Source organism: Nostoc sp., from assembly GCF_036918015.1.
In the GTDB taxonomy this organism is placed as follows: domain Bacteria; phylum Cyanobacteriota; class Cyanobacteriia; order Cyanobacteriales; family Nostocaceae; genus Nostoc.
Genome location: NZ_JBALEO010000034.1, coordinates 1 through 57,671 on the forward strand (window position 1 = coordinate 1; position 57,671 = coordinate 57,671).

49 protein-coding genes, 1 tRNA gene and 1 CRISPR repeat array (1 of these 51 running past the window's edge) are annotated in these 57,671 nt (G+C 41.8%); of the genes, 27 read left to right on the forward strand and 23 right to left on the reverse strand.

Annotated elements, in window-relative coordinates; genetic code table 11:
• The 7 genes from V7K61_RS07895 to V7K61_RS07925 all read right to left on the reverse strand — a co-directional run.
• Positions 1 to 752, reverse strand: a 752-nt coding sequence (locus V7K61_RS07895) for an NF038130 family PEP-CTERM protein (protein WP_335052487.1), incomplete at its 3' end; no start/stop codon positions are given.
• A gap of 412 nt (positions 753 to 1,164) precedes the next feature.
• Positions 1,165 to 2,376 carry an LL-diaminopimelate aminotransferase gene (locus V7K61_RS07900; protein WP_335052489.1) on the reverse strand — a complete coding sequence of 404 codons (1,212 nt, stop codon included), beginning with the start codon at positions 2,374 to 2,376 and terminating at the stop codon, positions 1,165 to 1,167.
• Positions 2,377 to 2,428: 52 nt separating this feature from the next.
• A complete protein-coding gene (locus V7K61_RS07905) occupies positions 2,429 to 2,764 on the reverse strand; it encodes a thioredoxin family protein (protein ID WP_094349563.1) in 336 nt (111 codons plus the stop codon).
• A 174-nt stretch (positions 2,765 to 2,938) separates the two neighbouring features.
• Complete coding sequence (locus V7K61_RS07910; protein WP_335052491.1) at positions 2,939 to 3,715, reverse strand: PspA/IM30 family protein; 777 nt, start codon at positions 3,713 to 3,715, stop codon at positions 2,939 to 2,941.
• 163 nt (positions 3,716 to 3,878) lie between these two features.
• Complete coding sequence (locus tag V7K61_RS07915; RefSeq protein WP_335052493.1) at positions 3,879 to 4,628, reverse strand: PspA/IM30 family protein; 750 nt, start codon at positions 4,626 to 4,628, stop codon at positions 3,879 to 3,881.
• A gap of 261 nt (positions 4,629 to 4,889) precedes the next feature.
• Entirely contained in the window at positions 4,890 to 6,254 is a 1,365-nt protein-coding gene (locus tag V7K61_RS07920) for a hypothetical protein (protein ID WP_335052495.1), read from the reverse strand.
• A complete protein-coding gene (locus V7K61_RS07925) occupies positions 6,208 to 6,549 on the reverse strand; it encodes a hypothetical protein (protein WP_335052497.1) in 342 nt (113 codons plus the stop codon). Before V7K61_RS07925 ends, V7K61_RS07920 begins: the two co-directional genes overlap by 47 nt.
• Positions 6,550 to 6,623: 74 nt before the next feature.
• Here V7K61_RS07925 and V7K61_RS07930 point away from each other — a divergent pair, with 74 nt between their 5' ends.
• Both V7K61_RS07930 and V7K61_RS07935 read left to right on the forward strand, forming a co-directional pair.
• Positions 6,624 to 7,178, forward strand: coding sequence for a DUF721 domain-containing protein (locus V7K61_RS07930; protein WP_094349567.1), 555 nt, complete (start codon positions 6,624 to 6,626; stop codon positions 7,176 to 7,178).
• A 427-nt stretch (positions 7,179 to 7,605) separates the two neighbouring features.
• Entirely contained in the window at positions 7,606 to 7,920 is a 315-nt protein-coding gene (locus V7K61_RS07935; protein WP_335052499.1) for a hypothetical protein, read from the forward strand.
• Between the two features lie 126 nt (positions 7,921 to 8,046).
• Here V7K61_RS07935 and menB read toward each other — a convergent pair whose 3' ends face one another.
• Positions 8,047 to 8,880, reverse strand: a complete 834-nt coding sequence (gene menB / locus V7K61_RS07940; RefSeq protein WP_335052501.1) for a 1,4-dihydroxy-2-naphthoyl-CoA synthase — start codon at positions 8,878 to 8,880, stop codon at positions 8,047 to 8,049.
• Positions 8,881 to 9,066: 186 nt separating this feature from the next.
• Here menB and V7K61_RS07945 point away from each other — a divergent pair, with 186 nt between their 5' ends.
• Both V7K61_RS07945 and V7K61_RS07950 read left to right on the forward strand, forming a co-directional pair.
• Entirely contained in the window at positions 9,067 to 9,891 is an 825-nt protein-coding gene (locus tag V7K61_RS07945) for a DUF2887 domain-containing protein (protein ID WP_335052503.1), read from the forward strand.
• A 210-nt stretch (positions 9,892 to 10,101) separates the two neighbouring features.
• The gene (locus V7K61_RS07950; RefSeq protein ID WP_335052505.1) at positions 10,102 to 11,049 is read left to right on the forward strand and encodes a hypothetical protein; all 948 of its coding nucleotides are present in this window, start codon (positions 10,102 to 10,104) and stop codon (positions 11,047 to 11,049) included.
• Here V7K61_RS07950 and V7K61_RS07955 read toward each other — a convergent pair.
• From V7K61_RS07955 to menD, 3 genes are all read right to left on the reverse strand, one after another.
• Entirely contained in the window at positions 11,024 to 12,337 is a 1,314-nt protein-coding gene (locus tag V7K61_RS07955; RefSeq protein WP_335052507.1) for a site-specific DNA-methyltransferase, read from the reverse strand. The genes V7K61_RS07950 and V7K61_RS07955 overlap by 26 nt on opposite strands.
• Entirely contained in the window at positions 12,318 to 12,563 is a 246-nt protein-coding gene (locus V7K61_RS07960) for a helix-turn-helix domain-containing protein (RefSeq protein ID WP_335052509.1), read from the reverse strand. The genes V7K61_RS07955 and V7K61_RS07960 overlap by 20 nt, the downstream gene beginning before the upstream one ends.
• 176 nt (positions 12,564 to 12,739) lie before the next feature.
• Complete coding sequence (menD, locus tag V7K61_RS07965; RefSeq protein ID WP_335052511.1) at positions 12,740 to 14,494, reverse strand: 2-succinyl-5-enolpyruvyl-6-hydroxy-3-cyclohexene-1-carboxylic-acid synthase; 1,755 nt, start codon at positions 14,492 to 14,494, stop codon at positions 12,740 to 12,742.
• Between the two features lie 167 nt (positions 14,495 to 14,661).
• Between menD and folB the strand changes: the two genes are divergently transcribed.
• Complete coding sequence (folB, locus tag V7K61_RS07970) at positions 14,662 to 15,030, forward strand: dihydroneopterin aldolase (RefSeq protein WP_069073964.1); 369 nt, start codon at positions 14,662 to 14,664, stop codon at positions 15,028 to 15,030.
• A gap of 983 nt (positions 15,031 to 16,013) precedes the next feature.
• Entirely contained in the window at positions 16,014 to 17,294 is a 1,281-nt protein-coding gene (locus V7K61_RS07975) for a GGDEF domain-containing response regulator (RefSeq protein ID WP_335052513.1), read from the forward strand.
• A 442-nt stretch (positions 17,295 to 17,736) separates the two neighbouring features.
• On the opposite strand, the gene V7K61_RS07980 is transcribed toward V7K61_RS07975, so the two are convergent.
• Both V7K61_RS07980 and V7K61_RS07985 read right to left on the reverse strand, forming a co-directional pair.
• Positions 17,737 to 18,117, reverse strand: coding sequence for a calcium-binding protein (locus V7K61_RS07980; RefSeq protein WP_335052515.1), 381 nt, complete (start codon positions 18,115 to 18,117; stop codon positions 17,737 to 17,739).
• A 323-nt stretch (positions 18,118 to 18,440) separates the two neighbouring features.
• Positions 18,441 to 19,424: a DUF1517 domain-containing protein gene (locus V7K61_RS07985; RefSeq protein WP_335052517.1), complete on the reverse strand. Its 984-nt coding sequence runs from the start codon at positions 19,422 to 19,424 to the stop codon at positions 18,441 to 18,443.
• A 965-nt stretch (positions 19,425 to 20,389) separates the two neighbouring features.
• Between V7K61_RS07985 and V7K61_RS07990 the strand changes: the two genes are divergently transcribed.
• Together V7K61_RS07990 and blaOXA are read left to right on the forward strand one after the other, a co-directional pair.
• Positions 20,390 to 21,622 carry a glycosyltransferase family 4 protein gene (locus V7K61_RS07990; protein ID WP_335052519.1) on the forward strand — a complete coding sequence of 411 codons (1,233 nt, stop codon included), beginning with the start codon at positions 20,390 to 20,392 and terminating at the stop codon, positions 21,620 to 21,622.
• A gap of 585 nt (positions 21,623 to 22,207) precedes the next feature.
• A complete protein-coding gene (blaOXA, locus tag V7K61_RS07995) occupies positions 22,208 to 23,056 on the forward strand; it encodes a class D beta-lactamase (protein WP_335052736.1) in 849 nt (282 codons plus the stop codon).
• Here the strand turns inward: blaOXA and thiS are convergent.
• On the reverse strand, positions 23,053 to 23,265 hold the full coding sequence (gene thiS, locus V7K61_RS08000; protein ID WP_194045534.1) for a sulfur carrier protein ThiS: 213 nt from the start codon (positions 23,263 to 23,265) through the stop codon (positions 23,053 to 23,055). The two genes, blaOXA and thiS, sit on opposite strands and share 4 nt — an antisense overlap.
• Before the next feature lie 91 nt (positions 23,266 to 23,356).
• Complete coding sequence (locus V7K61_RS08005; RefSeq protein ID WP_335052521.1) at positions 23,357 to 24,412, reverse strand: thiamine phosphate synthase; 1,056 nt, start codon at positions 24,410 to 24,412, stop codon at positions 23,357 to 23,359.
• Between the two features lie 712 nt (positions 24,413 to 25,124).
• Between V7K61_RS08005 and V7K61_RS08010 the strand changes: the two genes are divergently transcribed.
• Positions 25,125 to 27,008: a DUF1565 domain-containing protein gene (locus V7K61_RS08010; RefSeq protein WP_335052523.1), complete on the forward strand. Its 1,884-nt coding sequence runs from the start codon at positions 25,125 to 25,127 to the stop codon at positions 27,006 to 27,008.
• Positions 27,009 to 27,157: 149 nt separating this feature from the next.
• Positions 27,158 to 27,502, forward strand: a complete 345-nt coding sequence (locus V7K61_RS08015) for a DUF433 domain-containing protein (protein WP_335052525.1) — start codon at positions 27,158 to 27,160, stop codon at positions 27,500 to 27,502.
• A 253-nt stretch (positions 27,503 to 27,755) separates the two neighbouring features.
• On the opposite strand, the gene arr is transcribed toward V7K61_RS08015, so the two are convergent.
• Both arr and V7K61_RS08030 read right to left on the reverse strand, forming a co-directional pair.
• Positions 27,756 to 28,475, reverse strand: a complete 720-nt coding sequence (gene arr, locus V7K61_RS34065) for an NAD(+)--rifampin ADP-ribosyltransferase (RefSeq protein ID WP_442936300.1) — start codon at positions 28,473 to 28,475, stop codon at positions 27,756 to 27,758.
• Between the two features lie 149 nt (positions 28,476 to 28,624).
• Positions 28,625 to 29,854: a TetR family transcriptional regulator gene (locus V7K61_RS08030; protein ID WP_335052527.1), complete on the reverse strand. Its 1,230-nt coding sequence runs from the start codon at positions 29,852 to 29,854 to the stop codon at positions 28,625 to 28,627.
• Between the two features lie 173 nt (positions 29,855 to 30,027).
• Here V7K61_RS08030 and V7K61_RS08035 point away from each other — a divergent pair, with 173 nt between their 5' ends.
• The 6 genes from V7K61_RS08035 to V7K61_RS08060 all read left to right on the forward strand — a co-directional run bounded on the left by V7K61_RS08035 (position 30,028) and on the right by V7K61_RS08060 (position 35,005).
• Positions 30,028 to 30,885 (forward strand): acyl-CoA desaturase, encoded by an 858-nt coding sequence (locus tag V7K61_RS08035; protein WP_094349586.1) that lies wholly within the window; start codon positions 30,028 to 30,030, stop codon positions 30,883 to 30,885.
• A gap of 363 nt (positions 30,886 to 31,248) precedes the next feature.
• On the forward strand, positions 31,249 to 31,401 hold the full coding sequence (locus tag V7K61_RS08040; protein WP_335052529.1) for an RRXRR domain-containing protein: 153 nt from the start codon (positions 31,249 to 31,251) through the stop codon (positions 31,399 to 31,401).
• On the forward strand, positions 31,382 to 32,164 hold the full coding sequence (iscB, locus tag V7K61_RS08045; RefSeq protein WP_442936301.1) for an RNA-guided endonuclease IscB: 783 nt from the start codon (positions 31,382 to 31,384) through the stop codon (positions 32,162 to 32,164). Before V7K61_RS08040 ends, iscB begins: the two co-directional genes overlap by 20 nt.
• A gap of 78 nt (positions 32,165 to 32,242) precedes the next feature.
• Positions 32,243 to 33,064 carry an Rpn family recombination-promoting nuclease/putative transposase gene (locus V7K61_RS08050; RefSeq protein ID WP_335052531.1) on the forward strand — a complete coding sequence of 274 codons (822 nt, stop codon included), beginning with the start codon at positions 32,243 to 32,245 and terminating at the stop codon, positions 33,062 to 33,064.
• 180 nt (positions 33,065 to 33,244) lie between these two features.
• Complete coding sequence (gene dusB, locus V7K61_RS08055; protein ID WP_335052534.1) at positions 33,245 to 34,300, forward strand: tRNA dihydrouridine synthase DusB; 1,056 nt, start codon at positions 33,245 to 33,247, stop codon at positions 34,298 to 34,300.
• Positions 34,301 to 34,450: 150 nt separating this feature from the next.
• Positions 34,451 to 35,005 carry a Uma2 family endonuclease gene (locus tag V7K61_RS08060; protein ID WP_335052536.1) on the forward strand — a complete coding sequence of 185 codons (555 nt, stop codon included), beginning with the start codon at positions 34,451 to 34,453 and terminating at the stop codon, positions 35,003 to 35,005.
• A gap of 91 nt (positions 35,006 to 35,096) precedes the next feature.
• Positions 35,097 to 37,141: direct repeats of the CRISPR family, unit length 37 nt; unit sequence GTTTCAATCCCTAATAGGGATTTTAGTTAATTGCAAT.
• A gap of 301 nt (positions 37,142 to 37,442) precedes the next feature.
• Here V7K61_RS08060 and ald read toward each other — a convergent pair.
• Positions 37,443 to 38,534, reverse strand: coding sequence for an alanine dehydrogenase (gene ald, locus V7K61_RS08065; protein ID WP_335052538.1), 1,092 nt, complete (start codon positions 38,532 to 38,534; stop codon positions 37,443 to 37,445).
• Between the two features lie 481 nt (positions 38,535 to 39,015).
• On the opposite strand from ald, the gene V7K61_RS08070 reads away from it, so the two are divergent.
• From V7K61_RS08070 to V7K61_RS08095, 6 genes are all read left to right on the forward strand, one after another.
• Positions 39,016 to 39,186 carry a hypothetical protein gene (locus V7K61_RS08070; protein WP_335052540.1) on the forward strand — a complete coding sequence of 57 codons (171 nt, stop codon included), beginning with the start codon at positions 39,016 to 39,018 and terminating at the stop codon, positions 39,184 to 39,186.
• Positions 39,187 to 39,710: 524 nt separating this feature from the next.
• Entirely contained in the window at positions 39,711 to 40,004 is a 294-nt protein-coding gene (locus tag V7K61_RS08075) for a hypothetical protein (protein WP_094349593.1), read from the forward strand.
• Positions 40,005 to 40,142: 138 nt separating this feature from the next.
• Complete coding sequence (locus V7K61_RS08080) at positions 40,143 to 41,153, forward strand: WD40 repeat domain-containing protein (RefSeq protein WP_442936305.1); 1,011 nt, start codon at positions 40,143 to 40,145, stop codon at positions 41,151 to 41,153.
• A gap of 661 nt (positions 41,154 to 41,814) precedes the next feature.
• Positions 41,815 to 42,867, forward strand: a complete 1,053-nt coding sequence (locus V7K61_RS08085) for a permease (protein ID WP_335052544.1) — start codon at positions 41,815 to 41,817, stop codon at positions 42,865 to 42,867.
• Between the two features lie 85 nt (positions 42,868 to 42,952).
• Entirely contained in the window at positions 42,953 to 43,726 is a 774-nt protein-coding gene (locus V7K61_RS08090) for a TIGR03943 family putative permease subunit (RefSeq protein WP_335052546.1), read from the forward strand.
• Between the two features lie 73 nt (positions 43,727 to 43,799).
• The gene (locus V7K61_RS08095) at positions 43,800 to 45,296 is read left to right on the forward strand and encodes an Ig-like domain-containing protein (RefSeq protein WP_335052547.1); all 1,497 of its coding nucleotides are present in this window, start codon (positions 43,800 to 43,802) and stop codon (positions 45,294 to 45,296) included.
• A gap of 66 nt (positions 45,297 to 45,362) precedes the next feature.
• On the opposite strand, the gene V7K61_RS08100 is transcribed toward V7K61_RS08095, so the two are convergent.
• From V7K61_RS08100 to V7K61_RS08115, 4 genes are all read right to left on the reverse strand, one after another.
• Positions 45,363 to 46,355 (reverse strand): RNA ligase (ATP), encoded by a 993-nt coding sequence (locus V7K61_RS08100; protein ID WP_335052549.1) that lies wholly within the window; start codon positions 46,353 to 46,355, stop codon positions 45,363 to 45,365.
• Positions 46,356 to 46,778: 423 nt separating this feature from the next.
• On the reverse strand, positions 46,779 to 47,570 hold the full coding sequence (locus V7K61_RS08105) for a sulfite exporter TauE/SafE family protein (RefSeq protein WP_335052551.1): 792 nt from the start codon (positions 47,568 to 47,570) through the stop codon (positions 46,779 to 46,781).
• 35 nt (positions 47,571 to 47,605) lie between these two features.
• The gene (locus tag V7K61_RS08110) at positions 47,606 to 48,892 is read right to left on the reverse strand and encodes a sulfite oxidase (RefSeq protein ID WP_335052553.1); all 1,287 of its coding nucleotides are present in this window, start codon (positions 48,890 to 48,892) and stop codon (positions 47,606 to 47,608) included.
• A gap of 152 nt (positions 48,893 to 49,044) precedes the next feature.
• A complete protein-coding gene (locus V7K61_RS08115; protein WP_335052555.1) occupies positions 49,045 to 50,499 on the reverse strand; it encodes an aminotransferase class V-fold PLP-dependent enzyme in 1,455 nt (484 codons plus the stop codon).
• Positions 50,500 to 51,511: 1,012 nt separating this feature from the next.
• Between V7K61_RS08115 and V7K61_RS08120 the strand changes: the two genes are divergently transcribed.
• A complete protein-coding gene (locus V7K61_RS08120; RefSeq protein WP_335052557.1) occupies positions 51,512 to 53,038 on the forward strand; it encodes a hypothetical protein in 1,527 nt (508 codons plus the stop codon).
• Positions 53,039 to 53,126: 88 nt separating this feature from the next.
• On the opposite strand, the gene V7K61_RS08125 is transcribed toward V7K61_RS08120, so the two are convergent.
• Positions 53,127 to 55,325 carry an NAD(P)/FAD-dependent oxidoreductase gene (locus tag V7K61_RS08125; RefSeq protein ID WP_335052559.1) on the reverse strand — a complete coding sequence of 733 codons (2,199 nt, stop codon included), beginning with the start codon at positions 55,323 to 55,325 and terminating at the stop codon, positions 53,127 to 53,129.
• A 160-nt stretch (positions 55,326 to 55,485) separates the two neighbouring features.
• Here V7K61_RS08125 and V7K61_RS08130 point away from each other — a divergent pair, with 160 nt between their 5' ends.
• From V7K61_RS08130 to V7K61_RS08145, 4 genes are all read left to right on the forward strand, one after another.
• On the forward strand, positions 55,486 to 55,719 hold the full coding sequence (locus tag V7K61_RS08130; RefSeq protein ID WP_335052561.1) for a hypothetical protein: 234 nt from the start codon (positions 55,486 to 55,488) through the stop codon (positions 55,717 to 55,719).
• Between the two features lie 462 nt (positions 55,720 to 56,181).
• The gene (locus V7K61_RS08135; protein ID WP_335052563.1) at positions 56,182 to 57,321 is read left to right on the forward strand and encodes an alpha-hydroxy acid oxidase; all 1,140 of its coding nucleotides are present in this window, start codon (positions 56,182 to 56,184) and stop codon (positions 57,319 to 57,321) included.
• Positions 57,322 to 57,412: 91 nt separating this feature from the next.
• Positions 57,413 to 57,496: transfer RNA gene (locus V7K61_RS08140), tRNA-Leu, on the forward strand.
• A 32-nt stretch (positions 57,497 to 57,528) separates the two neighbouring features.
• Positions 57,529 to 57,671, forward strand: partial view of a hypothetical protein gene (locus V7K61_RS08145; protein ID WP_335052565.1) — the 5' portion only. 109 nt of this gene lie beyond the right edge of the window; the window shows 143 of its 252 coding nt (coding positions 1-143); it begins with the start codon at positions 57,529 to 57,531; its stop codon lies off the right edge, out of view.

Here is a 57,671-nt window from a genome sequence, read left to right on the forward strand (position 1 = left end):
AGTTGTGTTTGCAGTGTTGTAATCTGTGCTGGAATTGCGTTCAGTTGTGTTTGCAGCGTTGTAATTTGTCCTGGAATTGCGTTTAGTTGTGTTTGTAGTTGTGGAATTGAACTTTCAAGTTGTGAAAGGGTTGGTTGAGTTGTTTGTTGAGGAAACTGTGATTTAATCGCATTCCACTTTTCATCAACCTTAGTAGAAATAGTTGTTGCAAGTTTAGTCTTTACATCCAAGTGACCAACTAACTTCAGTTCCACACCGCCATTTTGACCGAATTGGAAACCACCAATGTTCGGATCTCCCATTCCCAAGGAAGGAAAATAACTAGTTACTAGTGATTTGCTGTCGGCTGAAAACCCGTTCCAAACTGATTGAAATGGTGTGTAGCTACTCAATAAATCGCCTAGCCATTGCGAACCAAAACTATTCCAGTCATTAGCAGTGACACTGCTAACGGTGGCTGTATAAGTTCCTTTTGTGGCGGTGAAGCCAACATTAGAACCTGGGGTTTCGCTACTATACCAAAGCTCGACGTTAGAACTGGAGTCGTTATCTGTCAAAGCTTTGATGGCAGATTTAGTACCACCTTGTGCATTCCCTTTAATGAAGGTACCAGTTGAGCCACCAGTGTAGGTGTTAATTTCTCCTGTATTATTGAAGTCAAAGGATGTAGCGTGTGCTGGGGCAGTGGCAAGAGCGCTCACACCAATAGCCATTGAGGCACCAATTACAAGTGTCTGAAAAGTCGTTTTCATTGTTTTCAAGTCTCTGTCAGTTTGGAAGTTAAGTTTTAAACTAGTGCCGTTTTTAGGCTTGGGCTGTCTTGACCACGGGCTTTTTAGCAATACGGCTGCTTAAAAGCACGACCTGTATTTTTTAGCCGTCTTTGGTATCTGAGCGTACAAACCCAGTTTAAGAAACGGAGAGACCTGATTGGGTAAAGTTACTCCTGATTATCAATAAAAAGATGAAGAATGTTTTGATAGTTATATACGTTTAATTACGTATTTTAGTCAAATCCTATAGTCGCAAAAAATTACAACCCAATATTTTTAAGTTCAGTACAATACGGTAATTAGTAGGGATGCACAAATGTGTGCCCCTACCGTATGCTCCATTGGTAGACTTTGCCACTAAAAATCCTTGGCGTTCAGCTTGAGAAGAAATTTAATGAAGAAACTCAGCCATTCTTTCTACAGCAATTTCTAACAAAGGTGGCTCATGCACCAAGGCAAAACGGACATACCCTTCTCCAGATTTGCCAAAGCCAGCACCTGGAGAAGCCGCGACACCAGTTTGTTTGACTAGCTGAGTACAAAATTCTACGGAGTTTTCACTCCAAGGTGAGGGCAATTTTGCCCAGATGTACATTGTGGCTTGGGGAGTAGGAACATTCCAGCCAATGCGGTGTAAAGCACTGATAAAAGCATCACGCCGCCCCTGGAAGGTGGTGACAGCAGATTTTACGCCAGATTGAGGGCCTGTTAGGGCAGCGATCGCACCATTCAAAATTCCCCGATACTGATTAAAATCAACGGCGGCTTTTACCTGGCGTAAGGCGTTAATTAACTGGGCATTACCGATGGCATAGCCAATACGGAAGCCGCCCATATTGTAGGACTTGGAAAGGGTGAAAAATTCAATCGAGACGCTTTTCTCTGGATCGGCTTGCAGAATTGAAGGGACTAAGGATTTTGAATTAAGAGAAGAATCTGCCGACTCTCTACTTTCCCCAAATACTAAATCTACGTAGGGAAAATCGTGAACCAGCACGAGGTTGTGTTGTTGGCAGAAGGCGACAGCTTCTTGGAAGAAAGATAAAGGTGCGATCGCAGCGGTGGGATTATGAGGATAACTTAATACCATCATCCGCGACTGGGCCAATACTGGGGCGGGAATATCAGCAAACACTGGTAAAAAACCGTTTTCTGCCAGTAGTGGCATCGGGTAGATTTGACCGCTGGCTAGGTAAACTCCCCCCGCATGGGAGGGATAACCTGGATCGAGCAACAGGGCAAAATCTCCTGGATTAAGTATTGCTAGGGGTAAATGGGCTGTGCCTTCTTGAGAACCAATTAAAGGTAGTACCTCAGTTTGAGGATTGACTTTGATATCAAATTTTTGTTCGTACCAGTTGGCTGCGGCTTCGCGAAATCCTTGGGTACCGTTAAATAACAGATAGCCGTGGGTACTGCGATCGTGGAGAGATTGGGCGATCGCCTCAATAACGTGTCCCTCCGCTGGTAAATCAGAAGACCCCAACGACAAATCAATTACCTCTCGTCCAGCGGCCAAAGCGACTGCCTTGGCTCTGTCCATATCAGCAAATACATTCGATTTTAGGGGTTGTAAACGCTTTGCAAACTGTATGTTAGTCATTAGTCATTAGTCATTGGTCATTGGTCATTGGTCATTTGCTATGAACTATTGACTAATTACTATTTAAGTGGGTATCTAGAAGAGCAAATAATTTCTCTTTGCCGATGACTCCCTCGGTGGATATCAAAACTTCCTGTCCTTGAAATAGTCTGAGGGCGGGTACACCTTCGACTTGATACTGCTTAACAGTCAGTGGGTTGGGGTCAATTTCCATCTTAACGACTTTGAGGCGATCGCTATATTCGCTGGCAGCTGAGTTAATCGCGGGCGACATCAATTGACAAGGCCCACACCAGGAAGCCCAAAAATAAACTAATACAGGCTGCTCGGCTTTTAACACTTCGGTTTCAAACTCAGCATCGGTTATGGTGATTACAGCCTTACTCATTGCAGTCTCCATCAGGTGGCGATCAAAGTTGGCACACACAATACTTTATCCCAAAGTCGTCAATAGTCCATAGTTAATAATTTATAGTGATTAGGATTGTTAACTATTGACTAATGACGTAAAATCCCACAGCCAACAGGTGTGGGACTAGCTTAAATAAGTTTTCTGTCAATTTTACAGTTGATCCAATTGCTTGCGTAGGGAATCTAACTCAGCATCAACCACCTCATTAGATTTAGGAGCAGTGGTTTGTTGTTGCGGTGGCAGTTGGGCTTGATTTTGTGGAGCTGCGGGTGGTAGCATTTGCGCTTTCAAAGCTGCCAATTCATCATCAACATCGCTACTACCTTCCAACTGAGCAAATTGGCTTTCTAAATTTTCACCTGCTAACTCTCCTAGTGCCTGGGCCCGGGATTCTTGGATTAAGACTTTTTCTTCCATCCGCTCGAAGGCAGCCATTGCACTGCTGGTATTCATCCCACGCACCATACCTTGGAGTTGCTCTTGGGCTTTGGCGGTAGTGATTCTAGCTCTGAGCATTTCTTTCTTGGTCTTAGCCTCAGAAATTTTGCTTTCCAGCTGGATTAAGTTGCGCTTGAGGGTTTCAACTTGAGTGCTTTGCGTATCTAAACTAGCTTTGAGGGCAGCACTGGTGTCTGTATAAGTTTTTTTCCGCTCTAGAGCTTGTCGCGCCAAGTTCTCATCACCTTTTTGCAGCGCTAGTTGGGCATTGCGTTGCCACTTATTGATTTCATTTTGGGCATCATTATACTGTTTCTCACTGCGTTTTTGGGAGGCAATCGTCTGGGCTACTCCCTGACGCAGCTGTACCAAGTCTTCCTGCATTTCCAGGATGGCTTGCTCTAGCATTTTTTCGGGGTCTTCGGCTTTGTTAACCAGGTCGTTGAGGTTAGAACTAACTACTCGCTTAATGCGATCGAATAATCCCATAACTTTGTTTTTCCTTGTGTGATTTACGCTTTTTGTTGGACAGTTAGCTTTTTTACTTTTTTATAGCTACCTATTTCAATGTAATCTTTACCAGTTTGAATCAGTACCTCCTAACAACTCTTAATTGTTAAGATATCGCCAAACTGGGGTAATTAGTAGAACTTCAAGAATCCTGAGTTTTGGGTAACTGCTGTTGGGGAGGCTGCTCTGTCTTTTGGCTCTCCTCGGTTAGGATTTTGGGCTGTGTGTTTTCTGACTGCTTGAAAACCTGTACCTTCATCGCTGCCAATTCGCTATCTACATCATTAGATTCCAAAGAAGTAAATTGTGTTTCCAAGTCGTCGCTACTAAGTTGAGCGATCGCTTCTGATTGAGCTTCTATCTGCAAAACTTTTTCTTCCATGCGCTCAAAGGCACTCAGACTACTAGTAGCAGAAACTCCGCCGAGCATTTCTTGGAGGCGATAAGACGCTTCAGCAGAACGGGCGCGGGCAATATACATATCTTTTTTAGTTTTCGCCTCGGAAATTTTTAACTCTAGCGATCGCATATCCTTTTTTAGCCTAGCAACTATCTCGTTTTGCTGCTCTATCTGCGAAAAGAGGGCTGTAGTAGTTTCTTTATAGGCTTGACGCTTAGTCAAAGCTTCACGTGCTAGAGGTTCATTACCTTGTTGCAGTGCCAATTGGGCGCGGCGATACCATTCTTCTGTTTGAGACTCAGCAGCGGCTGCTTGTCGTTCAGTGCGTTTCTGGGTAGCGATCGCTTGTGCTACACCCTGCCGCAACTGCACCAGATTTTCCTGCATTTCTAGGACAGCTTGCTCCAAAATCTTTTCTGGATCTTCTGCACCACCGATCAAACTATTGAGATTAGCGCGAATCACCCGCAGGATACGCTTGATTAATTCCATATCGGCTCTCCAACGAAATCCAGTTCTGAGTGCTGAGTTCTGAGTGCTGAGTTAGGAGTTAAGAGTGCTGAGTATAATATTTTTTGTCATAGCGTAGTTATGGAGTACTGAGTGCCTAATTAAAGTTTTGAGTATAATATTTTTTGTTGTGGGTTCGTAAACAAACAATATTTTGTCTCTACCACTCAGCACTCAGCACTCCCTACTCAGCACTCAATTGACTCAGGACTGTTATCTCATAATATCGTAGATTTTGGCAATTCATGGCTGCTGAACTCGTGCCTTGATTCCCTTTGCTTCTAACAGTTTCATCTGTTGTTTTACTTGCTCTTTAGTTTTAAAAGCACCCAGATAAATCAATTCTTTGTTAGGCGATAAATAAGCATCAGGAATTACTTGCCGTGCTGAGGCAAAAGCTGCGCCTTTATTATCTATCACTACATGATAAAACCCATCTGTTCCTGGCTTGATTTCTGCATCTGGCTTTGGTGACGTTGCGATTGGCTTGGGCGAGGTTTTTGTCGGTGAAGTGGGAGGTAAATTTAGGGGAGGCAAGGATCTTAGCGCCGGTACTGGTGCTAAGGCGATCGGGTTAGTCGATTGGGCTGTATTGGGGTTAGAAAATGCCCCTTGAGGATTTGCAGGGTTTTGGGGAACAACTGGATTAGGCACTACAGCGGGGGTTGGTTGGACTTTGGGTTTTAAGCCAACTACATCATTGGGATCTCTTACTTCAGGAAACTCTTCAGTAGCTAGATTGGGATATTTGGGTATAGATGTGCTTGGTGGCTGAATTTGAGGTTGGACATTACTCCCAACTTCCTCAGTATTTTCTGGTGTGGGAGAGGAATTGCCGTTAAATAAATTACCTAAATTCCATTGTGGCAAGCTTTTGGGATTGAAGACTGCATAACCCAAGATCAGACTAGCCACCAATAGCAGCAACATGGAGCCAATACCCAAAGGTGATAGCAGACTGTCGCTAGTAGAATTGCTTGGTTTCTTGGTTTCTGGTTGTTCTTCTGTCAGACTTCGCAGCAGTGCTTCACTAGATTCTAAATAGTCATCTGGGTGCTTGGGGCTATCATCTGTCTGCAAGTGATTTTCGCTTTTAGTATTTTTAACGATCGCTGGCACAATGCTGCTACTAAAGTTGGGTGGGGGTGGTGGGAGTTGAGTTTGTGTTTTAGCTGCATTGGAGGTGAAGGGCACATTAAGATTATTCAGTTCCTCAATTTTTGCTGTAGTTGGTGCTGGGTTCATCTCAGGATTCACAGCTACAGATGCGGGTGAGACATCAATTTTTGCCGTAGCTGGCGCTGGATTCATCTCAGGATTCACGGGTACAGATGCAGGCGATACGTTGATTTTAATTTCCGTTGCTGATGACTGAGTTGCGCCCAATATTGTCGAAATGGTAGTTAACGATTGGGGTTGTCCGCTGAGGTAACTTGCAACACGGGACTGCTTAGATGACACCAAACCAGTTCGCGTGCGTCGGTATCGAGCTAATTCTTGATCTAGCGGCACCTCTAAACTTGCTAGTGCTGCTGCTAGTACTGGTTTCAACCCAGGTTTTTTAGACGATTGATGAGTACTGGAGTCGTTCAGGGGGTTTTGAGTCATTGCCTTTGTGCCTCAAACGTAGATTACTAGAATCAACTTTTAGATATATTTTGTGACAATAGTAGCGGAAATTATTTAAATAGATTGGGGATTGGGGAAGAGGTGACAGGTGAGAGGGAATAATCTGCACCCTGTAACCCGGATTTCTCACGCATAGTGTAGGCTTCAGGGGAAGAGGAGTGTGGGGAGTGTGGGGGGTAAGACTTCTTCCCCATCCTCCCACACCTCCCACACCTCCCACACCTCCCACACCTCCCACACCTCCCACACCTCCCACACCCCTTGGATTTCTCACTTGTGAGAAATCCAGGTGTAACCTGTACCCTATTCCCTTCTTCACTCCTCACTCAGCACTCCCCACTTTGAATAATGTCGTTGAAATCAATTAATGATGTTTTAAGGATTCTGGAAAAGCAGGCTAAATGGCAGGAGCAACCATTTCAACGTCTGCTCAAGTGTTGGGCAGAAGTTGTTGGCCCAGTAGTTGCCGCAAATACTCGACCATTATCGATTCAGCGTGATGTTTTGTCGGTAGCAACTTCTAGTGCTGCTTGGGCGCAAAACCTGACTTTTGGTCGCACATCTCTACTTTTAAAGTTGAATAAAAAGCTGCCAACGCCTTTGGTTGATATTCGCTTCTCTACTGCTAGCTGGCAGAATCCGTCGGTGGAGAGAAAACAGCAACAAACGGTTTCGCCTCATGAGCATCCCAGTTACCTTGGGGATGAGATTAGCCGCCCTGATGCCACACCCACTAAAGATGTAAATGCGGCTTTTGGACATTGGACGAAAATTGTGCGATCGCGATCGCATGGCTTACCCCTTTGTCCCCAGTGCCAATCTCCCACCCCACCCGGTGAACTCCAGCGCTGGGAAGTCTGTTCTGTTTGTGCTGCTAAACAGTTTTCAAAGCAAAATAGTTGAGCAATTATCCGTTGAGCAGAGTTTATCCTGAAATAATTTGCTGCCATTACATCAAATCTTTCTAATTCTTGAGAAAAGATATAGTTTATCGCTAAAATCTGCCGAATGTGGTACATGAAGCAGACTATTTATCTAAAATTCTATGCCTTAAGGCATCCTTAAGGAGGAAGTTAAAAGGCTGGACAAATCAAAAGCTTTACTTTTATTCTTGATCCCTAATAAGTTTTAGACGATAACTATATGTAACTGCTCTAATGATTATTTAAATATATAACAAGATTATAAAAATATCCTGAAGTTTATTTTTTACTTGGGATCGCTGAAACCTATAGAAAATAATGACTTTTTGGCTTTTCTCCGTCTTTATATATAGAAGCAGAATATAAAGATGAAATTCAGCCAGAAACAACACTAAAGATGAATCCGAATGAAACCCATTAAAGTTTTAGCATCAGCCTGTAGATATTGCCGTCATTACCAGCCAGAAGGTCGCCGTGGTGGAACCTGCCAGCAGTTGGGCGCACCAGTTCAAGCGACTTGGAAGGCTTGCTCTTTGGCACTGCCACCTTTTGCGCCTTCTTGGGAAACCTTGGAAGATGCTTGGGGTTTACCAGATGCAGCCCCAGTTTTAACATCTTGTCAATCTCTAGCTTCAAATTTAGACAATGCTACTCTTGCCCCGATAGAGGAAATCACGGTTTCTATATCTGAACAGGTAAAAACTAAAGCAGTGGTCATTTAGTCATCCATTATTACTGGACTGAGTTTGTAGTCTACTTAAAATAAGATTTGTTTTTAAGATTTTTAGTGCTGTAAAAGTTGATATATAAAAAATCGCACCCTTTAGCGAGGTGCGATTTTTGCAATTCTATGGCAACCAAGGGAAAGAGCGAAAATCTGGTGGACGCTTTTCGAGAAAGGCTTGTTTGCCTTCAGATCCTTCTTCTGTCATGTAATAAAGTAGGGTGGCGTTGCCAGCGAGTTCTTGTAAACCAGCTTGTCCGTCACAATCAGCGTTGAAGGCGGCTTTGAGACAGCGAATTGCGATCGGGCTTTTTTCTAAAATCTCCTGCGCCCATTGAATACCTTCAGCTTCTAGTTGTTCCACTGGGACGACACAATTAATTAAGCCCATTTCTAGCGCTTGTTGTGCATCATATTGGCGGCAGAGAAACCAAATTTCTCTAGCTTTTTTTTGTCCCACAACGCGGGCGAGATAGCTAGCTCCAAAACCACCGTCGAAACTGCCGACTTTCGGGCCAGTCTGTCCAAAAATGGCATTATCTGCGGCTATGGTAAGGTCGCAAATCAAGTGTAAAACGTGTCCACCACCGATCGCATATCCAGCCACTAAAGCAATAACCACTTTCGGCATCGAACGAATCAGGCGTTGTAAGTCCAGCACATTCAAGCGGGGGATGCCAGTATCATCCACATAACCCGCATGTCCTCGCACGCTTTGATCGCCACCAGAACAGAAGGCATATTTGCCATCAGTGTGTGGGCCATAGCCAGTAAATAGGACAACACCAATAGTAGTATCTTCACGAGCATCACAGAAAGCGTCGTACAGTTCAAAGACAGTTTTGGGACGAAAGGCATTGCGTTTGTGGGGGCGGTTAATGGTGATTTTCGCAATGCCATCAGTTTTTTGATACAGAATATCTTCGTAGGTTTTGGCAGTTTGCCAGTTAATTTGCATTGGTATGGAGTGCGCTGTTGTGCTTGAGAATTTTATCGCGGACGTAGGGACAAGCGATACCTGCGGTGGTCACTGAGCTAAGTCGTTCGCGGAGCGTCTCGTAGAGAAGTGTGGGCTACGCCTACGCTAAAATTGGTATCTCAAGCCTTTACAATCTGGTAATTGTCTGGGTGTTGAGGAATAAAAATGCGACGTGACACCATCTTCTACAAATTATTTAAGCAATTTCCCGGTTTGCTGTTTGAATTAGTAGATGAGCCACCTCCAGAAGCGAAAAACTACCAGTTTGAATCAGTTGAAGTGAAAGAAACGGCGTTTCGGATTGATGGAGTGTTTTTACCTCCCGCGAATGCAGTTTCCAAAACCGTCTTTTTTGCGGAAGTCCAGTTTCAGAAGGATGAAGACCTGTATCACCGCTTCTTTAGTGAGTTGTTTTTGTTTCTCTACCGCAACTCGATTCGTTACGATGACTGGTTTGGAGTCATAATTTTTGCTTCTCGCAGTCTTGAACCTTCTTCCTCTTCGATTCACCGCGCTTTGTTGGAAAGTGGCCAAGTCAGGCGGGTTTATCTGGATGAGTTGGGGGATTTGCGAGAACAACCTTTGGGATTGGGTTTGATGTTGCTGACAAATGTTACTTCTGAAACAGAAGCAGTGGAAGGGGCGCGGTTTTTATTGGAGCAAGCACGGCAACAGTCGGAGCAAGCGATAATTGATTTAGTGACGACGATTATCGTCTACAAGTTTTCTAACCTTAGTCGAGAGGAGATTGCAGCAATGTTGGGACTAAATCTGGAAGAACCACGGGCTATTCGAGAAGCGAAGGAAGAAGGAGAAAGAAAGGTAGTTTTACGACAGTTAAAGCGACTTGTGGGTGCAATTCCTGATGCGCTTCTGTTTCAGATTCAAGGGCTATCGGTGGAACAATTGGAAGCTTTAGGTGATGCTTTGTTGGATTTCTCTACTCTTGCTGACTTAGAAGGGTGGTTACAAGGTGAAGTAAGCGGGTAAGTTTCCACCCAGAGATCCAGAGAAGAAGGGCGATACCTGCGGTGGGCTACGCCTACGCACTCCGTAAAATAATGATGGCTACAAATAAAGTTTCCCGAAGTGAAGAAGCATTTGTAGACGCGCAAGTATATCAGAAGCGGTGGAAGAAAAAGTGCGATCGCTCTTGCTGCGACTGTTAAAATGACTATTTGGTGAAACTGCGAGGAACAGTTGGAAGCATTAGCTTTGGCGTTTTTTATAGAGTTATGTGTTTTATACTTAAAAGATTGTATCGATTATGGTGCTGGAGATTGTCCTTTGATTTCATTCAGTAGCTACAAAGTAACTGCATCTAAGTGGATTACCATATTTGACTCACCATTCTACCCTGATTCTTTAGATGAAGCTAAAATACTCTACGAGAAAGTTTTGGAGCGTTTCATAGAATTGGTATACGAAGCAACAAGCTCTGCAAATTTACTCGAAATTATTACAAAAGACCCAGATCCTTTACGTATTCAACTTCTTAGAGTATTTCGGAGGTATGTATCACCAGATACGACAGTAGAAATGACCAAGAAAAAACGTGATATTCCCACTATAATTAACGATTTTGGTGATAGATTTCGTAGCTTAGAAGAAGTTAGAAAAAATTTGCAAAGTCGTCCTGTTCCCGATGAAACTCTGATGGCTCTTCTTTTAGAACAGAGTAAACGGGGGCAAAAAGGCTATGACTTGACAGAAGCGTTTTTCTTATGGTTTGACAGAGTATTTGGTAAAAACTATATAATTCGGGGGCCAGTTCGTGCTGGAAAAGATGTAATGCTTGATAAGGTTTTAGATAATTGGGAAGCTCAAACTCCAGCAGATATTTTTATATCTAGATTAGATGGAACCCCCTTAGTAGTTGGATTTGCTCGTTATGACTCTGATAGAGGAGGTTCTCAAGAAGATGATCGGACTGGTGGAAATCGAGATAAAGCAACTGATATTCTCAGATATGCTGATACATATAAAGTGGCTTTAAAAGTATTTTTTTTGAATGATGGCCCAGGATTGCTACTAGGATCTATGTGGAATGATTACGCTCGTCTAGAAAGTTATGGTAGTGGCAACATAATGGTATGCACTCTGAAAATGCTTGATGAGAGATTTACACAAGATTGGCTTGAAAGTTGAGTTTGCTATCCCAATCATGTATTACAGTATCAGAGATAAACTCTAATTCTGGTGTTTCTTCAATATATAAATCTAGACCACTTCGTAAAATTCTATTTATACCTATTAAGCACTTATTTTCATGTTTAGCGGAACTATTTCCGTTAATGAAGTCACCCATTGCTTCTGTCCCTTTAACTAAACGCTGAACTATTGTAGCTATAGCAAGTTGGGAATTATCAATAGCTATCCATTTTCTACCTAACTCTTCAGCTACAGCAGCAGTAGTACCACTTCCAGCAAATGCATCTAATACAATATCTCCTTCATTAGATGAGGCTAGAATTATTCGTTTGATCATATCTGGATTTTTTTCTGTTGGATAGCCAGTAATTTTAATATTTTGATTGTGAGCATCCTTGAAGTCAAGCCAAATATCTTGGACTGAAATACCCTGGCTATTATCTAAATAAACTTTTCTTCTTGGGTTCCCTGTTGTTGACCAGTAAATCTCTCCGCGTGCATCCATTTCGTCTAAAGTTTCTGGAGTATATTGCCAGTGTTTACCTGGAGGAGGTAATATTCCTCTCCAGGGTTGACCTGTTGCACCTTTTCTTACACCTGGTGCATGAACAGGAACTTTCTTATAAACTCTTCCAGTCTCCTTTTCAACATATTGATATTCTTTCTTTGCAGTAGTTTCAGTCCAAGGGTTAAAAGGCTGATTCCATATATAATTATCTGTTTTTGTATAAAATAGAATGTAATCAGCGGTGTTTCCATACTGTTTACGTGTATAGTTTTTTGGGTTACATTTTTTTCTTGTAATCAAATTGCGAAAGTTTTTAGAACCAAAAATTTCATCCATTAGAATTTTGACAGTACAAGCCATCTTGTCATCTAAATGTATATAAATAGAACCTTCATCTGATAAAACTTCTCTGAGTAAAACCAGTCGTTGACGTAAAAACTCTAAATATTCTGCACCTTCTATTAGGTCGTGATAAGCATGGTCTCTTTGACGAGACTCAAAACTACTCCCTGTTGCATAGGGGGGGTCAATATAAATTAAACTAACTTTACCAGCGATAGTATCATCGTTCAAGAATGAACTAAGAACTCTTAAATTCTCTCCATAGATGAGTCTGTTTCTTGGATGTTCATCTATACTGATTATGCGATGTAACTTGGCGACAGGAATTTTTAATATATCTTCTATAGGAATTTTACCTTCATATTCCAGACGAAAAGGAATTACATTTTGTTTTTGACTTTTACGACTATTTCGACTAGGTATTCCTGTTGCCATTTGAGTTAATATCTTCTTCTGCTTGTTTTCTACTGTTATTTATTTGTAAGAACTCATCTAAGTCTTTTTGTCTGATACGCCAAATTCTTGGCCCCACTTTTGTAGCTTTAAGATTATTTGATGATATCCATCTTTGTACGGTTCTTTGGTGAACACGAAGAAGTTGAGCTACTTCAATAGTTGTTAAAAACGAAATATCATTGTTATGTTCTACATCTTGTCGCATTTGTCGCTAAATTCGCTAGAGTCGTTATTGTACTACTAATTATAATATCTTGCAAGTTTCAGCAGCAGTACCAGTGCTTGAAATGCTTACATAAATCAGTTTTAATTTTGACAACATAAACATTTCGCAAAATTAATACCTTGCATCTCGCTATTTAGTAATATCTAATGGCAGAGTTAAATTACAAAATCTGCGGCAAATATTCTCAAATTATCCTGTCGCCACTTCGCATCTGCTTTGCGGTTTGTCTGCACCTCCAAAACCCGAATTCCCTGAGTTGGAAGTGGGTTTAATCTTTGCTGCAACTGCTGCCAAGAAGTAATCAATTCATGCTGCACATTATAAGTCGCGCACAACTGAGCGAAATCAATATCCTGGGGAGTGCCAAAAAACTCTTCAAATGGTGGATCAAATTTGGCAATGGGTAACATTTCAAAAATCCCACCGCCATTGTTGTTGATTAACACAATCGTCAAATGTCCGACAAACTTATTGCGGATTAAAAAACCATTGGTGTCATGTAACAGTGCTAAATCTCCTGTTAACATCACACTACTTTGCTGGCGATGGGCAATTCCTAAAGCTGTGGATAAAGTGCCATCAATGCCATTTGCACCCCGGTTAAAGTACGATCGCACTCCTAAATTATTCGGTTTCCAGAAATATTCCACATCCCGCACAGGCATACTATTGGCAATGAACAGAGGCGTTTCTGGCGGTAAAATCTGAGAAATTAACCAAGCTGCTTTACTCTCAATGATTTCATCTATTTTCCCCATCGTCTCGTCAACAACTAACCTGACTTTAGCTTCCGCATCACACCATTGCTGCAAATAGTCTGAGGAGAAAGATAAATTTCTCTCTTCTGCTTTTATGTCTTCTACAGATATCCTTAAATGCGTCGTTCTCCCGTGCAAAGGATCGAGGTTTTGGTCGCTCTTGTCAATTACCCAGCGTCGCGGTTGGGTTGCATCTATCCAGCTACGCAGTTCTTTACTTGTAGGCATTTTACCTACCTGAATCACCATTTCGGGCGCTAGTTGCTTTGCTAGTTGCTGATTTCGCAAAATCAGGTCATAGGTAGAAATTAAATAGGGGTTGAGTTCGGCATAATTTCTGACTGGGGAAAGTCCCTCTGCTAGCACAGGCCATTTGAGAGTTTGGGAAAGTTGTGCGATCGCTCTACAATATTCCTCTGGTTGCTGGGGTTGGGCAACACCTGCGATAATAATGCCGCGATCGCACTCTTTCCATTCTTTGGGTATGGGGTATGGGGCATGGGGCATGGGGCATGGGTTTGCTATTCCTGCGAAAAAGTCTTCTGGGTGAAACTGCGATCGCAAATAACTCAAGTCGGTTCCATCAGGTACAGGCGCTAAGGGATCGCGAAAGGGAATATTCAAATGTACTGGCCCCTTTGTAGGAGTTTGCGCCCTTTCCCAGCTATGAATTACCGTTTGTCGCAGGTAAGCTAGCATTCCCAGATCGGCGGAGGGTAAGGCTAACTCTGTTTGCCAATTTGGGTAGTTTCCATATAATCTCAATTGATCTACAGTTTGCCCAGAGTGACAATCTCGCAATTCTGGAGGTCTATCGGTAGTTAATATCAACAGTGGTACGTGACTATATGAGGCTTCTATTACTGCTGAATAAAAATTTGCTCCTGCTGTACCAGAGGTACAAACTAGTACCACAGGGCGTCCGGTTGCTTTAGCTTGTCCCAAAGCAAAAAAGGCGGCGGAACGTTCATCGAGAATGGAAATCGCTTCAATTTCAGGTGCTTGTTGAGCAAAAGCGATCGCTAACGGTGTAGAGCGCGATCCGGGGCAAATGATGGCACAAGTCAATCCCAACCGCTTTAGGGTCTCTGTTAAAATATAAGCCCAAAGTTGATTAACATTCCTATAAGCAATCGGTATTAAATCAAACATAGCTATAAAACAATCTTAAATTTTAGATTTTGTCTAGGGAAATTCAATTTAAAATCCATCAATGCGGTGTTGGCTTCAATCACCGCCACGCGAGTTTCTGGGAAAGAAAATCTCCAAGCAAACTTGCTCAACTTTCGACAAAATGCACAATTTGCTCTCAAACTTTTATGGACTGCATTCATTTAACGGGAATTCGCGGCTATGGCTACACTGGGTATCTACCAGAAGAACAGGTGCTAGGACAATGGTTTGAGGTGGATGTGAGGTTATGGTTGGATATCTCCACAGCGGCCAAGACTGACGCGATCGAAGACACTTTAGATTATCGCAGCGTCATTAGCTTGATACAACATCTGATCAAAACGTCTAAATTTGTTTTGGTGGAGAAATTGGTAACAACGATCGCAGATTCTATTCTCCAAGAGTGCGATCGTGTAACAAAAGTCCAAGTCACTCTCAGCAAACCTGCTGCACCTATTCCAGACTTTGGTGGCAAAATTAGCATTGAACTGACTAAAAGTAAGTCCAATCTTTAAATCCACACAATGTGTTTTTTTGCAATATCTATCAGCTAGCGAAGAACAGGGGGTTTACGCCGAGCTTGGAAATGTCTCATAATGAGAATCTTTTCTGCCATTGCTACCAGCATCTGTTGATTACCAAAAAACTAAAAAACGCTGCGAGCTGCTGATGAACATTTAACTTGCATATTTTCAGAGGACAGGAATTGTGATTAAGTATTAACCAGAAGCTGTAGAGCTAGTATTTTATTTTTAAAATACCCGTAGTGGCGTGGCAAGGCTAAAATAGTGCAGTTAAAAATATCTCAAATATCGATATTTGAGATACATAATTAATTTTCTATTGCACATATTTATGCCTGCCATGCTATTACAATGAAATTGAGGATTTTACAAAAAATTACGGTTTTTGTATAAATATTTATAATTAATACGAGTTTACTTATCATTAAAGATTTCAGACAGCTTTAGACCGTAATCTAGACCTCATCTGATATAAAAGCTATTTGTAGGTAAAGTAGGATTAAACTCTTTAATTACAGGTAACGATTAATCATTAATAATAATTTGATGTATGTAATATACATACGAGACGAGCTAGATTTTTTTAACTTATATTAAAGTAATATACTGTGATTTTATGAAATTTTATTCTTGATTAATTTGTATATAGATATTATACTTAGTGTTTATACTTTCCCAAGAAAAAATTATTGTATACATTTTAAAATCAGTTTTTGAGTGCTTGATAATTACATTCTAATTTGAATTGGATGTTTATTAGCATCATATTAGCTACATAAATTAATCAAAATTAGCTTTGACAAGCATAGAAATTTTCGGAGATTAATAACATGATGCTATTTACTCATTAGTCAGTATTAATATCAAGCAATAATACAGGGTAGTTAGAGATTGTTTATGATAAGATAAGCGCTTTTGACTTGAGTTGACACTGACAACAAGAATCTGAACCTTAGCAAACAGGTTATCGTAACATGTTCGCCCGCAAAATCCTAGTTGTTGAGGATGAAAAAAATCTAGCCTCAAATATTAGAAAAAGTTTACAAAAGTTAGGTTATTTAGTATCAGAAATAACTGAATCTGGTGAAGAGGTAATAAAAAAGGTAGCAGAAACTCATCCACATTTAGTATTAATTGATATCTGTCTAGCTGAAATAGACGGTTTCGACGTAGCTGATATTATTCAGAATAACTTTCATGTGCCTGTAGTATATCTAACGGAGTATTCGGAATATAAAACATTAGATAAAAATCAGCTAAGTGAGCCTTTTAGTTACATAGCCAAACCATTTCTTGAAAGTGATTTACATTTTGTGATTGAAATGACCCTGTACAAACATCAGATCAAAAAAACATTATACGAAGAAAAACAGAGGTTGATGACAATTATTAATAGTATGGGTTGTGCAGTGATTGTTACCTATGCAAATGGTTGTATTGAAATGATGAATCCCATAGCAGAACTAATCACTGGTTGGAAGCAAAGTGAAGCCTTGGGGAAAGATTTAATAGAAGTCGTTAACTTAGTTAATAAAGATGTAGGAGAAAAAATTGAAAATTTAGCCACTTATGCAATCGAAGCAGGTGAAATTTTCAATTTACCAGAAAACTGTACATTGATTACCAAAGATGGCAAAGAAATAGCGATTGGGGATAATGTTGCACCTATCCGCGATCGAGATGGCAATATTACTGGCGCGGTTTTAGTTTTTCAAGACATTACTAAACGTAAGCAGACAGAGGCACAACTGATCCGCAATGCATTTTATGATGGGCTAACAGAATTACCGAATCGTGTTTTATTTTTAGATCGGCTCAGACAAACTATTGAACGTAGCAAACGCAGAAGCGATTATTATTTTGCAGTTTTATTTTTGGATTTAGATGGCTTCAAAGAGATTAACGATCGCTTTGGGCATGGAATAGGGGATGATTTTTTAGTAGCGATCGCTAGACGTTTAGAGTCATGCTTACGTAGTGGCGATACTGTAGCGCGATTTGGTGGTGATGAGTTTACTGTTCTTTTGGAGGATATTAAAGACATTACTGACGCTACCAATGTTGCCAAACGTATTCAAGACTCTTTACGATTGCCAGTAAATCTCAATGGATATCAATTATCTACTACAGCTAGCATTGGTATTACTTGGAACTTTAGTAATTATGAGGAGCCGACAACTCTGCTACGGGATGCTGATATTGCTATGTACCAAGCTAAACGCCAGGGAAAAGCTACTTATGCCATATTTAGTTAAGAATGGAATATCCTACTCTAGGCGCTACTAAGGTTATGGTATACAACCGAGAACCCCCATAATTCTGTCATGGAAAAAACCGAAAAACAGAATTCAGGAGTCAGGTGGTCGCCGAGCGCAGTCGAGGTGAGTCAGAATGGGCTAAACCTTAGCTATCCGCTAACAGTATTGAATTCTTTATGACTGGCGGACTTAGAGGTTGTTTGAAAAGTATTTAGCTGTGATTTTAGGCACTTAGCTGATCCCCCCTAACCCCCCTTAAAAAGGGGGGGGAACTGGAATCAAAGTCTCCCTTAAAAAGGGGGATTTAGGGGGATCTAAAACGTTTTGCTACTAGGAAAAGGACTTTTCAAACATCCTCTTAGACAAGCGCTCAGGCGAAGGCTGAAAATAGGTTTAAGTTTGCCACTTTCATTCTGAATTCTGCATTCTGCATTCTTCTTCAAAACTTATAACCTCTAGCAATCCAATAGAGCCAGTCTGAGATCGCTTCTTGAGTTTCACTGTCAGCATCAATGGCTGCTATTTCAGATAATTTTGCAGAATATACATCTTCATCCTTACCATTAATATAAGCCACTTCGATAAACATATCTTTTAAACACTCATCGTCTGGGGCCATTCCCAGTACTTCGACTTGTTTCTCCTCGACAGCACCTGATTTGCGTCCCTTCTTAGTCCATTTAGCCAAAAAGGGAAAATTCAGAGTCTCTTCGAGGTAGTAGTACCAACCCATAGCCCGGTCTTCTTTGTCTTCAGCATCTACAATGATCTCCGTTTTAATGCGATGCTCTCGGTTTTCGTCGGCTTCAACACTAGGCATAAGATAACACTTTGCGTATAATTCATTTTGATAATACTACCAAAATGTTTCTAAAATCATAGTTAAGTATATCTATTATGTCCACTTAATTACTTATTAAACTCCAAGAACCCCACGCCTTAATCCCCTCTTTGCAAACTCTTAGGGGGAGATGAAGCGTAGCTTTAACGGTTTGGTGTCCAACGACTGTGGTAATCATAACTAATTTATCTGGAGATGATATAAAATCTACAAAAACCGCTTGTCAATGACGAGCGGTTTTGTAGTTATTGCCCTTAAGGGGGAACTTATTCGTTGCACCAAAATGCAAAATTTTTCAGAGATTAAACAAGTCTCAAATCAGGATAATTTGCTAACACATCATCAGATGTGAGGGTATCATTTTCAGCTTGAGGAGTCCAAAGAACTTCAATTGCTAGAAGCTTGTCGCTAGGGATACTACCAATTTGCCGCAAAGCTTGACGCAAATCGTCAGCACTATTAATAGCTGTCGGGATTTCAAACTTACCTAGTGTCGCCGCCAGCAAGGTGACGATAATGTATTCACCAGGGCCTTCGGTAAATAGGCGAGTAGGGTTGTCGAGTTCACCAGCCGGAGGTAAAGCTTCTTTGGCAAGGGCTGCTTTGAGCTGGTTGTTGACGTTAGAAAGAGTTTCTTCGCTAAACTTGCTGCGTTCTGCCAATGACAGCCGATTAAACTGACCTTCAGCTGAATTCAAGCTGGCTTGTTGAGTACCACCACCTGCATATACAAAGTATTCGGGATGGCGGAGTAAAGCTAGGCTGGCTTCTTGGAGAATTTCTGCTCTGCCTTCTGGGGTGTTAGTATCAGCAGTTTCAGCAATGTGGTTGAGTTCATTTTGCAATTCACGGGCTTGAGCTAACAAACCTACTTGCAAACGAGTTACAGAAACAGGAGAGTTACTGCTGTAATCTGCTTCTGGAGTTTCACCGCTAGAGACGCGGCGGAAAGTTTGCAATAAGAAATTAGCGATCGCCAAGAAAATTAAGATGGTAAATATACCACCAAATCCTCCTCCAATACCCCAGAAGGGAACTATGAAGGGAAAGCCAAAGCCACCACCAAAGCCACCCCCAGGATAGTATCCGCCCCCGCCAGGAGGTGCATAGGTACGCGGTGTATAGGTGCGGCTAGAAGGCGCTCTAAAGGAGCCACCACCGATACGACCCCCACTGCGGGCTGCTAATGCGCCATCAGCGTGACCAAGAGCCAAAGCTAACACCAAGCTCAGGGCTAAGAAGGTTTTTAACAGCGGTTTGATGGTTTGTTGTAGTTTTTTACGCATAAGACAATCGCTTGAAAAACGGAATTATTATTTATGATTTTTCCCTATTCTGGGAGCAGTGTTGCAGGATGTCGCTAAGGCTAGCCCGTAACAAGTAACTTTGTAGCATTCACTTTTAGAGGCTACATATTCAATTTACCGCGTCTTATCTTTGGTAAGTAGCGATCGCAGGGGGGATTTCTCGACTGGGGAACCGTACCTGAAGATATGTTTATCCTCACAGAAATTGCGATGTCTACGATGGTCACTGAGCGCAGCCGTACCCCTCCGGGGAAGCAAGCTACGCGGAGCGTCTCGTAGAGAAGTGCAGGCTACGCCTACGGGCAATGGTTTGCTATGCCTTGGACTAGTAGTTTCAGACTACAGTTTTGAATTATACAGATGATTTTAATTTTTAGTGATTATTTTGACTAATTTTTTTAATCCTTCACTGAATAAGTAGTACTACTTCTGAACTGATTACTCAATATTTAGCATGGGCAAAACGCCTCGCTACCGCCAATAGCATTTATTAATACATCTGGATGCTAAAAATTTACGTATACATAGAAGGCTAAAAAGTGTCTGCAATCCTTGTCAGTCATTCCAAATAGACATCTTGTCGCTACTAAATAGTTACAAAGATTTTGGCATTTTGGCACAACAGTCTAGGGATTTAGGATATTCTATTGAACGTAGCTAAATTTCGGAATTTTCGCAGCCGTTGTTTACTGAGTAATTTAGCTACAAGTGTTAGCTTTTATTTTTTGTTCATTATCCACAGAAACTCTCAAATAATGATAGATTTGCAACAAAAATAAAATCAACACAATAAAAAAACAATCTTCCTGGCTAATCTTCTAAAATAGGCTTCAAATTTGTCTACCAAATTCGTTTTAAAAGAAATAAAATAATAATGATGGCTTTGAAAGTAATCCTAATTGTAAATATTAAAAACTATTTGAAATATAGTCATCAACTTTATTATGGAACATATTTCTCAACTAACAGCCGAAATCAGAGACAAAGCTGCATACCCAGATATCCTAGTTATATCCCGGATTTTCATGCCGAAAGAAGCTGTAATTGGGGAATATATCTACAATCGATGTCTGCAAGATCCAGAACGAGTAATTGTGCTGGCAGCTAGTTGCTCAGGAGATCGAGTATTTGATGAAGGTCAACAGTTTCCTGTGTATCGCTGGTATTATCCTAGATGCTGGCGTAGCGGCTATCTGGGAAATATCCTCAAGCCTTTTGTCAATATCGTCTGCTCATTTGTCCTAGCAATTAAACTCTATTTTCGCTATCACTATCGTTATATAGAGTGGGGCCACGGCTATGATTTTCCTTCACTGTTGCTATTGAGCTATTTGTTACCTATTCGCTTTTTTATCTATCTGCACGGCAACGATCTTCTTTGTACTTTACACAATCCCGTGCTGCGATCGCTATTTAAATTAACACTCAAACGCGCCGAAGGTATTGTTTGTAATAGTTCTTATACAAGAGACTACCTAAGAACTGCTTTCCGATTAGATACTCCTACCCACGTCATTAACCCCGTAATCAGACCAGAAAAATTTGGTAATAATGTAGCCAGTCCCAGTAGTCTTGATGATTTACGGGTTCGCGTGCGTCAGGCATACAACATTCCTGATTCAGCAATAGTTATTCTCTCCATCGGCAGACTAGCAAAACATAAAGGTTTCGACCGAGTAATTGATAACATCCCAATATTGCTAACTTTTGGGGTTGATGTCCACTATATACTCTGCGGGCAAGGGTCAAGTGAGTCGGAACTGAAATCTCTGGCGCATCGTTTGCGAGTTGATAAGCGCGTCCACTTTGCCGGATATGTACCAGAGCGAGAATTAGCAGGTTATTATGCAGCTTGTGACATATTTGCCATGCTGACTTTATCGGATACTAAACCTAATAATATGGAAGGTTTTGGTATGGCTTATTTAGAAGCAAGTTACTTTGGTAAGCCTATAATTGCCCCTCGTTTAGGCGGTGTTCTAGATACAGTTCAGCATGAAGAAAATGGCTTACTAGTTAATCCCAATTCTGGTTATGAAGTTTTTCAAGCTTTCAATCGGTTGTGCAAAGACCAACAACTACGCGAGCAACTCGGCCGGAAAGGTAAAGAATTAGCCAAGCGTAGAACTCTTCATCGATCGCTTTATAAATCAGAGGGGAAAAACGCAATTTTGTGAAATGAATGCACATTGAAAAATTACCAAAATCTAATTCCAGTAATCTACAGCAATCCTAAATCATTCGCGCTCAACAAGATTGCCAACTTATTTAATAAGTCGGGTATCTGTGGTTTGCAATTCTTGCTATGGCAGTCCTAAATCAGAAAATTAAAAAAATACTAATACCAATTCAATTAATGATTGCAACACATCTTTGGGTAAAGACGCGATGAATCGCGTCTCTACAAATGGTCTATTTGTCGCATCCTTTTTTCAAATTGGTATAACAATATAGGATTACTATTTGATTTTTGAACAACACGTAGGGTGTGTTATAGCGAAGCGTAACTCACCATTTTAAAGGGTTTGGTGCGTTAGACTAAAGTCATAACGCACCCTACAAATACTTAATTTTCTTCAGAAATCAAACCGGATTCCTATAGCAATTTGCTATAAGTTTTATTTATAAAAAATCTCTAACAAATTGCTTCACAAATGAGCAAGATTGCAGTGTAAAATCTCGCTTGTGATGTGATTAAATGTGCAATGAAAAATATCTGGTTTCCCATAGAGCAATATCTTCGGCGTTACGCAAAGCAGCGAATGCAATCTTTTGTGTTTACAGTCATTGGATGTGTTGCTGTAGTTAGTATGATTACCTTTGGGGCAATGTATGTTGTGGCTCAACCTGCTTCAACTTCATCTGAACGTCCCGCTAAAGCGCCAAATTTCGGGCGACACTTTCAAGAATTTGGGCGTGAAGGCTCTATCTTGATTTACGACTCAAAAAATAACCGCATCTATGAACACAATCCTCAACGTAATGTAACTGCGATCGCTCCAGCTTCAACATTCAAAATTTTTAACGCGTTGGTGGCATTAGAAACAGGTGTAGTTCCTGATGATGTGGCAGTTCTCACTTGGGATGGAATTCATCGAGAGATTGATGCCTGGAATCATGATACAAATTTGCGTCAAGCCTTTAAGGATTCAACTGTTTGGTTCTATCAAGTATTGGCACGTAGGGCTGGATATGAACGGATGCAGCAATTTATTAATAAAGTAGGCTACGGGAACCGTCAGATTGGCACTGTCGCAGACATCGATCGTTTTTGGTTACAACAGCCTTTGCAAATTACACCCAAAGAGCAAATTAAGTTTTTGCAACGGTTATATCAAGGCGATTTGCCTTTCTCGCAACGGACAATAAATCTTGTCAAAGATATTATGGTACGCGAACAAACTCCAGACTACACACTGCGAGGAAAAACGGGATGGTTAACGAGTACTAAACCAAACATTGGTTGGTTTGTGGGTTATTTAGAGCAAAACAAAAACGTCTACTTTTTTGCGACAACCCTTGATATGCAAAAATCGGAAGATGCACCCGCCCGCATTGAGATTACACGACGTAGCCTCAAGGATTTGGGCCTGCTGGCTCAAATCAACTAACCACCACCAACAATAGTTACCACTTCTAAGCGATCGCTTGGCTGCACTTTTGTTTGCGGCCAAAACTGGCGGTGTAAAATTTCACCGTTATACTCCACAGCCACCAAGCGGGGGTTAAAACCTAACTGTTGGAGTAAGTCGGGTAAAGAAGTTTGAAATGAGCAGCTATGGGTTTCCCCATTTACCTGAATCGTAATCTCGTTAGACATAAATGTGGGGAATAGGGACTGGGGTATTGGTTACTCACTTTGGGCTAATGACAAATAACAAATGACAAATGACAAATGACAAATGACTCTTTTAAAGTTCTGGTTTAATGCGATTGAGTTGAGAGAGCAAATATTGTGTCACGAGGGTAGGCTGTTCGGCTTGCATGAGCGATCGCACCACAGCTACACGTTCGGCTCCAGCATCGATCGCATCATTGATATTATTGGCATCTATTCCCCCAATCGCAAACCAGGGAATTGAGCAATTTTTGGCGGCATAGCTGACATATTCTAGCCCTGTTGCTGCCTTACCTACTTTCGTGGGAGTTTCATAAACTGGCCCCACGCCAATATAATCTACACCTTCAGCAATTGCTGCTTGCATTTCTTCTTTATTTGTGGTAGAAAGCCCTATCAGACGTTGCGAACCCAGTAATTGCCGAGCAACAGTAATAGGCATATCTTGTTGTCCCAGATGCACCCCATCGGCATCGACAGCTAAAGCTACATCGACGCGATCGTTAACAATGAATAAAGCACCGTAGATGTGGCATAACTGGCGTAATTTTCTAGCTTGTTCTAGACGCAAAGAATCATCGGCGGTTTTATCGCGGTACTGTAAAAGCGTTAATCCACCTTTGAGTGCAGCTTCGACAGTGTTCAACAAACTTTCACTAGGGGAAGTCACAAGATACAAATGCGATCGCCACAACAATTGATGGCGCTGATGACCCATTAAACTACTTTCTAGGGTATAAACCTGATAGCGCATCTGCTTACAAGCCTTAGCCATATTTGGTTGGGTTAGCTTGCTGTATTCTTCCAACACCCGTAATGCTTCTTCTATCCGGCAAAAGTTAGCTTGCAAAACCGATTTTATACTAGCTCGTTGTTCTTCTTGAGGATGGGTTAATTCAGTCCCAGGATCGCCTGGTGTATCTCGCGCCGCCCGCAATTCTGAGGTATGCCACTTGGCTACCTCTTGTCGTAGCCGCTTGCATTCAAGAGCCAACTGGGCATTATTCAACCCAAACCGACACCATTCCTCGATAATTCGCAAGCCCTCACGAGCGCGGTCTAAATTGGCATCTAAAATGCGGTAAACAACTTGCTGTATTTGCTCTTTTTGGCTGTATGGCTCGACCATTACAACAACCCCATTAGTGCTTTCATCGAAGTGTGAATTATCATAAGTCCTAGTAACCATAAGTTAATTAATTTGCTTTTTTTTACTAATTTTTGCGGAATCTACGCAAAACAACGTAGTAGTGAGGGTTACGCTAAATTATCCCATGTTCCTATAGACAGTGATAAGGGTAGTTTGAGGCTACAGTTTCGCACTGAGCTTAGTCAAGTGTTTTACGATAGACAACAAGCTTACAAAAGACTGGCAAAAGGGAATACACCAGAAAATTCACAATTGAAAAAGAATGTAGAGACATAGCAGTGCTACGTCTCTACAAGGCTTCTGGATAACGCATATTTAATTTCACTCTTATCTCTACTTAGATAAATGATATAGGCACAATTTATGAATTGTGCCTACAAATTATTTTGGGCAACGCACAATTAATTTCTGGAGATGTCTAATATCATTTATTACTATAGGAATCATATTTGATTTCTGAAAAAATCTCAGTAGTCTTGTAGGGTGTGTTACGGCTTCCGTAACGCACCATCCGAAGGTTTTGGTGCGTTAGCCTACGGCATAACACACCCTACGTATATTTCAAAAATCAAATACTAGTCCTATATGTATTAAATATCGCCAATCGGTCAATATATGAGTAATATTATCGACATAATACTCTCTAGAGAGTATAAGAATTTATGATTACTTATAAGGAGTCGTGTTAAATATGATTCTCCCTCGTGTATTTCCTGAGTACCGTAGAGTAGATGTTCTGTTTGCAAAGCTGAAGTTTCTGAAATCAGCAAGGCTTTTATTTTTTAGTTTTTCAGTATTATCTTTTACTGTAGGTATGGGGGCAGCAAGTATAGCGTTTCTGGGTATCAGCCTGGATAGTGCAATCGCTCAAATTCCATCAACACCAGATTCAGCGCCTCTAAATCAGAAAACACCTTCTCAGGCTAATGTGCTATTTGTCAATCCTGGTGTTGGAGATGACAAGGCAGGCAATGGCAGTGAATCCGCTCCTGTAAAGACGATTACCCAAGCCCTGCGATTAGCTAATGCCAATACTGTAATTATGCTTTCCGCTGGCACTTATAGCGCCGAGACAGGGGAAGAATTTCCCTTAATACTGAAACCGGGTATTTCAATTCAAGGCAACCCCAGCAATCAAGGTAAAGACATTATTATTCAAGGAGGCGGTGATTACCTGAGTCGGAGCTTTGCCGGCCAAAATGTCACAATTGTGGGAGCAAACCAAGCCTTGCTTACTGGGGTAACGGTGACGAACTCTAATCCTCGTGGTTACGGTTTATGGATTGAATCTAGCAATCCGGTAGTCGCAGAAAATACATTTACTGGCAGTACTCAAGATGGGATTTCTGTCAGTGGTAATGCTGCACCTACCATTAGTAAGAATTACTTCGATCGCAATGGAGCCAATGGCATCACAATTGCTGGTAACTCTAGTCCGCAAGTGAAGGAAAATGTTTTTCACCAAACGGGTTTTGGGATTAATATTGCCCAAAATGCTGCTCCTATACTTATAGGTAATCAAATTCAGAACAATAGATCGGGAATTATCGTACAAGCAAATGCCCGCCCGATTTTACGTAACAATATTATTCAAGATAATAAAGAAGATGGTTTAGTTGCGATCGCTCAAGCAATGCCAGATTTGGGTAGTGCATCAGAACCTGGGAGTAATACATTTCAAAATAATGGCCGCCACGACATTAACGCCAGCGCTGCTAAACAGGTGATTTCTGCTGCTGGTAACAACCTTGTGAGCGATCGCATCACTGGCAAGGTAGATATTAACGGTACAACAGCACTAGCAACCCAAAATTCTCAACCAGCTGCCAACAACGTATTACGACAAATACCATCAACTGGAGAAATCACCTTCTCGGCTCCCGAAATCTCTGAAACTACTAACGGGCAAACCAGCAACAGCATTTCAGCAAATAATCCTGTTTCTACACAATTAAACAGTCAACTGCTGCCATTAATGCCAGCCAATAATGTACCGCCTTCCCCGCCTATATCCAATCAACCACCTACTTCTAAAGTCGCCGGATTTCCTACTCCTAGCAGCTTGTCAGGTAGACAAATACCAATTAACGCACAGCCACCTGATACACCACAGTTAAACTACGTGCGGATCGATCCTAATACCATTGAGTTGACTGCCCCTGAGTCCCCATCTAATTCAGTTGTACAGCCACCAGTTTCAAGTATGAGGAATCAAACACAGCAGCCATTACCAATACTAGAAACTGCTGCTTCCCGTGCTTCAGAACTTTTACCACTTCCTGACCGCAATATCCCTATTGCTAATAGTCGCAATATCCAAACAAGTTCTGCAAGTATTCCATATCGCGGTAACTCTGCAACACAATTTGGTGTGCGTTATCGCGTAGTAGTGCCACTTGCAACTGATCGGGATCGAGATTTAGTGCGATCGCTTGCTCCTGGTGCGTTTCCCACAGTTTGGCAAGGTCAAAGAGTTATGCAAGCAGGAGTATTTAGTAGTGAATATAATGCTAAAGAAATGCTCAAAACACTCTCTAGTAAAGGTTTAAGAGTCATTATGGAGCCGTTGAATTAATTGGGCATTGGGCAAAAGGTGTGGAGGGGAAAGACTTACATCCCCTCCAGTCTTTTTCCTCAATTTTGAATTTTGATGTAAGGGCGATCGCTCTTTAACGGGTAAAGTAAACTGAAGACAGAAATACCACAAATCCAAGAATTGCCCCCATGAGCGTTCAAATCGAATTTCAGGTTAGCGCTCCACCGTTTCGTTGGGATGAAGCTGGAGGTATTCGCATTGGTCAAAGCCGCGTTACTCTCGATAGCTTGCTAGCAACATATCATAACGGCTCTACACCTGAAGAAATTGCTGTTCAGTATCCCGTTCTCTATTTAGGGGAGATATACGCAGCGATCGCATACTATCTCACCCATCGCCAAGAAATCGACAATTACCTAGAGCAGCGTCGCAAAAAAGCTCAACAACAGCGAAATCAATTTGTCCAGCAGTATAATTTAGCTAATCTTAGGCAGCGCTTGCGCGATCGCTATCAGCCCCAAGGAGAATTCTAGCCAGTGCGTCTATTGACTGATGAGAACTTCATGGGACTGCCAGCCAATAATCCACTTCATTAGATTCTTGAAGTCAGGCAGATTCAGACCGATCACTCCCAACGCAGGCAGCATAACGTTCCGGTTGAGCGGTTACTAGTTGGCTATACAACACCACCAACTCACTTTGCCAATCCGCTCCAACCGGGTTGTTATACTGTGTCCTCTATATTCTTCAACTCTTCATCGCTGACTACCTTCGGGGTAAAAATACTCAGTCCTCGATCGCCTCAACACCAAGTTGCTTCAGTCGCTCAAGGTTATCCTTCATGGTCTTGATCGCTTCTGGGAAGTGCCCCTGCCAATCCATGACCTCGCCCATGACCCGCAGCGGCTCCCGCGAGCGGTATGACTTCGTTGGATTACCTGGGAATTTCTTGTCCGTCACATTGGGGTCATCCTCGATCAGCCCGATCGGTTCCACGATGTAGATTCTGCCGCGTCCCTCGCCGAGAGCTAGTTCAGCCCCCCAGGTTGCCGCATCCAAAGTGGCAGCCAGATAAACGTAGGTCGCCTTCTTCCGCTGACCGTAGTTAGAGTGATAACCGGGTTCGATTAGGTCTCCTGGCTTCAGGTCTGCCCGTGTGCCATGATAAAGAGTCCACTCCGTGACCGCTCCCGTGACCCGCAACGGCTCGCGGGAGCGGTATGACATCGACAGATGCTTCGGAGACTTCTGCTCCGTGAGTTCGGGGGCATTTTCAATCTGACCGATCGGCTCTACGATGTAGACTCTGCCGTGACCTTCGCCGATCGCTAGCTCTGCCCCCCAGATAGCCGCATCCAGGTTGGGGGTTAGGTAGACATAGGTTGCCATCCTATCCCGCTCACCCACATCCGGGGGATTGCAGGACTCGATCAGGTCTCCTAGCTTCAGGTCTGCCTTTGTACCGTGGTAGAACTGCTGCGAACTCAGATCGTTGATAGCTGCCATCGGCTTGCTCCTTTTACTGTTACAATCTTGAACGGTGCAAACAACAAACAACAATGGTAAGAGAAACCTCTGTTGTTTTACCTTAATTGTTTAACTGCATCTTGCTGACGATCACTCCTTTATCTCTGCTTCCCCTGCTCCTGAAAAACCTATCCTGGTTTATGATCCAAACGGGTGGCTTGCTCTAGGGCGGCTTTTTCTTTGGCTCGGCGGACATAGGGTTGTAATTGGGCGCGATCGCAACCTGTTAAAATACTCAAATTCTCCAAGGCAATCCCCCGCATTAACATTTCTACGCGCCAAGTTTGTTGTGCTTGGGCGATCGCTGGCGTTTGTCCTTGGGGAGTTAATAGTCCTTCACTCCATATTTGCCAACGTGTCTCAAGTTCTGATTCTGAGATGGGTGTACCTGTTTCATTCAAAAACATGGCTGTTTGAGTATCTTTACGACTTTTCAGCCATTTGATTAAAGGATTATTCGTAAAAGAGCCGTAGCGTTTGCCCAAAATCCACTGATTCACAGGCACTTGACGGATAAATCCGGGAATTGTGATTTGTAGGAAGTGCCCTTGAGTATCGTAGATTTGGTGCGATCGCTCCAAGCTAGTTATTTCTGTAGCGGATAACCCAGCCCCAAATAATACGTAAGCCAACGCATGATCTCGTATTCCAAATTTCCTCGCTTGTTGCAGAATTTCGTGAACTAAAGTAGCAGGCAAATCAGCTACTTCTATGGTAGTCAAGCCTCCTTGTAAGGAGTTTGTTGCTAGTTCTGCTGAGGATGACATGGCTCCATGTAAAAACAACTCTACCAAATTTTCCAGAAAGTCGTCCCGATCCTCCCAAAGTTCGTGAAATTCGCTGGTGAACTCAATTACGGCATATCCCAAGATCATCCCATTTAGTAAACTGGCTAATTTTTCTGCCGGTAAGTAGGTGTTTAGGTGTCCTTGCTGGATTACAGTAGCTAAATACTGAGCTACATAACGGTTTGCCTCTGTAACTCCCCTGCCTAGTGCGCGGCGATTTTCTGCCGGGAATTGGTCGGCTTCACCTACCACAGACCGAACGAACTCTGGCACTCGTTCTAATGTATGTAAAGTGTCACTTGCATAATCTTTAAGAGCTTGGTAAACATTGCCGGGAGGTGTTGCCCGTCGCACCAGCGACTCACCTAAATCCTTGAAGGCTGCGGACTCTTCCAGCACAGCCAAAAGCAGCCCATGTTTATTGCCAAAATTCCGAAATAGAGTCACTTCGTTGACTTCGGCTTTTTCAGCAATTTGGCGGGTTGTGGTAGCGCTAACTCCCTGAGCAGAAAACAACTCAAGTGCAGCTTGAATCAGGCGTTGACGAGTGGAAATGAGTTGAGATGACATAGAAAAATGCAAGTGGCACTTGCAGGGGGTATCAGAGTTCTGCTAGCATAACAAATGTAAGTGATACTTGCTTTACTCTACTGTAACTAACTAGTGACAGGGTGGATAAATCCTTAGTGGGATTATGCCCAATAAAAAGTAAATCACTGCATCATCCATCAACAGGAATTTTTATGACCGCAAATTTTGGGGCGATCGCTCCTGAGAGAGGCAACTCACCTCAACTCAGTTGGACAAATGTAGTATTTTTTGCTACATTTCATGCTTTAGCACTTCTGGCTCCTTGGTTTTTCTCCTGGCCAGCATTAGGTTTGCTAGTGTTTCTCCACTGGTTATTCGGGAGTATTGGTATTTGCCTGGGATATCATCGACTACTGAGCCATAAAAGTTTTCAGGTTCCTAAGTGGTTAGAGTATGCGATCGCCCTCATTGGAGCGTTGGCTTTGCAAGGGGGGCCAATTTTTTGGGTAGGTGGACACCGCCAGCATCACGCCCACACAGAAGATATCAATTTAGACCCCTATTCTGCTCAAAGAGGATTTTGGTGGAGCCATATATTGTGGATTTTTTACCCACGTCCAGAATTTTTTGACTATGACACCTATAAAAAATATGCTCCTGACTTAGCCAAACAACCCTTTTATTGTTGGCTAGATCGCTACTTCTTGCTATTGCAAATACCCTTTGGGCTGCTGCTTTATGCTCTAGGAGGATGGTCTTTTGTATTCTACGGAGTGTTTCTCAGATGTGTCTTGCTTTGGCATTCAACCTGGTTTGTAAACTCAGCATCACACCTATGGGGTTATCGCACTTTTGATGCCAATGATGGCGCTCGTAATCTTTGGTGGGTATCCCTCGTCACTTATGGAGAAGGCTGGCACAACAACCATCATACTTATCCCCACATGGCGAAATCTGGGTTGTCTTGGTGGGAAATTGATGTTACTTGGTGGAGTATCTTAGTGTTGCAGACTTTGGGTTTAGCTAAAAAAGTTGTCTCGCGTCCTCCTCAAGGTGCAACTCACGGTTAAATTGCAACTAAATTATCATAAATTTGTTATGCCGACTGCTTCTTGCAGTCGGCTTACTAATTTTTATCAGTAGTATTTCACGGTAAAATCTAACGGATTAAATCACCGCAATACATCAAGTGTCAGGGTTCTCTAATTGAGTGCCAAGCCCCTAGCTTTTAGCTAGGGGCTTGCAGGATACTTCACCTGACCAGACTAACCGTTTAGAGCAAGCGTTAAAGTTCCTACCTTGGGATGCTTGCCAGTCCCAAGCTCTAGAATTAGGCGATTAAACAGGTTTATAGAGAATAAACCAGTGTCGCTTAAAAAGTACCGAATCTAAACAATGTCGAGGCTAACTTTACCCGCAAGGAGTATGCAGCAATGCAAAATTACGTTTTCGTTATCGACCAAAACAAAGAACCTCTTAATCCAATTACGCCAAAACGAGCAAGGGAATTATTGACAAAACAGAAAGCTGCTGTGTTTAGAATGTACCCAGTTCGATACCCAGAAAATGCAAAATGCAGAAATTGACGGCGTAGAGTATCAACAGGGCGAACTGGCTGGTTATGAATGCCGTGAGTATCTTCTAGAGAAATGGGGGCGTAAGTGTGCTTATTGCGAGAAAATTGGCGTACCACTCCAGATTGAACATATCCATGCAAAAGCCAAAGGTGGGAGCAATCGCGTCAGCAATTTAACTCTCAGTTGCGAAGGTTGTAATACAAAAAAAGGAGTTAAATTAATTGACGAATTTCTTAAAAAAGACCCGTCTAGATTAGAGAAAATTAAGCGGCAGGCAAAACAGCCACTTAAAGATGTAGCCGCAGTTAATTCAACTCGATGGGCATTGCTTGGCACTCTGAAAAATATTCTACCCACCACTACGGGAACGGGTGGGCAAACTAAGTACAATCGGACAAGGCTAAACTTACCCAAGGAACACTGGCTAGACGCTTGTTGTGTTGGGGAGGTAGAAAGCATCAAATTATTAACTCAGCAACCATTACGGATTAAGTCTAATGGTTGGGGAACTCGCCAAATGTGTGGGACTGACCGATACGGATTCCCTACTCGTCACCGCGAACAAAAACAAGTTCACTTCGGTTTTAGAACTGGGGATATTGCCAAAGCTATTGTTACTTCTGGGAAAAAGGTAGGTGAATATGTGGGACGTGTATTGTGTCGTAAGACTGGCAGTTTTGATATCGTTACTAAATTAGGTAGGGTGGCAGGTGTTAGTCACAGATTTTGCACATCTATCCATAAAAAGGATGGCTATAGTTATGGTTTTTAAAGACGTGACGGCGAATAAATTCGCCTGCCCCTTGCCCCCACGGATGAATCCGGGGGCTTCCACGGGGCGAGGTATTTGGTGAAAACTGACAGCATTTTTTATCGCCTTTTTCAAGAACTTCCTGGGATCTTTTTTGAATTAATTGGCAATCCACCCCAAACAGCAGAGACTTATCAATTCTCCTCAATTGAAATCAAGCAAACTGCATTCCGTATAGATGGTGTTTTTCTACCAACACAAGGAGAAGAAAATCCGATTTATTTTGTTGAAGTCCAGTTTCAAACTGACACCGAAATTTATTCACGCTTATTTTCAGAAATTTCTTTATACTTACGCCAAAATAAACCGAAAAATTCTTGGCGAGGAGTAGTTATCTATCCCAATCGCAGTTTGGATACAGCAGATATCAAGAATTACAGTGAATTTTTCGCTAGCCAGCGCATCAGTCGCATTTATCTTAATGAATTAGGTGAAACTGCATCATTGCCAGTTGGAATTGCTACGATGAAATTAGTGGTTGATGAAGAAGAGACAGCAATTACATCTGCTAGGCAGTTAATAGATAGAACCCAGCAAGAAATCAACATCGAACCACAACGGCGGCAGTTACTAGAATTGATAGAGACAATATTAGTTTATAAGTTTCCGACGATGAGTCGAGAGGAGATTGAAGGTATGTTTGGGTTAAGTGATTTGAAACAAACACGAGTTTATCAAGAAGGCAAGCAAGAAGGTAAACAAGAAGGCAAGCAAGAAGGAGCGCGTGAAGAAAAGTTTAGAATGATACCTTTGTTATTGAGATTGGGATTGAGTTTTGAAGAAACTGCAAAAGAGTTAGGTTTGAGCTTAGAAGAGATTCAGCAAGAAATGCAAAAACAGTCTCCAAGTCAGGATATGTAACCTACAATTACAGCAGAATTCTGAATTCAGAAATCAGAAGTCAGAAGTAAAACAGGCTTTATACCTGGCTTTGAGACTTAGCTTGCGTACCTCAATAACTTCAAATTCGCTGTATCCTTTATCACGGATTTATCTACATATTCTTACTATTTCCCATTCCCATAATTTTTAATTTTTTCTATGATTTCGCTCTCTCCTATTCTTCAAGCTAGACTCTCCCAACCCTTAAAGATTGGCTCTTTTGAGGTAAAAAGTCGGGTTCTCCAGTCGCCTCTATCTGGAGTAACGGATATGGTGTTTCGCCGTCTCGTGCGTCGCTATGCACCAGATTCGATGATGTATACCGAAATGGTGAATGCTACGGGATTGCATTATGTCAAGCAGTTACCCAAAATCATGGAGGTAGATCCCAACGAACGCCCAATTAGCGTTCAACTATTTGATTGTCGTCCCGATTTTTTGGCAGAAGCAGCAATCAAGGCAGTTGCAGAAGGTGCTGATACTGTTGATATTAATATGGGTTGTCCGGTAAATAAAATCACTAAAAATGGTGGCGGTTCTTCATTATTGCGGCAACCAGAAGTAGCAGAAGCAATTGTGCGAGAAGTGTTGAAAGCTGTTGATGTACCTGTGACAGTCAAAACCCGTATTGGCTGGAATGACAATGAAATTACTATTCTCGACTTTGCCAAGCGGATGGAAGATGCCGGGGCACAAATGATCACAGTACATGGACGCACTCGCGCCCAAGGATACAATGGCAATGCCCGATGGGAATGGATTACTCGTGTAAAGGAAGTGCTTTCTATCCCAGTGATTGGAAATGGAGATATTTTTTCCGTTGAAGCGGCAGTGAAATGTTTAGAGCAAACTGGCGCTGATGGTGTGATGTGTTCCCGTGGGACTTTGGGTTATCCGTTTTTGGTGGGAGAAATCGATCGCTTCCTGAAAACTGGAGAGATATTACCGACACCTACCCCAATTCAGCGTTTGGAATGTGCAAGAGATCATTTACAAGCCTTGTGGGAATATAAAGGCGATCGCGGTGTTCGTCAAGCCCGTAAGCACATGACTTGGTATGCTAAAGGTTTTGTTGGTGCTGCCGAACTTCGAGGACAGCTAAGTTTAGTTGAAAAAGTTGATCAAGGTTTGGCAATGATTGACCAAGCAATTGAAAAATTAGCTAATGGTTATGAACTAGAGGAAGAAGCAGAAGGTAGCTTGGTAATGCTTTAAGAAGTTGATTTTAACCTAGCTTGGGGTGATATTGTTGGTTGCAAAAAGTGATGCGATCGCTTCAATACCACTATTTCAGTTAGGGTTTAAATCTCTTGATGTAACTCTTTTGAATTTTTAATGTTTAACTAGCCAAAATGGAGGCTCACAATGTTAGTTTCCAAACACAATGATGTTGTAACCGTCCCCGAAATCCTCTCATTAGAAGACTTCATGGCAAATCCTCCAGAGGGGATGGAGTGGGTAGACGAGCAACTGGTAGAAAAAATAGGGATGACATTAAAACATAGCGAAATTCAAGGCAACATCTACTTTTACTGGAGAAGTTACATCAATTCCAATCAACAAGGTGGGAAAGTTTACACTGAAGTACCTTGTCGTACATATAAACAGGGTCGTCGCCCTGATGTAGCTTATCTAACGCCTGAGTTGGTAACTGAATTTGGTAATGTTCCCACTTTGCCACAGAGTTTCCCGTTAATTGCTGAGATAGTTTCACCCACCGATTTAGCTGAAGAATTATTTCTCAAAGCGCAGGAGTATTTGCAGTCCGGTTGTGAGGAAGTTTGGCTAGTATTTCCTGAAAGTCGGTTAGTTTTTGTTATGACTGATAATCAGGTTTGCGGGTTTAAAGCTGGTGATGTGGTTAGTACTCAAAAAGTATTACTGGGTTTTAGTGTAGCTGTAGACGAATTGTTGGGTTGAAAAGGCGATCCATCAATAACCTGCAACTTGGGTTAGGGATTTTATCGAATTGCAATTTCACCGATGATTTTGTAAGGGAAATAGCCCAAAAGTTTCAATCCCTAATAGGGATTTTAGTTAATTGCAATTCAATGTGGTTGCCGACTTCGGTATCAATTTGCTCGTTTCAATCCCTAATAGGGATTTTAGTTAATTGCAATTATCCGGCAAGTGAAACTGAGAAAGTGGCGCGTTTCAATCCCTAATAGGGATTTTAGTTAATTGCAATTCTCCTCACTGTTCGTTTATTCCTAGAAAGTCTAAGTGTTTCAATCCCTAATAGGGATTTTAGTTAATTGCAATGAATCATGTTCCAGAAGAATGCGACAGATCCGTTTCAATCCCTAATAGGGATTTTAGTTAATTGCAATGCTTTCAAGGATACTCTAGCCATTGTCTGCAAGGGTTTCAATCCCTAATAGGGATTTTAGTTAATTGCAATGAAAATTTATGAGAAGTCATAATTATTTTTTATTCGTTTCAATCCCTAATAGGGATTTTAGTTAATTGCAATAAGAGAGCTTTGGTAGCTAGCACGTGTAATTGTTTCAATCCCTAATAGGGATTTTAGTTAATTGCAATTTACTGCAAAAATCCATCAAGCAGTATCTACGTTTCAATCCCTAATAGGGATTTTAGTTAATTGCAATATGGTAAAATGTCCGGACTAACGATTACCCGACGTGTTTCAATCCCTAATAGGGATTTTAGTTAATTGCAATCTACCGCAAGAATTCTTCTGCACTGTCCCCAGTAGTGGTTTCAATCCCTAATAGGGATTTTAGTTAATTGCAATATACGAGATATGCCATACGACCTTTTGATCATCGCTGTTTCAATCCCTAATAGGGATTTTAGTTAATTGCAATTGTTGCTGCTAATGATGGTTATCTTTTTTACGTTTCAATCCCTAATAGGGATTTTAGTTAATTGCAATAGAGCGATCGCCACTGATGAGTCGGGCGCGATCGCGTTTCAATCCCTAATAGGGATTTTAGTTAATTGCAATTCGAAAGTTACTAAAGAAGAATTAGTAAAGCTCCGTTTCAATCCCTAATAGGGATTTTAGTTAATTGCAATGTCCTTGTCAAGTCGAATGGATAAAGGCGATCGTGTTTCAATCCCTAATAGGGATTTTAGTTAATTGCAATTTTCAAGCGGTGAAGCGTCTACAACATCGTTAAATCCTGGGTTTCAATCCCTAATAGGGATTTTAGTTAATTGCAATAATATTAATCTCTACCCCCTAAAAATCCCAAAAGTAGTTTCAATCCCTAATAGGGATTTTAGTTAATTGCAATTTGGGTTAAGTTTACCCTTGGTATTACCTGCCAGGTTTCAATCCCTAATAGGGATTTTAGTTAATTGCAATGGTATAAATCCTGTTTTTAAATATTTAACAGCACTGTTTCAATCCCTAATAGGGATTTTAGTTAATTGCAATTAGCTTGTGAAGCATCGGTACAGTATTCAGAATAGTTTCAATCCCTAATAGGGATTTTAGTTAATTGCAATAGCACTTACGACTGGATACCAACTGTGATTTTCTTGTTTCAATCCCTAATAGGGATTTTAGTTAATTGCAATTCAGCCTTCACTATGATTCAATGCTGAGTAATGCTGAAGTTTCAATCCCTAATAGGGATTTTAGTTAATTGCAATGTGGATATTTTCATTAGTGGTTGTATGTGCTTTTCATTGTTTCAATCCCTAATAGGGATTTTAGTTAATTGCAATATTCAGTACATCGTCGTCAGTCTTCTCACGGTAAGTTTCAATCCCTAATAGGGATTTTAGTTAATTGCAATTTGCGCTGCGGTGATGAAGGTTTTGGCAAACAAAGGTTTCAATCCCTAATAGGGATTTTAGTTAATTGCAATGTTAATGTCACCAGCTATTAGATGTTGGCTGTCCTGTTTCAATCCCTAATAGGGATTTTAGTTAATTGCAATAATTTTGTAAAAAGCTTTTGCAAGCTATAGAAAAAGTTTCAATCCCTAATAGGGATTTTAGTTAATTGCAATTAGATTCTCAAGCGCGGAGTCGTCAAACCTTTCATCGTTTCAATCCCTAATAGGGATTTTAGTTAATTGCAATCGCTGGCTTCTGAAAGCGTTGCTGTATTTGGTTTTCAAGGTTCAGTTGCGCGAATGAATGAATCATAACACAGGGAATAGTCATATCACAAGATGCAAATCGCTGAAAGCCAGTCCCCATAAGGTGCGCGGATGGCTTGAAAGTACCATTGCCCTCAAAGTCTTGTATAGAAGGAGCGTACAGCCGTTTTCGCTCCTTCTGATTTTGTACACCTACCCATCCGCGCATTTGGGAAGAAAATTAGTCTGATTGGCGATCGCTACCTCTATTAAAATAAGCGATCGCCTAATCCTTGCACATCTTAATTTACCAAATCAGGGAACACTTCTTGCACAGCGGGATGCACTAAGCGATGATTTTGCACATTCACACCCTTAGCTAATGCTGGGTTAACCTCCAGTGCCAAAATTCCCAAATTCGCCAACTGGACAACATAAGGTAATGTACTATTATTAAGTGCCTGAGTTGCTGTCCAAGGTACTGCTCCTGGCATATTGGGAACGCCATAATGCACCACACCCTCTTCAATGTATACGGGATTTGTGTGGGATGTTGGGTGTAAGGTTTCTATACAACCGCCTTGGTCAACAGCTACATCAACTATTACTGAACCAGGACGCATTTGTTTGACCAATTCACGAGATACTAATATTGGCGCTCTACGTCCTAACACTAAAACTGCACCGATGAGCAAATCGGCTTCAATGACTGCGGCTTCAATATGAGCAGAGTTGCTGTAAAGTAATTCAACTCTAGAGCCAAAGAGTGTTTCCAAGTAAGATAAGCGCTCGACACTCACATCTAAAATCTGCACGATCGCACCCATGCCTACGGCAATTTTAGCTGCTTCTGTGCCAACAACGCCGCCACCTAAAATTACTACTTTACCTGGTTTAACTCCAGGGACACCGCCCAAAAGTACACCTCTACCACCTTGTTGACGTTCTAAGAATCTGCCTCCAAATTGTACTGCAAGCCGACCGGCAATTACGCTCATGGGGGTGAGCAAGGGTAGTCTGTTTGCCCCAGGTTGCTCTACAGTTTCGTAAGCGATCGCACAAGTGCCACAATCAATTAAATGCTCTGTCAATTTGCGATCGGCTGCTAAGTGTAAATAAGTAAATAATATCTGCCCTTTTTGCAAAAATTTATACTCAGATGTCAGCGGCTCTTTGACTTTAACAACCAATTCCCGATTCCAAGCCTTTTCTGATGTGGGGACAATTTCGGCTCCAGCACTTTTGTAGTCATCATCGGAGAATCCAGCACCATTACCTGCTTGCGTCTCGACGAAGATGCTATGACCATTTTCTCGCAGCACCCGCACGCTAGAAGGACTTAACCCTACCCGAAACTCTTGATCCTTATTTTCCTTGGGAACGCCGATTTCCATATATCGCCTCAGATAATTTTTTTGTTTAACTGTAGCCTTCCAATCTCAAGCTTGCTACTTCCGTCTTGCTAGTTCCGTATTAGAGATAGCTGGATTAGAGATACCTAATCTCTGTTCTAACTTTCTTAATTCAATCTGAGTAGCCCAAACTCTTACCCTTGACTATTGCCCCAGTATTTATACAATATATAAAGAATAGTAACAATTTATTAAAAAAGCGATTGTATAGCTCCCTACTAGGAAGCTTTTGCTGAATTTCTCAAGTCATCTTGGCATTCCAGCACTGCAATCAGCTTTTAAGTTAACTTGACTTTTCAATGTCATCTGAAAAATTCAAAGTCTCTCTCTTAGAAGGAGAGAGATTTAGAGAAGGGTTTTCCAGACACCATGAAAAGCAAGTAGCGATTATCCCCACTTTCTGTGACTTCTACCAGAAGTCTGATATCAAGTCCCGTTTGCCAAAAATAAGGTTTCTTAAAAAATGACACAAACACAACCAACAATTACACCTAAACTAGAAGAGCCTAAATTTGGCTTTAACGAATACGCCGAACGGTTGAATGGTCGAGCTGCAATGATTGGCTTTGGTTTGATGCTAGCGATCGAATATGTCACCAATCAAGGGGTGCTATCATGGCTGGGTCTGAAGTAGTGCCATCAACAAGCACGATCTTGAAGTTGTAAGCTAGTAATTAAAAGAGTTACAACCAGCTGGAACAACCAGTTGGTTTTGACTTCAATAATTTATATAGGATTACTATTTGATTTTTGAACAACACGTAGGGTGTGTTATCGCGAAGCGTAACGCACCATTTTCAAGGGTTTGGTGCGTTAGACTAAAGTCATAACGCACGCTACAAATACTACAAATACTTAATTTTTTTCAGAAATCAAACCGGATTCCTATAGCGGAGTACTTCGCCGTAGATACATTAATTAGACTTATTCATAAATAACTGCCATAGAATGTAAGTAAGAGAGGAATCGAAATACCTATTAGTGATTGAAATATCATAGACTTGCAACTAATATGTGCAAGGCGATTAATGAGTAAATTTCCTCCCCCTACTAAAAAAATCATAAATTAGTGTCTGCCTTGAATGAGAAAGGCAAATTATGGGTGAGGTATTCTTAGTAAATATACACAAAAGGTGAACTGGAACCAACCAAGCTGTGATGAATGCTGTATTACCTCGTTTTTTGAAGTCAACCTACCGAAAAGAGCCACTAATCAGTGTATTGATGACAATGGGTGTTATGGATGCCCTGATTGGCGGATTGAATGATAGCTGGTCGTTGTTTGCTTTTGGTTTGGGAACGGCAGGGATAGCGCTAGGCTTTAAGTTGTGGCGTTTTCAGCAGCGTCGTCCTTTACCAGAGGAGCCTGTAGTGCAACATTATTTGCCCTCTCGTTCTTCTAGTGCGCCTTTACCAATGTTAAGCGTTTCTAAGAAAAAACCACCTCTTTAGGATGTGCAGAGTTATGACTTAAAATAACTCTGCAAAATTTATTGGGTTTAACTGTATCTATAAAAGTGAGGAAAAAGAGTGAGTAGTGAGGGAAGAGGTGGCGGTAATTTTCTGCGGCCGTATATTATTCTGGCATTTATGGCAGCTGTTGCCCTTCCAGTGAGTACCTGGGAAGGGTTTTATATTCATCAAGCTAATGCTGCCATTGAAGAAGTAACGCCAAACTCCCCAGCTAAAACTAACTTTGCTAATGCTCAACTACTTTATACACTCAAAGGACATAACGGAACCATTAAATCCCTCGCTTTTAGTCCAGATAGCAGAATTCTTGTGAGTGGAGGTGCAGAAAATGAGGGTATCATTCGCCTGTGGAATTTAGCAAAGGGCAAAAAATTAGCGACTATTAACAAAGCACACAAAGCAGCCGTAGAATCTTTAGTGATTTCACCAGATGGGCAAACCCTCGCTAGCTGTAGTGATGACAATACAATTAACCTCTGGAGCCTGAAAAATTTAAAATTTAGCCGCTCTTTTGTGGGACATACCAGTAACGTCTTATCTTTAGCCGTGTCTCCTGATAGTAAAGTTCTCGTCAGTGGAGCTTTAGATGGGATTCGTATGTGGGATTTGCTACAGCAGCGCCCTCTAGGAACTATAGTACGCTTTGATAATTTGATTTATACTCTGGCCATTAGTCCTGATGGACAGACCTTAGCTAGTGGTGATAATAAGGGTGTAATCAAGCTGTGGAATTTGAGTACTGGTAAATTAATCAGTGAATTGGTAGCTCATTCTAATGTTGTTAGCGGTGTAATTTTTACACCAGATGGACAAACATTAGTCAGTGCTAGCCACGATCGCACCATAAAACTGTGGAATATTAATACTGGAGAATTAGTCCGCACCCTTACAGGACATAATAACTGGGTAAATGCGATCGCTCTTAATCCCGATGGACAAACCCTTGCTAGTGCTGGTAGAGATGGGATTAAATTGTGGGATTTAACTACAGGCGAGTTAATAAATACACTGAGTGGACATACAGACTGGGTAAGTGCGATCGCTTTTAGTCCCAATGGTAAAATTCTTGCCAGTGGTGGATTCGATCGACTAATCAAGATTTGGGGGATTCCAACCAAACGAAAGTAACTGCGATCGGACAAAATAATCGTCAAAAAGTAGACTATATCCCCGATTTCTTTTAAGAAGTCGGGGATATCATTTTGACGCTCCTTTCAAGGCTTGGTGAATCGCCATAGCTCAAATTCTCACCTCGTGTAGAAAGTCAGGCGATCGCTAACGCCGAAAAATTCCCCAATCATTTCCCGTATCTGCTAAACTTTGGTCTTGCCTTTTGAGAGTTTTTGTAGTAGAAAATCAACCAAAGCTCAGATCGAATTTTGCTATAACTAGTCAAAATCAATGATGGTAGCAACCAATAGCGACCCAAAATCTTGAAGAACTGTGAATACTTGATGAAAATACAGCCGAACTAATATCTTATCCAGCAAATTACTGTAAGTATAAACATAGGTAATTTCAAATTATCTGTACAGTTACTTGCCCTCTAGATAGGAACAATTTCTGAACTTAGACAATCTTAGAAATGGTCATCGTCAGTAAATGCACTCAGTTAAAAGTCACGAACTCGTGTGAAGCCAAGGTTTGTAGTGCTTAACCACTATTTTGAACATAGGATAACTTGCTACTTAAATGATGTTTAATTTTCCCGAACTGCTTTTGATCCCCATTTCGATAGAATGACTAGGCAGAACCCTAAAACTAAAAACCGCTTTTGACTGCGACGCACATGAATCAACTGAACAATGGTTTTACGCTATTTTTAAGTCTGCTAGTCGAGGCGATGCCTTTTTTGCTTCTTGGGGTTTTATTCTCCAGTTTGCTGCTGTTTTTTGTTGATGAGCGCAAACTAGTAGAAAAAATGCCCAAAAACCCGCTGTTGGGTGCTTTAGTTGGCAGCATGATCGGCTTTTTGTTTCCGGTGTGTGAGTGCGGGAATGTACCGGTAGCGCGGCGATTCCTGATTCAAGGAGTACCCACACCAGTTGCAATTGGTTTTTTGCTAGCAGCACCAACAATTAACCCAGTTGTAATTTGGGCCACTTGGACAGCATTTCGAGATCAGCCAGAAATAGTAGTCTTACGAGTCGTATTTTCCCTAACAATTGCCACAATTATCGGGTATGTTTTCAGTTTTCAAAAGGACTTAAATCCCATAGTCCAACCTGCGATCGCTCGTTATATGAAGTTTAATCCACCCGCGCAGCCCCAAACCAAACGCCGTGGTAAGCGTTACCAAGAACAACAAGAAGAAACAGTACCAAATCTGTTGCAATCCGGGACTTATATCTTAGGAGGAAAAGCAGGTATCCCTCTGCGGATAGATCCTAATTTAGTACTGCCTACCTCAGTCTCTACTGCTGATAAACCGCTAGCAGCTAAACTGCGCCTAGTTGTGGATAATAGCATCCAAGAATTGCGGGAATTGGGCGGAGTGATGATTTTAGGAAGTGCGATCGCTGCTGCTATTCAAATCCTAGCTCCCCGTGAATTAGTTCTCAGTTTGGGTGCTGGGCCCATTACCTCAATTGTGGTCATGCTGATATTAGCTGTAATAGTATCAATTTGTTCTACAGTCGATTCTTTCTTCGCCCTATCTTTTGCCTCAACCTTTAGCAGCGGTTCATTGTTGGCATTTCTGGTCTTTGGGCCAATGATTGACATCAAAAGTGTTGGTTTGATGTTATCTATTTTTAAACCCAAAACCATCTTTTACTTATTTGCTTTAGCAGCACAATTGACATTCGTCTTCACTCTTTTCCTGAACTTGCACGTCTTTTAAGAAAATATTTGTCATTAGTCATCTGTCCTTTGTCCTTTCTTTAATGACTAATGACCAATGAATAATGACCAATGACTAATGACTAATGACTAACAAAAATCCCAAATCTAAAATCCCAAATCTGTTACTCCCTTGGCTGGATGCTCTAGCAATTACGGCTTGGGGCATTTTGATGTTGAGATATTGGCTAACTAATAAGTTGAATCTGTTGATTCATCCAAATTACTTTTGGTTAGTGATTGTAACTGGTATCAGCTTCATCATTATTGGTTTGTTCAAGATGCAGGAACTTTGGCAACGGCCTCGCCGTGATGTGACGCCAAACACCCAGCATATTAGTTTATTTCCCCCTGGTTGGGGCAGTGGTTTATTGTTGACTACAGCAATTCTAGGTTTTATCGTTACACCACAAGTTTTTGCTAGTGACAAAGCACTCCAAAGGGGGGTGACGACTGATTTATTGGGAAGCACACGTGTCAAACCCCAAGCTTTTCGGGTTACTGTTCGTCCAGAAGAGCGATCGCTTGTAGACTGGGTACGCACTGTCAATGTCTACCCTGAACCAGATACATATACAGGGCAAAAAGTCAAGGTGCAGGGATTTGTGATTCACCCGCCCGATATAGGAAAAGAATATTTGTTTTTAGCACGATTTGTCTTAAGTTGTTGTGCAGCAGATGCTTACCCTGTGGGATTGCCCGTCAAGCTACAAAAGAATCAAGAGCTTTACTCTGCTGATACATGGCTGGAAGTAGAAGGACAAATGGTGACAGAAAATTTGGCAGGTAAACGCCAACTTACCATTGCCGCTAACTCTCTGAAAAAGATTCCTCAACCCCAGAATCCTTATAGTTATTAGTTATTTGTTGATGACAAATGACAAATGACAAATGATAAATGACAAATGACAAATGATAAATGACAAATGACAAATGACTAAATCTAAAGCATTCCAACCACTGGATCGTATAGCGATCGCACTAATGTTACTGCTAAGTGTGCTGATTGGGTTAATCATCTTGCAAGGTGATGTGGTAACTGCTCGTGTCCGGGAATTTACTTGGCAAAATCAACAAATTGGGGCAGAAGATAATTCCTTCACCCTCACCTTCAGCCGCCCAATGGAAACAAAAAGCGTCGAGGATAACTTGAAAATTGAGCCGCCCCTAGCAGGTAAATTCAGTTGGGCAGGGCGGCGGATGGTTTATACACTGGTGACACCAGCACCTTATGGCACAAATTATAAAGTGCAGTTACAAGGAGCTAAAGATAAATTTGCGGAGCAAGAAGGTACAAATCGGCTGATACAGGCCTTTACAGGTAGCTTCCGTACACGCGATCGCGTCATCCTTTATATCGGAACTGATAAAGAAGAACAGGGACGCTTGGTTCTTTACAACTTAACCCAAGAGCAAAAAAGGCTACTTACCCCCAAAGACCTGATAGTAATCGACTTTGAGTCATTTCCTGATGGAGAGAAAATTTTATTTTCTGCTCGCGCCGCAAACAATCAAGACTTACTTTCAGCCCAACTGTATACAGTGACAACAGGCGTTTCTGCTAAATCTGGACAAAAAGCAGAACCAGAAGGCAAAGTTGACCTGACTTTAGATAGTAAAGATTATCAAAACCTGAAATTTGACTTATCACCTGATGGGCAAACTATTGTCATCCAGCGGGGAAATAAAACTAATCCTGGCGACTTTGGACTATGGTTTATGCCAGCAACCAGTGATGGTTCCGCAGAAAAAACCACCCCGAAACGTCTAAAAAGCCAGCCGGGAGGAGACTTTATGGTGACACCAGATAGTAAAGCCGTAGCGGTTGCTCAAGGGCAGGGAGCAGCGATTTTACCACTGCAAGGTGATGCCAGTAAACCTTTGGATTTTCTGCCACAGTTTGGTTTGGTACAGGCTTTCTCCAAAGATGGCTCTCAAGCAGCGATGGTAAAGTTTAATACAGATTACACGCGGGATTTGTTTTTGGTAACAAACCAAGGTGTGCAGAAACAGCTATTAAAAACAACAGGTTCAATTCTCAGTTGCCAATTTGACATCGCCTCACCCACCCTCTACTGTTTGTTAACACAGCTAGTATCCAAGGAACAATACATAGAGCAGCCCTATGTGGTGGCAATTGATTTGAAAACCGGGCAACAGAAACCATTGTTAGTACTGCCTCCTGCTCAACGAAATGTGCAAATGAGTTTATCTGCCGACGGTTTGGGCTTGTTATTTGACCAAGTAGTACCGCAGACAAATCCCCCAGCATCATTACCCCCAAACACTTTAAAAACTGATGATGGAGATACGATCGCTACCAGTAGCCTGTGGTTAATGCCTCTATTGCCCATCGCCGATGCTACGACTGTTGAAATTAAACCAGAACAACTCCCCTTAGCCGGATTTCATCCCCGATGGCTACCTTGAGAGAATAATTGCTAAGTCGATTTCGGAAGGTTAGTTAAGGTGTCGCCACCAAAAATCAAGTTGAACCTAATGAAGTTCAGTTCCATCCTTACGGAGCAGATAGCGATCGCTAATCAACTTTAAGACTACTCTACCTATTTCTGGATGCGTTTTCTCAATGACTGGTTGCACAATAACGCCTTCCATGATGCAGTCGGGACTGACTACACTATTGGCATTATTGAACTGAGACACCGCTTCCCAAGTGTAAGCACCGATATAAAGCACAGGTACTCTTGGCAAAGCAAATTCCTCGCAAAAAGTCACAAAATCGCTGTAATTGAGAAAATAACTGCCGCGACGCACAGCAAATATAGCAATTCCAATGTTCCCATTATTCAAGCCATATTTGATATCTTGTACGCCGTAGATTTCTCCAAAAATCTGAGTTCCTGGTGGAAGTTTCTGGAAAGCCTCGTTTTCGTTGTAAGCACGAATATAAACTAATTTTTTGTTGACTTCGCTGTTTTTCCAGAAGTAATTATGGCTGCCAATTTTAGTTGTACCATCAGCATCAACTAAGACAGTGAAGTTAGTTCCGTGCAACTTCTCTGTTACAACAACTTCTTCACCTTCAATGAGGATATTTTTGTAACGTTTTAGGTTTTCTGGACTAGGGAATTTGTAATGTCCAATAACATTTTCTGCTTCCCCACTCATCCCTTGAGGAATTGGATATTCGTACTTTGTTACACCAAAATACTCCGTGTAGTCATCTCCGACATTTCCCGTAAAGTTATTAACAACGGGAATAAGCAAACCCTCAGAAAAAATTCCGCGAAGTTTGGCAGCACGTAGTTTTTTTGAGTAGTAGTTACGAATACCAAACTCATCTAAAAAGTTTTCTGGAATAACACTATCAATAGGAAAGTAAAAAGCTAAATCTCCAGGATTCAAGTTACCTTTGACTATAATTACCTGATACCCCATATCTTCAATAGAGGCAATATCTAGCCGATCGGCATTGGGATGAGGATTAATGCTATTGATTTTGACAACTTCAACTTTAAAAATACTCATAGATCATCTCTTTTCAAAAAAATCTATTTTAGAAAAACTCTAAATTTATTACAAAGTATGTGCGCGTAGCTAGCCGTGCATACTTGTCAAATTAAAGCTGAAACCTTTGAAAACCTAGACTTTGACTCTTTTGTAGTAGTGTGGCAAGGCTAAAATAGTTTTTGAAGCTAAAGACGACTATGAGCCTTTAGCTTCAAAAATAAAGCATAAGAGTACTCCAAGTAAAAAAAATACCCAATTGTCATTGCGAGCGAAGCGAAGCAATCGCAAAGACTGGGATTGCTTCGCTTTGCTCGCAATGACGGGTTTTGGAGCATTTATTTTTTGGAACACTCTAAATATAATGTCTTGCCACGCTACTAGAGTGCATTAGGCTGGGTCTTTGGGTTTAATTAAGTAATCAAGCAAACCTGATATTACGAATTACAAAATAGTAATTATTTGTTGATAATTTATCCAAGCTTCCCAAAAAATATAAACTGATAGTATTCCTAAGAAGATGCGAAGTACTAAGCTCACAGTAGAATCTGGTATTTTTGGCAATGTGCGAGTACTCATTTGAACGCCTAAAAGACCGCCACATCCCAAAACCATACCTTGAGCAAATAGAATATTTCCTTCTAATGTATGTCCTGTGCAGGCAGCTAAACCAGTAATGACAATCACACCTAAACTAGTCTGAATTGCTACTTTAATTTCTTCTCCCAGTAATAACATTTGCAACGGAACCATAATCGTACCGCCACCTAAGCCGAATAAACCTGCTAAAATTCCTGCTGCTCCCCCGGTTCCAATTTTAGAAACTAATGGGTTGAATATTGGGGCTATATCCTCTTTTTCCTGGAAGGACAGTTGCTTGCGAAGCTCAATCAAATAGATATTAGCAAGTAGGATGATGCCAAATGTAAAAAGTATTATATAAGATGGAATTTTATTGGCAAAATATACACCTATTCCAGTAGTTAGAAAAGCTGGAATTCCTAAATAAATTACTCGTTTAAAGTCAAAGTAGCCCATCCACCAATTTTGCAAACTTCCAGAAATTGAAGTAATTACAATAGCAAGGCTACTAGTAGCGATCGCCTGAACGGGAGTATAACCTAGTGTGACTAAAAGAGGAATTGTGATAATGCCGCCACCTATTCCTAAAAGTCCAGCTATGACTCCAGATATTAAACCCCCACTCCCTAAAATCAACCAACTAAAATCAATCATAAATAATTCTTTTTCTAGAGACTGACTTGGTGTGATTAACCTTGTACTGTCACCGGATGGCTAACAACACCTCCGTAAAGCAATCCAGAGTCATTCCACGGAACTGTACTCGGTTGTGTATTACCTAAATTGTCAGTAGCACGAGCCTGGAGAAAATATTCCCCAGGAAGTGGGTTCCATTCAATGTCCCAGCGTACCCACGCAAATGGAAAATTTGGTTCTCTCAGTCGTGCAAATTGCCAAGTTTTACCACCATCCAGGCTGACTTCCACACGGATAATTTTTCCTTTCCCAGACCAAGAACGTCCACGTAGTAAGTGGGTTTTAGCCCAAAGCGTAGCTGGCCAAGCCAACTCAAAAGCGCTCTTAACATTTTGGTAGGTAATCAGCTTACCTTTATATGGTGCGATCGCTGGGTAGTCTGCACCAACTAGCACCATCTGCTCCGTCACCCACTGGGTATATATCGGTGTTTCAGAAACCTCAATCCGCTCAATCCATTTAACGTTGGCGTTTCCTCCCCAACCAGGGAATAAGACACGGCACGGCTGACCATGATCTGGAGGTAATGGTTCTCCGTTCATGGCGTAGACGACGAGCGAGTTATCTGCTAATGCTTTGCTAATTGGAACTACACTGCTGAACTTGGATTTATTTGTCTCCTTTGAGTCCAACGAATCCACATCTGCACCCTCAACGAGTACATCTTTTGCTGTGGATTTCAATCCAGCTCGTTCCAATAACATACCAAGTGGTACACCAGTCCACTCAGCCACACCAATAGCCCCAAGTCTCCACCGTGTTCCAGGGAGTGGTGTGTTGTAAGCTTCTTCAAAGAAGCGGCGACCGTTAGCAGCACACTCAATGGCACAAGTGACTGAGATGGATGGCATGGCGATGATTTCATCGTAAGTAAACTCACAGGGGGCAGAAACGCCAGTTCCATGAATTTGCAAACGCCATGTAGATGGGTCAAACGGGGGAGGTGCGCTGCGGTTGTGAACATAGAACCAATCATTTGGTACTAAATAACCACGTCCATACATCGCTTCCCAGTTCATCTCTAATGTGCCCTTGCTATGAGTGATATACCCTGGTGGCAATGGCTTAAGTATCTTACTGCCTTTAGTTTTAACAGCTATCTGACTCTGAGCAGGTGCAGGTTTAGCGAATCCTCCAATGGCTGTTGCGCCAACCATAGTGGCAAGTATTTTCAGAAAGCGCTGGCGCGAAATACCCGCATCTGTACTTTTTTGCCAAATGCACTGTTCAACCCGTGCTTGTAAATAGTCCTCCTGGTCAAAGAGGTTTTCATCGCTCAAGCTGTTACCCCCTTGTAATTTGTAATTCGTAATTAAGAAACAGAAAATGAAGGAGTAGGGGAGAACTTGCAGTAAGTCTTTCCCCTCGGTCACTGAGCGTAGCCGAAGTGCTGCGCCTCTGCACCTCTGCTTCTTCCAATGCCCTGAAAAAGCTAGCTGTTTATAGCTGTCCAAACACCGGTTATCTGATCTTGTGTGTAATTGGGCAAATAGTGAGCTAATCCGTTTTTAGCTATTTGAGCGATCGCATTTATAAAGCGATCGCAATCTTCTAATGTATTATATACAGCAAAGCTGGCTCGGATAATACTAGGAATATTACGTGTAATTCCTCTATCTACTTCCTCAGCAATCTCACAGTCTTGCTCGTCTGAAACATTCTTGAGTTTGCGAATATATTCATAAGTGCAGAAAGCCCCAGCCCGAACGCCAATGCCATATTCTTGTGCCAGAATTTCTGCTACTAAGCGTCCGTCAAATCCATCAATATCAAAGGGAATAACATGGGCTAAGTTATCTCCAGGAATATGTATTTTGACACCAGAAATCAGCCCAAGCCGTGTATATGTGAATTCAACTAGAGAGTGTTCATACTGAGCAATGCGATCGCGCCCCACCGCTTCGATAATTTCAATCGCCTTGGCAATAGCGATCGCACCCATTGCGTTTGGTGTTCCGGGGTCATGGGCCCGTTCTGTATAAAAACGCTTGATCTCTAGGTTTCTGGTGATATAAGGCAGGTTTCCACCCCCAATTTGATAAGGGTAGGAACTATCAAAAAATTCCTTTGGCCCCAGCAAAACCCCAGTTCCATAAGGGGCATACATCTTGTGTCCAGAGAAAGCCACAAAATCTAAATGACATGGGTCATCGTCAGCACGCATATCAACTCGTTCATGCTGAATTAACTGACACACATCGGCAAAAATCTTCGCGCCATACCGATGTGCTAAAGCTGCAATTTCGTAAATTGGGGGTCTGTAACCTGTAATTGTCGAAGCACCTGTAATAGTTACTAACTTAATTTGCTCGGCTTCGGGGAGATTTTGGTGTGCTTTGAAAATATCTTCAATTTCTGCGACATTTACACTTCCATCCGGCTGGGTTCTGTACTGCACAACTTCGTCTCTAGTAACCCAAGGCAGTAGGTTAGATGAATGCTCGATATCAGAAACTAAGATTTTCCCAGGTTTTTTTGCCCAAAGTGTGGCGGCTCCATTAATTGCTTCTGTTGTATTCTTCGCAAAGATTACATAGTTGTCTGAAGATGATCCCACAAAGTCCCGAATAATGTTCCGACTAGCGTCATATTCTCGTGTAGTGATGACGGACTTTTGCCCAGAACCTCGATGTACGCTGCCATAGGTGTCAAGCATTTCGTCCACGTACTGCTTGAGGGTTGCAAAGGGTGTGGTTGTAGCTCCATTATCCAAGTTAACGTACTTGACATAGTTTCCGTTAAGAGTTTTCACCTTGAAAGATAGAGACTCATCTGTAAATAATGGTCTGATTTCTTTGTCCCAAAAGCTGTCACAATTTTCTACAAGCAGCGGTAATTTAGCAGTTTCTTGCTTGATATTTGCGCCAATTGCAAGTATATCAGTCATCTTTAGCACCCCTATTTTAAATTTTGATTTTTTGGAAAAAGCCTAACTGCCGCAACACTTTATTTCGCGCTACAACCGGATTAATTGCCAGTAATTATGGTCTTTATAATTACTTTATTTCTAGTAGAAAACGCGGTTATTACAATTATTCTTTAATAAAATAATTAAAATTAGTATCCGTGATAATGCCCGAATTTAATATTTTTATCGTAAATTAATATACAGTGTAAAAAATATATTAAGTAATAAAGTATACTTTAAATGATTTTATTCCAGTCATTAAACAAACTTGACGTATTGAAGATAAGTAGATCGAAAAGCTTATAACCAATAAAACCTGCAATTGCTTACTGGTAATGTATTTGTCGAGAAAAAAGCCCTGACTAAGTTGAGATTACTCTTTAAAAAAGTTTTATATTTTACTTAGACGACTTGTTACGTCTTTATTAAGACTTTATAAGTATTTACTCGTATTCTTCGGGATCTCTTAACATTGCAGTTATAGTGGAAGCTCTTAGTTGTTTACTGACATTAAATAGCGATCGCTTAGGATGAGAGAATTATCATTGAAGAGTAGATACTTGTACGGACATCTATATTTAAGTACTCAATCAGGCATTACAAAATGTATTTCAGGAGACAATTATAATTTATTTCTTAAGACAGATGCGATTATAAAAAATAAAGTATAATCTGAGGCAGTTTTTTCATCTAAAAAACTTCCTCAGCCAGCCAATACAGTTTAATTTTTAATGTATCGGGTTTTTCCTCTCTCTCGCCTATCCTCAAAGGCGGCCAGAGTTCCCCTTCCACCTCTTCTTGACGGGGCAGAGCATCATAGTGTTATAACGGCATCAGTCTAGATACAAAATGGGGAACACCAATTGATGATTAATTGCTGGAGCTTGGAGAGTTAAACTTAGCTTCTAGAGCAAACCCTGATTAGACACAGTTGATAAGCAATGCTAATGCCAGCGCTGCTGAATATTTTTAAGCAGGTGAGTCAAGAGTGATGAATGAAGCTGACACCTCAAACAAGGGGGCTGTGATGGAATCCCTAAATTCTGCTAATTCGCCACAATCAGAACAGGCGAGTTGTCCCTTTTACTCAGTTGTGCCTAATGACAATATGACGGTTAAAAAACTGCCACTCCTCATGCCAGCTGAAGATACACAATTTTCACAAGATACCAACCAGCAGGACTGGGTTGCAGAGCCTGAAAGCGGCAAACAAGCACTTATTGACTCGGAATTTCAGAACCTGCTGGCATTGAACGAAGAATTACGTGCGGCTAACAATAATTTGTATGCACAAGTGGAGCAGCTAAAAGACAACCTAGCTGAGTCAGAAAAGGTTTTGCAGTGGCAGAAAACGCGTTCTAGCGTTAGTGAGTCGATGCTCAACCAACACACTCAGGAATTAGCTGCGGCTCAAGAACAGATAAAATCTTTATTTCAACAATTAGAAACTGCCGTACAAACTGTTCAACGTCAGGAAATTTTCACTGATACTTATAAAGCACAGTTACAAATTAGCCAACAACGTCTGGCCCAGTTAGAGCGAGAATGTACGTTGCTACACACTAATAACAACGAACAATCTCAGCAGTTATTGCAGTCCGAAAATGTTTGTCGCGAGTTACGTACAAGACTGATGCGACAACAACGCCAGACGCTGCAATTCAAAGCAGCTTTGGAAAAATGTCTAGATACCTCGGTTCCTAGCTATGACTCCTTAGAGGATGCTGCAAAACATCCTAAAGACATAACTAGTAGCCAAGGAAGATTTTCTAGAAAAGCTCGGTCTTTATTTCCTAACGCCCAGCCAATTCAACCTTGGTCAGTAGAAGAAGAATCCTTAAGTAACGATCTTGATAATTCTTGGGGTGAACCCTCAGCACCAATCCCATTCCAAAGAAATGAAGCCTCTGCAACGCCGCCATCATCTCCTTGGAACTGGACAGTTAAGAAAGACACGCCAACACCAACACAACCCGCGCCATCTCCAGAAGTTGATGATTCTCCAGATACAACTGAAGCAGTTTCACCTTCGGGTTCATCAAATTTAGATCAGCAATTAGATAGTCTAATCCAAATGTTTTTCACCTCCCAGCCTGTATCTATATCACCACCACCTGCTGCGAAAACGGATGTTAGTGATGCCCCGATTTGGGAGACTTTAGCAACAATTTTAGAAGACGATAAGGAACTAGAAAATCCACAGGAGGAACATTTGGCAGCAAAAATTAATCCTCCTGCAACTACCTCTACTTCTTGGACGACGGATTCTGTGCTTTCACCAGCCAATAACTTACCTGTTTCCTCCACTCCATCTCACACCGAAACCCCTGTTGGAGAAACTGAAGATTACTGGTCAGAAGTTTCACAATTGTCAGCAAGTGATTTGTCCTCAGAGTTATTAGGTGATAATACCAATGATGACAATTCACCTTCACCAGTAGTTTATCCCCAGCGTCCACCCAAGGGGCGTAAGTCATTGGCATCTGTAGAACTGCCGAATTTTCGCCCCAAGAGTTAGGAGTGCTGAGTGCTGAGTTAGGAGTTAGGAGTTAGGAGTTAGGAGTTAGGAGTTAGGAGTTAGGAGTCAAGTGAGTAATGCCCCATTCCTAACTTAGAATCCTTGCTTCTGACTTCGGAATTATGGCTTCTGGATTGGATTTTGCTACCTGACTACGCGATCGCGGTTTGCCTGTGGCGATCGCATAATTAATCGCCAATAGCCACAGCCATAAGCCGGGATTCCGGGGTTCTAGCCAAAAACCTACCCGGTTTAAGAAGCGCGAGAACCACGGACTCAGTAAAGCACTAATCAGGGCATGACGACCGAAGTTGAAATAACTACCAAGCCATCGCACTAAATCTCTAGGGCCAGCAAGTTCCCAAATCCATAAAAGCAAGGCAGGATTTTTTCTAGCAGCTTTCAGTGCTAGGCGGTTAAAGGTTAACCAATCACACCGATCTTTGATGAAGTTATCTGCTACCTCTGGCGGTTCGTCTGCTAACAGCCCAAAGAAGGTGTTGAGCATGGAGTTAATCCGCTGGGGTGGTAAAAATTTCCCTGTGGGAACCATCATCCCTTTGGAAAATAGCCAAGTCACGGAAACGTTGCTTTGATAGGCGCGAATTTGGTTCAGGTGGCGGAAACTCAACAAGTCATGTTTGAGGGCAGTATCCAACAGCGCTGTTAAGCGCTCTAAGTTGCGAACTAGGGAACCAAAACCGGTGAAAACGAGGGGAGATTGGAGTGATGCCGCATCACCGATCGCAATCAATCGATCGAAGGCAACTGTGCGATCGCTACTTCCCACACTAAAATGCCCTGGTATATACCCAAATGTCGGCTTCTTCCATACTAATTTGTCCATATCGCACCTGCGATACTCTGGCAAAATTGTGAAAAAGTCCTCGTACATCTCCAGCAAGGAACCAGGATTTTCAGCATTGACTTCGTGGTAATGAAATAAATAAATCGTCAGTTCCTCATCTGCTGCGGGAAACAATTCCCAAATCAACTGCCTTCCCCGCGAAATATCCCCATGACTGTAAAGAACGTCCCCATATTGGGAATCCCATACTCCCGGCTCAAATCCGCTCTCAATTGCCGCTCCCACTGTCGGACAGACACTATCAAAGGCACGGCCACCGTTTAATTGCCAAGCGATGGGGGACGCAGTTCCCATTGCATCTATTAGCAGTCGTCCACTTACTTGCTTCTCAATTTGACTGGGCAAGTGCTTGACTTGCAAAACTACCTGTGATATATCAATATCTGCACGGATAAATTCTGTTTCATCCCAAATTTCACCGCCTGCCGCTTGCAGTTTTTGCCCACACATTTGGAGCCATTTTTCGGAATCCAAGCCTAAATTTAGGACTGTGGGTGTGTGGAGGACGGGCGATCGCAGTTTGGCTGGATTATTAGCATCAAAAAACTTATTGAATCCGTCTTTGTATTCCCTGGCAATGATGGTTTCTAACTCAGCGGGGGTGACTAAACCCAAGTTAACTAAGCTTTGAATCTCGTCGCGCGAAATATTCCATTCTCGGTTCATCCGCCCAAAGGGCATTCGTTCCACCAGCAAGACTTTATATCCGAGTTTTGCCATCAGTGCCGCATGGATTGCACCGAGTGCGCCACCAATATAGATGATGTCGTACTGGGCATGGGACACAAGAGGCAGAGGGGCAGAGGGGCAGAGGGGCAGAGAGGAAAGACTTCCTGCAACTTCTCCTCTGCTCCCCTGCTCCCCTGCTCCCCTGCTCCTCTGCTCCCCCGCTCCCCTGCTCCCCTGCGAAAACACTACTTGACGCGGCTGCTGCGGATTCTGCACCCCTTCGCGCCATCGTTTTTCCCACCAATAGGCACGAGTGAGGTCATATTCACCGTTGGGCATTTTCTGAAAATACTTGACGGTCAGGGGATAAGTAGAGCCTAGTGCGGCAAATATTGATTGCTGGGATAAATCAATTGCTGGCGGTTCTGGGTAATGATGCGGAAAACGGCTTCTGATTTCCTTGGTCAAGCGTTGCAGAATTTGTCCTTCACCGGGAAAGGGTTGTTCTGCCCAGCGAAACACTTTCAGATAGGTAGTTCGTTGCACCGACCAGACAAATACCGAAAGTTCTGTAGGCAAGTTTTCGGAAAGACTCACTCCAGCAGGTGTAGTAGCACTGGGTATTTGAAGGCGAAAGCCTTCGGGGGTAAGCACTTTTTCTCCATTTCCAGGTTCAAAATCTGTTTGTAACCAACTACGCACAGTTTCTGTTTCTGGAGTTGGAACTTCTAAATAAAGGATTTCTTTCATGTTTTCCTGACATCTCCCATCAATCTACTCACTAAGACAGATTTTCTTAAGGCACAAAGTAAGGTAAACTCCGCCCTATTAGTTTCATAAAGATTCAGTGAAGAAATTTTAAGAGTTTGTCAAATTTATTGTTCATTTTGTATTTCTGTAAACCCACGCCATGAATTATCCCATTCCAGACAGTCCCCAAGAAATTATTGCCCTACGACAACAGCCGATTGATGAAGAACTAGTTGCCAGTGCGATCGCTGGAGTAATTAAAATTGTCCGCGCTCAGGGTCAATCTTTGGAAGATTTAACCGCTCAGTTGTTAGCAGACGATCCACTGCTGGATCAGCAACAACGTCGCTGGTTAAGCCAATTAGTTGCCCAATCCTGGGAAAAGTTCTCCTAAAACCTTGCATAAGATGAAGTTTTGGTCGCAGCATTAGATTTCTGGGTCTGCACTAAATGTTGGCGATGCCTGCGGCGGGCTGCGCCTACGCATTTCCGGTATAGGAGTAATAATAATGGTCAGTATGGGATTGTCGATTGGGTTGCTATTTTTGCGTTCATGGCACAGAAGCCATTAAATTAACCATATCAGCGTTTTACATTGCTTATGAATTTTACAATGTTCTGAAACAGAAAGACCTCTGGCGCAAAGTAGAGGTCTTTTTTTTTGAGAGCAATCTTCATGCTGTTTGAGCAACGCCTCTGCACATAATTTTGTTGAACGATCGCTAACTAAGTAAAAATAAGTATATTTGAAAGCCTTGACCATGAATAATCGTAGTCAGCGACTCTAGCCATTTAAAATCTTATGCAGAGCGATAAATCGCTTACTACAAACAAAAGTTTTATTTTAGATTTAATTATGTCTACCGACTTATCCACTGACGATCGCTTTCAACCCATCAACCTTTTTGAGTACGAAAAGCTAGCAAAAGAATATCTGTCTCAAACGACACTTGATTACTACAGTAGTGGTGCTTGGGACGAAATCACATTGCGAGATAATCGTGCTGCCTTTGAGCGAGTCAAGCTGCGACCTCGGATATTAGTCGATGTGAGCGATCGCAATCTAAGTACCTCCATTTTAGGACAACCCCTACAACTACCTTTGTTAATTGCACCGATGGCTTTTCAATGTCTAGCCCATCCAGACGGAGAAGTTGCCACGGCTTTAGCTGCTGCATCGGCTGGTGTGGGTATGGTGTTAAGTACAATGGCAACAAAGAGTATTGAAGAAGTGGCGACTGTATGTAATCAGTTTCCAGATTCTCTGCGGTGGTTTCAGCTTTATATCCATAAAGACCGGGGATTAACTCGTGCTTTGGTAGAAAAAGCCTATAAAGCAGGCTACAAAGCACTTTGTCTAACTGTAGATGCACCCGTTCTCGGACAGCGAGAGAGAGATAGACGTAATGAGTTTGCCTTACCCCAAGACTTACATCTGGCTAATCTTGCTAGTATCTCAGGGCTAGATATTTCCCATGAAAAAGGTGAATCCGGGTTATTTACCTACTTTGCCCAACAACTAAACCCAGCAGTGACTTGGGACGATTTGGAATGGTTGCAGTCTTTATCTCCACTACCTTTAATTATCAAAGGAGTTTTACGCCCAGATGATGCTGTGCGGTCTGTAGAATATGGAGCCAAAGCAATTGTTGTTTCCAATCATGGTGGCAGACAACTCGATGGTGCGATCGCTTCTTTAGATGCCCTCGCTGAAATAGTAGCCGCAGTGGACGGTAAAGTAGAAGTGGTCTTGGATGGCGGCATTCGTAGAGGCACAGACATTCTCAAAGCTCTGGCATTAGGAGCAAAAGCAGTACTAATCGGACGACCTATTTTGTGGGGACTAGCGGTAGCTGGACAAATCGGCGTATCTCATGTCATTTCACTTCTACAAGATGAGTTAAATGTGGCAATGGCACTTAGCGGCTGTGCCAAAATACAGGATATTGAGCCTAGTTTATTGACCCTGCCACGCTTTAAGTCGGAGAACTGTTAAAAATGTTATTCCAGCAAAACTTTCAAAAATAATTTTCAGACTTGTTACAAAATCTCTTAATTTAGAGTATACTAGTTAAGGTTAGATATAAGGGCGGGTGGCGGAATTGGTAGACGCACCACACTCAAAATGTGGCGGCCTTACGGTCATAGGAGTTCGATTCTCCTCCTGCCCACTACCAAACAAGTGCTAAAGAGGTAAAAACTTATGCGCCTGAAAAGATGGGAATCTCCCCGTAAAGAAGGCAGAAATGATAAAGGTAGAGGCGGTTCTGCTAGGAAGCGTCAACTGAAAAAACAAAGGCAAATGTTACGCCAAAGACTTAAAGAAAATAACAAGCCAGACAATAA

Coding starts and splice junctions, on each gene's coding strand:
- V7K61_RS07900 (WP_335052489.1), bottom strand. CDS start 2,376: ATGACTAACATACAGTTTGCAAAGCGTTTACAACCCCTAAAATCGAAT.
- V7K61_RS07905 (WP_094349563.1), bottom strand. CDS start 2,764: ATGAGTAAGGCTGTAATCACCATAACCGATGCTGAGTTTGAAACCGAA.
- V7K61_RS07910 (WP_335052491.1), bottom strand. CDS start 3,715: ATGGGATTATTCGATCGCATTAAGCGAGTAGTTAGTTCTAACCTCAAC.
- V7K61_RS07915 (WP_335052493.1), bottom strand. CDS start 4,628: ATGGAATTAATCAAGCGTATCCTGCGGGTGATTCGCGCTAATCTCAAT.
- V7K61_RS07920 (WP_335052495.1), bottom strand. CDS start 6,254: ATGACTCAAAACCCCCTGAACGACTCCAGTACTCATCAATCGTCTAAA.
- V7K61_RS07930 (WP_094349567.1), top strand. CDS start 6,624: ATGTCGTTGAAATCAATTAATGATGTTTTAAGGATTCTGGAAAAGCAG.
- V7K61_RS07935 (WP_335052499.1), top strand. CDS start 7,606: ATGAAACCCATTAAAGTTTTAGCATCAGCCTGTAGATATTGCCGTCAT.
- menB (WP_335052501.1), bottom strand. CDS start 8,880: ATGCAAATTAACTGGCAAACTGCCAAAACCTACGAAGATATTCTGTAT.
- V7K61_RS07945 (WP_335052503.1), top strand. CDS start 9,067: ATGCGACGTGACACCATCTTCTACAAATTATTTAAGCAATTTCCCGGT.
- V7K61_RS07955 (WP_335052507.1), bottom strand. CDS start 12,337: ATGGCAACAGGAATACCTAGTCGAAATAGTCGTAAAAGTCAAAAACAA.
- V7K61_RS07960 (WP_335052509.1), bottom strand. CDS start 12,563: ATGCGACAAGATGTAGAACATAACAATGATATTTCGTTTTTAACAACT.
- menD (WP_335052511.1), bottom strand. CDS start 14,494: ATGTTTGATTTAATACCGATTGCTTATAGGAATGTTAATCAACTTTGG.
- folB (WP_069073964.1), top strand. CDS start 14,662: ATGGACTGCATTCATTTAACGGGAATTCGCGGCTATGGCTACACTGGG.
- V7K61_RS07975 (WP_335052513.1), top strand. CDS start 16,014: ATGTTCGCCCGCAAAATCCTAGTTGTTGAGGATGAAAAAAATCTAGCC.
- V7K61_RS07980 (WP_335052515.1), bottom strand. CDS start 18,117: ATGCCTAGTGTTGAAGCCGACGAAAACCGAGAGCATCGCATTAAAACG.
- V7K61_RS07985 (WP_335052517.1), bottom strand. CDS start 19,424: ATGCGTAAAAAACTACAACAAACCATCAAACCGCTGTTAAAAACCTTC.
- V7K61_RS07990 (WP_335052519.1), top strand. CDS start 20,390: ATGGAACATATTTCTCAACTAACAGCCGAAATCAGAGACAAAGCTGCA.
- blaOXA (WP_335052736.1), top strand. CDS start 22,208: ATGCAATCTTTTGTGTTTACAGTCATTGGATGTGTTGCTGTAGTTAGT.
- thiS (WP_194045534.1), bottom strand. CDS start 23,265: ATGTCTAACGAGATTACGATTCAGGTAAATGGGGAAACCCATAGCTGC.
- V7K61_RS08005 (WP_335052521.1), bottom strand. CDS start 24,412: ATGGTCGAGCCATACAGCCAAAAAGAGCAAATACAGCAAGTTGTTTAC.
- V7K61_RS08010 (WP_335052523.1), top strand. CDS start 25,125: ATGATTCTCCCTCGTGTATTTCCTGAGTACCGTAGAGTAGATGTTCTG.
- V7K61_RS08015 (WP_335052525.1), top strand. CDS start 27,158: ATGAGCGTTCAAATCGAATTTCAGGTTAGCGCTCCACCGTTTCGTTGG.
- arr (WP_442936300.1), bottom strand. CDS start 28,475: ATGGCAGCTATCAACGATCTGAGTTCGCAGCAGTTCTACCACGGTACA.
- V7K61_RS08030 (WP_335052527.1), bottom strand. CDS start 29,854: ATGTCATCTCAACTCATTTCCACTCGTCAACGCCTGATTCAAGCTGCA.
- V7K61_RS08035 (WP_094349586.1), top strand. CDS start 30,028: ATGACCGCAAATTTTGGGGCGATCGCTCCTGAGAGAGGCAACTCACCT.
- V7K61_RS08040 (WP_335052529.1), top strand. CDS start 31,249: ATGCAAAATTACGTTTTCGTTATCGACCAAAACAAAGAACCTCTTAAT.
- iscB (WP_442936301.1), top strand. CDS start 31,382: ATGCAAAATGCAGAAATTGACGGCGTAGAGTATCAACAGGGCGAACTG.
- dusB (WP_335052534.1), top strand. CDS start 33,245: ATGATTTCGCTCTCTCCTATTCTTCAAGCTAGACTCTCCCAACCCTTA.
- V7K61_RS08060 (WP_335052536.1), top strand. CDS start 34,451: ATGTTAGTTTCCAAACACAATGATGTTGTAACCGTCCCCGAAATCCTC.
- ald (WP_335052538.1), bottom strand. CDS start 38,534: ATGGAAATCGGCGTTCCCAAGGAAAATAAGGATCAAGAGTTTCGGGTA.
- V7K61_RS08070 (WP_335052540.1), top strand. CDS start 39,016: ATGACACAAACACAACCAACAATTACACCTAAACTAGAAGAGCCTAAA.
- V7K61_RS08075 (WP_094349593.1), top strand. CDS start 39,711: ATGAATGCTGTATTACCTCGTTTTTTGAAGTCAACCTACCGAAAAGAG.
- V7K61_RS08080 (WP_442936305.1), top strand. CDS start 40,143: ATGGCAGCTGTTGCCCTTCCAGTGAGTACCTGGGAAGGGTTTTATATT.
- V7K61_RS08085 (WP_335052544.1), top strand. CDS start 41,815: ATGAATCAACTGAACAATGGTTTTACGCTATTTTTAAGTCTGCTAGTC.
- V7K61_RS08090 (WP_335052546.1), top strand. CDS start 42,953: ATGACTAACAAAAATCCCAAATCTAAAATCCCAAATCTGTTACTCCCT.
- V7K61_RS08095 (WP_335052547.1), top strand. CDS start 43,800: ATGACTAAATCTAAAGCATTCCAACCACTGGATCGTATAGCGATCGCA.
- V7K61_RS08100 (WP_335052549.1), bottom strand. CDS start 46,355: ATGAGTATTTTTAAAGTTGAAGTTGTCAAAATCAATAGCATTAATCCT.
- V7K61_RS08105 (WP_335052551.1), bottom strand. CDS start 47,570: ATGATTGATTTTAGTTGGTTGATTTTAGGGAGTGGGGGTTTAATATCT.
- V7K61_RS08115 (WP_335052555.1), bottom strand. CDS start 50,499: ATGACTGATATACTTGCAATTGGCGCAAATATCAAGCAAGAAACTGCT.
- V7K61_RS08120 (WP_335052557.1), top strand. CDS start 51,512: ATGAATGAAGCTGACACCTCAAACAAGGGGGCTGTGATGGAATCCCTA.
- V7K61_RS08125 (WP_335052559.1), bottom strand. CDS start 55,325: ATGAAAGAAATCCTTTATTTAGAAGTTCCAACTCCAGAAACAGAAACT.
- V7K61_RS08130 (WP_335052561.1), top strand. CDS start 55,486: ATGAATTATCCCATTCCAGACAGTCCCCAAGAAATTATTGCCCTACGA.
- V7K61_RS08135 (WP_335052563.1), top strand. CDS start 56,182: ATGTCTACCGACTTATCCACTGACGATCGCTTTCAACCCATCAACCTT.